Below are 57,671 nucleotides of genomic sequence, written 5' to 3' on the forward strand. Positions count from 1 at the left end.
GGGTCATAACAAATCCTCCTGTACAAAATTTTCTTGGTCGAAAACATTGTAACATGGGATTCGTATGACCCCTTTTCTTTTTACACAATTATATAGACTCTATCCATTTTGAAGAAGAATCCTGATGAAAAAGTCGAATAACCCGAAGTAATAAACATTTTGAAGAAGAATCCTGATGAAAAAGTCGAATAACCCAAAGTAATAAACATTTTGAAGAAGAATCGCGATCCAAAAGTCGAATAACCCCAGTGCCATGCCATATGTTAATTTCCACAATCCAAAAGATAACCGTCATATGTTAGTATTACCCTAAATAAACACCATCTCTTATCATGCTGACAGCCCTTTAAAAAACTCACCAATAATCTTTTATCTATTCGAATCCATCACGGAAATCCACCATCCTGTAACTCGTTTGCAACCCAGCATCTTATAGTAGTAATTATAATTTGCTTGGGAAAGGAAGATGCGCCTGTGAGGTGGGATATAGATTGGATTGAGAAGCGTGCGCAGCTAACACCATTTAAAAGTGCGATTATTGACGGAGATACACAGAAGCGTTGGTCGTATAGAGAGATAAATCAACGAGCCCATTCACTCGCATGTTTTTTTATGGAACAAGGCATTAAAAAGGGTGATCGAGTTGCTCTATTAAGTCCAAATGATATAAGCTATTTTGATTTTATATTTGCATGTTTAAAAATTGGCGCGATTTTTGTACCCCTTAATTGGCGACTCTCAGTACATGAATTAAATCAAATTATTGAAGACTGCACACCTAAGCTTTTAGGATATCATTCACGGTTCAATGATTTGATGAATGAAGAACTTGCTAGTATTCAAGTTGATCATCAAGACTATGAAGCTATCTTTATAAACCAAGAACTAGCATACGCAATTAATGTAGATGAGACCCATCCGTGGACGATTATATATACAGGTGGAACGACTGGGAAATCAAAAGGTGTTGTCTTAACTCACGCTAACATTCAATGGAATGCCCTCAATACCATTGTGAGTTGGAATTTATCAGCAGACGATGTGACGTTAACGTATTTACCGATGTTTCATACTGGGGGATTAAATGCATTAACCATACCTATCCTTGTGATGGGGGGAACGGTCTTGTTTTCAAGGGATTTTGATGCGGAAAATGCGATACATTTAATAGAAAAAGAGAGCTGTACCATTCTACTAATGGTGCCGACCATGTATCATTTGATTTCACAAACGACAGCTTTTGAGAAGGCAACTTTTCAATCTGTAAAGACGTTTCTATCGGGTGGGGCACCTTGTCCATTAACGATTTATGAGGCCTTTTCGAAAAAAGGCATTGCCTTTAAAGAAGGATATGGTTTAACGGAGGCAGGACCAAACAATTTTTATATTGATCCAAATGAAGCAAAAAAACGAAATGGATCTATTGGTAAGCCGATGATGTTTAATAAAGTGAAAATCTTAAAGACTGACGGGTCAAGTGCAAATGTAAATGAAGTCGGAGAGCTTCTGTTAGATGGTAACCATGTATTTGACCATTATTGGAACAACAAAGAAGCAACAAGACAAACTATTATCGATGGCTGGCTACATACGGGTGATTTAGCCAAATTTGATGAGGAAGGGTATTTTTACATTGTAGGCAGAAAAAAAGAAATGATTATTACAGGTGGAGAAAATGTGTATCCACTAGAAGTGGAGCAATGTATTCAAAATCATCCGGCTGTTTTTGAGGTCGCAGTGGTTGGATTAGCCCATCCTAAATGGGGAGAAGCGGTGACTGCTTTTATCTCCGTCTTACCAGGACAATCATTAACGCTAGAAGAAATTCAACAGTTCTGTCTATCAAAACTAGGGAAATATAAAGTACCGAAGTATTTCAATATAATGCGGGAATTACCCAAAACACACGTAGGAAAAATAGATAAGAAATATCTTCAAACAGAATATCAATCGATTGTTAGTTAGAAAAGAACTAAAAGGATCAACATCATCATGTTGATCCTTTTAGCTTTACTACTGCGCCAAGAGTTGTGGCAACACATACAGCAATTGTCAACGGAAGATTGACTTTCATTAGACTGCACCCATGCAGCCAGCTTTTTGGCTTTAGGGATAATTACACCAATCGCGACTTAAACGATGAGTGATCCTATTAGCCATAATGCGAGAAAAGAACCATATTTTCCGAAAATGACTAATGTAATACCGAATACTTCAGCTAAAGTACCACCACCAATTTTCGGTAAGAAATTTAAGTAGTTATGGAATATTGGAGATTGATTTTTCAATACAGGACAAGACCGAATAAGGTTGGCCCCATCCCAATGATGGCAGATCAATCATGAATGAGAACTAATGAACTAATACTTAATATAGCTCTCCTTTCCTAATAAGAGTTATTTTATGGTTCGATTGGAAAGGAAATTTTCCGAATCAACAATAGGTTGACAATAGATAAAAGCAATAAGGTGAGAATGACAAATTTAAAAGCTAATAGGCTAGTCAATAGAGACCCAAGGCAAGCACCTGTTAACAACGTGAACGAATAAAGTGAAATTGCACTACCTCTTGCAGCATTACCTAATATACCGATAAGCATAATAATGGTTGGGAGTAATAAGCTAATTGCTGCGACTAACAATATGGAAACGAACAGAATGGGAAGAAAGCTCGAGAATATCATAAAAGCCGTTAAACTTACTATGAGCATGATAAGCCCTACTAATAAGCTACCTTTTAATCGTATTTTATGAATAACCCTCCCCCCGTATAAGGATAGAATAGTCCCTATTAATCCAGCTGAGCGTATAACAAATAATTGATTGGGAGTAACCTGGCCAGCAAGATGTGCACCAAGAGTGTCATAAAACGTTACAAAAGTAAGCAATAAGCTAAACGCAATCATGTAGGAATATCGCAAGCTTTGATTTTTTATGAAAAGGATAAACTCTGATACAGGTACGAATGGACCATTCCGAGAATTTCTTGGTCGACTTGGAAGGATTAAAAACGAGGATACGAATAATAAGAAATATACGATGGAGAAAAAATAAAATACAGAGGGCCAGCCAAGCAAGTTTGCTAACGTGCTACTAATGAGTTGGCCGATGATACCTGCAACGAGAAAACCTGTATTAATTAAAGCGAGGACAAGCGTACGATATTTCCCTTCAAACAATTCAAACGTATACGCAAAGGCGACTGGAGCAAATGTTCCTCCAGCGAAACCTTGAATTCCTCTTGTTACTAAAAGTGTTGATGGTTGCTCAGAAAAGGCAACGAAAAGACTCGTTATCGAAAATAAAAGCATACCAATGACAATAACCGTTTTCCGTCCCCACTGATCTGAAATCGGTCCAAATAGTAGTAATCCAACTGCATAACAAAACATAAAAGAGGTACTTCCCCCTACAATAGAAGTGATTGGAGTGCTCCATTCTAACGAAATGATGGGGTAAAGCGGAATTAATGTGTAAATATTGCAAGCTACGAACAAACCCATAAAAATGAGTAAAAAGGAAATAAGATGGTATCGTGCTGTTTGTTGTTTAGGAGTTGAGCCCAAAAAAATCCCACCCTATGTTAAAAATGTGGTGCCTTTTGGTTAATCATTTACGTTACATTATGCAGGCATCACTTGGATGGTAAGTCGTCTTATTTTGAACTTCCAATGGTTGTCCATTGAACAAAAGAAAATACTTCAAGTACAATAGAGTAATAGGAATATAGAATCGAAAGAAAAAGGGGAGATGTCAGGAATGACACTTCATGTCTTAGTAGGAAGATCTGGAAGCGGGAAAACATATGAGATGCTTGAAGAAGTAAGAGAGCATTTACTTACAAAGCCAATGGGAGATCCTATTGTGTATTTAGTTCCTGATCAAATGACCTTCCAAATCGAGTATGATCTCATTACAACACCAGGTATAATAGGTATGCTTAGGGCACAAGTCTTTAGTTTCTCTCGACTTGCGTGGCGTGTTCTGCAGGAAACGGGAGGAATTAGCCGCTATCATTTAGATAATGTCGGGACGAGCATGTTACTTCGAAAAATCATCGAGCACCGAAAGAACGAATTCCTTGTTTTTAAAAAAGCAGCAAATCAATCAGGATTTATTGACCAAATCGAAAGCATGATTAAGGAATGTAAACGCTACTGTGTAACATCAGATTCTATCAAACAACAACTTCAAAATCTTGACGGAAATATAAATGACATCACCTTAACCCATAAATTACATGACTTTTCGATCATATACGAAGAGTTTGAACGACAGCTCTTGCATCAATATGTAGACTCAGAGGATTACTTACGATTACTATCTGAAAAAATACCATACTCAACTTATTTAAAACAGGCAACCATCTATATTGATGGCTTTCATAGCTTTACTCCTCAAGAATTTGAGGTCCTACAGCAACTAATGAAGGTTTCTAAGGAAGTGAAAATTGCCTTAACACTAGAGAAGCCTCTGTCATATCAGCCACATGAACTTCATCTATTCCATATGACAGGGAAAACGTATTTACAACTCGTAACCCTTGCAGAAGCAACAGGCACAAAAATGAACATTCATTCTCTTACACAAAATAGAAGAGGCTCAGAAAATAAAGCACTTTCTCATCTAGAATCACATTTCGAATCGCGTCCGACTGTACCATCGAATGATTCATCAACTGTGAAGCTTAGAGCAGCGGGTAACCGAAGAGTAGAGGTAGAAGCAGCAGCGAAAGAAATAATTAGGCTAGTAAGAGAAGAATCGTATCGATACCGTGATATGGCGATTATTTTACGAAATACAAGTTTGTATCATGACCTCCTTGAAACCGTTTTTCAAGAATATGAGATTCCTATTTTCATTGATGAAAAGCGCTCGATGCTTCATCATCCATTGATTGAATTTATACGTTCCGCTATGGAGGTTATCACGGGTAATTGGAGATACGAGTCTGTATTTAGGCTCGTAAAAACAGACATACTTTTTCCAGTTGGGACAGATGAGGCTCAGCTTCGTGAAGAGTTTGATCAACTAGAAAATTATGTACTGGCTTATGGCATTCAATCCAAAAAGTGGAGGGATGCTGGTAAATGGTCGTACTACCGATTTGTAGGAATAGACGATCAAGGCTTAGCAAAAACATCGGCTGAGGTAGAAAAAGAAGAAAAGATAAATGAATTAAAAGATATGATTACAACACCACTTCTGCAGTTTGAAAAAAACCTCAAAACTGCTCATACGGGAAGAGGCTTTGCTGAAGCACTGTACCATCTTCTAGAACAGCTGCAAGTACCTGAAAAGCTGGAAAGCTGGCGGAATGAAGCTGAAAAATCTGGAGATGTAAGTAGATCGAGGGAGCATGATCAAGTTTGGAACGCGGTCATTGACTTACTCGATCAATTTGTGGAACTAATGGGAGAGGAGCCTTTATCATTATCACTTTTCCAATCCATGATGGAGGCAGGCATGGAGTCTCTCCGTTTTGCACTTGTTCCACCTGCCATTGACCAAGTCCTAGTGGGTGACTTTGAGCATTCAAGGTTTTCGCATATAAAAGCAAGCTTCATTTTAGGTGTTACAGATGGTGTCATTCCAGCAGTTCCAAGTGATGAAGGAATCCTTAATGAAGATGAGCGGGATGTCTTATCGAAAACAGGTGTTTCATTGGCACCAGGCAGTAAACAACAGCTATTAGATGAGCAATTTTTGTTATATATGGCTGTATGTTTACCATCTAAGCAGCTATGGCTGTCCTATCCGCTTGCAAATGAGGAAGGGAAGTCTCTCGTTCCTTCCATCTTTATAAAACGAATAAAGGATATTTTTCCTACTTTAAAAGAACAGCTTGTCTTGCAGGATCCAGAGGGTTTACCAATAGACGAGCAACTAGAGTATGTAACAAATCCATTAAAAACAATCTCTTACTTAGCTACACAAATGCAGCAATGGACTCGACATTATCCAATTGCTCCACTATGGTGGGATGTCTATAATACACTTCAAGAGAAAAAGGAGTGGATGCATTTACGTTCAAGGGTGCTTAGTAGCTTATTCTATATAAATAGTGAAAAACCGCTAACCACTAACTTAACGGAGGAGTTATATGGGAAAGAGATGACGGCGAGTGTTTCGAGAATGGAACTCTTTCAAGGATGTTCTTTCGCCCATTTTTCATCATATGGTCTGAAGCTTCAGGAACGTCAAATCTATCGTTTAGAAGCACCTGATATCGGTCAGTTTTTCCATGCTGCCTTAAAAATGATTGCCGATCGAATACAAGAGTACAATTTAACGTGGGGTGAATTAACAAAGAAGCAATGTGAGGACATGGCTCATGAAATCGTTGAAGTGCTAGCACCCCGTATTCAAAAAGAGATTTTACTAAGCTCGAATCGTTATCATTACTTAAAAAGAAAATTAACGCAAGTCATTGGACGAGCTTCGATTATTTTAAGTGAGCATGCAAAAGCCAGCGGGTTTACCCCAGTTGGTTTAGAGTTAGGATTTGGACGAAATGGACAATTGCCATCACTACGATTTAATTTGAAAAATGATGTAAACATGGAGCTTATCGGTAGAATTGATAGAGTCGATGCTGCAAAAGGAAGAAACGGTACGTATTTACGCATTGTTGATTATAAATCTAGTCAAAAGTCTATGAATCTTTCTGAGGTTTATTACGGTCTATCCCTACAAATGTTAACGTATTTAGATATCGTCTTATCAAATGCGAAAGCATGGATTGGTGATGTTGCCATACCAGCAGGGGTTTTATATTTTCATGTTCATAATCCGATTATTAAAGCAAAAGCGGAACTAGATATGGAAGACATTGAAGAAGAATTGCTGAAAAGCTTTAAAATGAAAGGCCTCTTATTAGGGGATGAAGAAGCAGTAAGATTAATGGATACAACTCTAGATTCGGGTCATTCCAAGATTATTTCTGCTGGGCTGAAAAAAACAGGTGGATTTTATGATTATTCCGCGGTTGCAAGTGAAGAAGAATTTAATACGTTACGTAAGCATGTACGAAAAACGTTTGAACAAATTGGAAATACAATGCTTGATGGAAAAGTAGACATTAATCCTTATCAATTGAAAGGGAAAACCCCTTGTACGTATTGTAGCTTTAAAGCATTTTGTCAATTTGATGAATCATTAAGTGAAAATTCATTCAGATTGCTAGAAGCATCAGATGATCAATCGATATTAAAGAAAATCCAAACGGAGGTGAAAGAACATGAAACACTCTATTCCTCCTAAGCCTAGTGACGTGCAGTGGACAGATGATCAATGGAAGGCGATTGCAGCAAGTGGGTCAGATATATTAGTAGCAGCAGCTGCAGGATCCGGAAAAACGGCAGTCCTTGTTGAGCGGATTATACGTAAAGTAATGGATAAGGATCACCCGATTGATGTAGATCGATTACTTATCGTAACCTTCACCAACGCGGCAGCCGCAGAGATGAGGCACCGCATTGGTGAAGCGTTAGAAGAAGCCTTATCAGAAAATCCTGCATCGCTTCATTTGCGAAGGCAACTAAGCTTACTAAACCGTGCACCCATCTCTACCTTGCACTCTTTTTGTTTAGAAGTTATTCGAAAGTATTATTTCATGATTAATATTGATCCATCCTTCCGTATTGCAGAGGATACGGAGGCCGAGCTTCTTCGCGATGAGGTCATGGAAGAGTTGTTTGAGGAACAATATGGAATTGAAGGTAATGAGTCCTTCTTTGATCTTGTTGATAGATACACAGGAGATCGAAGTGACCTTGACTTACAGTTAATGGTTCGTAAGCTATATGATGAATCAAGAGCCCATCCACATCCTCAGCAGTGGTTGAATGAGCTCACCCAGTCCTATCAAGTAACAGAAGAAACGAGTATCAATCATTTAGATTTTATAGAGCCATTACAAAAGGAAATCTCGCTGCAATTAGAGGGTGTAAAGTCATTACTAGTGAAAGCACTTGAGATAACAAGATTCCCAGGGGGACCTGCACCTAGAGCTGTCAATATTGAAGCAGACATTCAGCAAATTCATGAATTACTCCAAGCTCATCAGTCAGGCTGGGAAGTATTATATGATCGAATACAAACTCTTACCTTTAGTACGTTAAAGCCATGTAAAGGTGATGAGTTTGATGAAGGTTTAAAAGACCAAGTAAAAGACATAAGAGAACAAGCGAAAAAAATGCTGAAACAATTGCAAGAGCGTTATTTCACTAGGAGACCAGAATCCTTTGTAAAGGATTTAGTGAAGCTACAACCGTCTGTTCAGGCGCTAGTTTCATTAGTCGTTCAATATGGAGAGCGTTATGAAGTGCTGAAAAAAGAGAAAGGGTTAGTTGACTTTGGTGATTTGGAACACTTCTGCTTGGAAATCCTCTTAACAAAATTAGAGGATGGAAGTACAGTCCCGTCAGATGCTGCTCTATATTTCCAGCGTCACTTTCATGAAGTGCTAGTGGATGAATATCAGGATACGAACTTTGTCCAAGAATCCATCATCGGTCTTGTTACAAAAGGAAATAATCTGTTTATGGTGGGTGACGTTAAACAATCTATCTATAGATTTCGGCTTGCTGAACCAGGGTTATTTTTACGAAAATATAAACAGTTCTCCAGTGATGGCAATGAAATAGGAATGAAGATTGACTTATCGCAAAATTTCCGAAGCCGCAGTGAAGTGCTTGATGGGACAAACTACATTTTCAAACAAATTATGGATGAAACCGTTGGAGAAATTGAATACAACTTTGAGGCAGAACTTAAGTTAGGAGCAGCCTATCCTGAAAGTGCGTTAACAAAAGCTGAATTAATGATCATCCACCAGGATGGTGAGGAAAGAGAGACAGATGAAGAAGAAGCCTTTGATTCTGTTGAATTAGAAACGGTTCAGTTGGAAGCACGAGTCATGGCACAGAAGATAAAAGAGCTTGTTCAAAAGTCTTACCAAGTTTATGATCGAAAACTTGGGAATATGAGACCAATCCATTACCGGGATATTGTCATTTTGCTGCGTTCTATGCCTTGGGCTCCTCAAATTATGGAGGAATTTAAACAGCAAGGGATTCCCATTTATGCTGACCTCTCTACTGGATATTTCCAAGCATCCGAAGTTTCCGTTATGATGTCATTATTGAAGGTCATCGATAATCCGTATCAAGATATTCCACTAGCCGCTGTCTTGCGGTCACCAATTGTGGGTCTAAATGCAAATGAGCTTGCCTATATTAGATCGAAGCATAAAAAAGGTAGCTTCTTTGAAGCGGTAAAAACGTTACTTCAGGAAGGTGTAGCTGAAAAAGAATACCATTTACTTTATGAAAAGTTAATGGAGTTCCATTTAATGCTACAAAAATGGCGTAAGTATGCAAGACAAGGATCATTATCTGATCTTATTTGGAGAATCTATCAAAAAACTGGCTTTTATGACTTTGCTTCGGGCATGCCAGGAGGAAAGCAGCGTCAAGCTAATTTACGAGCACTGTATGATAGGGCAAGACAATATGAATCAACGTCATTTAGAGGGCTATTCCGTTTTCTTCGCTTTATCGAACGATTGCAGGATCGCGGAGATGATTTAGGTGCGGCAAGAGCGTTAGGTGAACAGGAAGATGTAGTCCGAATTATGACTATTCATAAAAGTAAGGGGCTTGAATTTCCAGTCGTATTTGTAGCTGGATTATCAAGACAATTTAATGTTAGAGACTTAAATAGTAACGTCTTACTTCATAAAGATCTTGGCTTCGGAACAAAATTTATTGATCCTAAACTAAGAATAAGCTATCCAACATTGCCACAATTAGCGATAAAACAACAAATGAAAACTGAGATGTTAGCTGAAGAAATGCGTGTGCTTTATGTTGCTTTAACACGTGCCAAGGAGAAGTTGTTTCTCATAGGAGCTGTAAAGGGACTAGAAAAAAAATTAGAGAAATGGTGTAGTCAGCTGGAAAATAAAGACTGGTTGCTTCCAAGCCATGATCGATCAACAGCCAAATGTTATATGGACTGGATTGGTCCAGCTCTTATCAGGCATTCTCATTGTGAGATTTTGAGAAGCAGTTCCACCATACAGACTTCACAGGACATCGAGCATCATCCCTCACAGTGGAGTATCTCCTTGATAGACCCATCTAACCTGGAGGTTCGTAAAGGTGCTGAGAGTGAGCTTGACCAAGATGTGTTGGACGCTATTAAGAATGGTAAAACAGTGCCTATGCAAAGTGAATTAGCTGAGTTGGTATATAACCGCTTAACATGGGAATATCCACATCAACAGGCAGCCACTCATCGATCTAAACAATCAGTATCTGAAATTAAGCGGATGCGAGAGGCACGAGATGTATATAGTGACTCTACCTTAATCAAAACCATGCAAAAGTCCATATCCGAACGACCAAGATTTTTACAAGAAAAGTCTGTAACACCGGCTGAAAAGGGAACAGCTATGCATATGGTGATGCAGCATATCAAATTAGATTCCCCTGTTACTATGGAATCAGTATGCGAACAGTTATCTCTTATGGTGATCAATGAATTGTTAACAAAAGAACAGGCTTCCATGATTGATACAAATAGAGTGGTTGAATTTTTTTCATCCCCGCTAGGAAAGAGAATTCTGCACGCAAAAAATGTCATGAGGGAAGTTCCATTTAGTGTTGGATTACCTTCTAATGAAGCTTATCCAAAGTGGAAAGGTGAGAATGAAATTATACTACTACAAGGTGTCATTGATTTATTATTTGAGGATGACCAAGGGATTGTCCTATTAGACTTTAAAACAGATACAATCACTGGTAAATTCACAGGTGGCATTGAACAAGCGAAAGCTGTATTACATGATCGGTATAAAGTTCAGATCGAGCTTTATAGTAAGGCGATTGAAGGAATATGGAAAAAGCCATTACATGAAAAATATTTGTACTTTTTTGATGGCGGACATTTAATACAATGTTGATTTCAGAGCTCCCTTTTGGGGGCTTTTACCTGTTTTGAGGCAATCTAATAACCTCTAGAAACTGAGAGTATAGATGAGTATAATGCCTAAAAGAGATCCTCCTAGGGAGAAACACTTTTAGGCAATATCTGTTGTTTGTTGGTCATTCAAATCGGGATCAAATGTATTGGTTGCACTAATCCCATTGTTTGTCATAATAAAATCTCCAGTATTAAAAGCACCAGAGCCAGCATTTGTTTTTGACGTATTGACAGGGGAAACATTAAACGAATCTCCAAAATTGATAACTCCCCCACCGACGCTATTGATAACGACTGGTCCTACAATTGAAGGCATATAAAACACCCTTTTGTTTACTAAAATTAGCTCTCATCTTTAGTTTATGAGTTGGGTGTAAATATGTTCATGTTAGATCCTATTCCTCTTCACGTGGTAATAATTGTCGTATATGTTTAATACGAGCTTCAGACTGAATATGGTTAGTTGAGCCGATTTGAAAGATAGACGAGCTCGATAAACCTATAATAGCTGTTGATGAAACAGAAATAACAGGATTTTCATGTATAAAAGTAGTTCGAACATCCTCGTCATGTACAGGTGTTGGGATAGGTTCGGTAAAAATTGGGTACGATGAAAAATCTGCTTCATCATCAAGGAAGTAAGGATATTCACGCTGAACCGCAATTGCCTTTGTATTAGCATCAATTTTGAAGGCGTCTCCAATCTCGAAAATGGAGCTGAACGAAATTGAGTTTACAAAACAATTATTCACGACAGATGTACGATGGTACATAAGCACATTCCCTTCTATAACTACACAAATTCTAGTAGTACCTTATCCTACAGATTAATTTTCCATTGAATGATGCTTTCCCTTATCCCCGTAACGGTACAAAAGGTCCAATAATTAATGATTCTGGGGGTGTGTCAAAGGTAGAAGATAAACAAATGGATTCGGTATCTCCAATTAAAAAAATAGATGAAGTTGATACACCAACGATTCTAATATCATCGACCTTGATTTCTTTATTGACGACAGTAAAATTCATGATTAATCACCATTCCATTCCTTTGGAAGATGTTGAATGAAAGCCGCAAATGCACTTTCAATATCCTGTTTCATTTTTTCAATTACTCGATCCGATGCCTCTTTGGATTGAGATTCATTACTCCATTCATTGGGATGAACTTGTTCTAAATAAAACTGAATACGTCCATCTAACTGTCTGTTTACATCCTGAATCATAAAGTCATAATAGGCATCATTGACTGGGACACCAAGTTTTTCTTGAAGGTTTCTTATTGATTGATATCCATTTTTATTTAAATAATCTTGGATAGCTTTTCTAACATAGCCTTGAACATCTTGTGGAATAGACTTTGGGACACTAAGTTTACCTTGCTTTACAGCGAAGTCTTCAACCTGCTCTGAATGATAAGGATTTAACCCTATGTTTAATGTCCCTTCTAATGTTTCCACTTTCAGTTGGTCAAATTTGTATTCCACTTTTTCTATATTCGTAGCAGGCTTTTTCTTTAGTTCAACTACCTCTTGTTGAAGCGTATTTACTCGATTCTTTAATTGTTCAATTTCTTTTTGTTGCAATCGGAAAAAATGATCTAGTTGCTGTAAATATTCGTAGAAATTATATCCGTTGTTGTACATAAAAGATCACCCTTTTCAATTTCTATTGCTTAATCATCCCATGACGAACTAATCTCTTATTTTATTGTATGCATTGGATTGGAATTGGGTGAATGCCTATGTTACGAATCGCTATATGAAGCCATATGGCAGGACGAAGAGTTCAATAGATTCTTCCACCAATTGAAAACACTGTTTAAGAATATAAGCTGGAAATGAATTAACCAATTGGTGGTGTTAGTGGTACAACAGGTCCCTCCACTTCTCCTCCACCTTCAACTGGCCCTGTATAAGGACTAACAGCCTTTGGGGCAGCCTCTTTAAAACCACCTGTATTATAAAGGTTTGAGAGTGGTTTAATCATTCCAGCGCTTCCAATTTGTAGAACCGATGAATTGGAAACACTGCCAACTTTCAACTGGTGAATACATATATTTTGATTAATATAGAAATTCATCACAGGTCCCTCCTAATTGAAATCTACAATAGGTTGATCAACGGCATCATTATCATCTGTATTCGTTGAACTCTGATTATTATAAACCCGCAGACCATCACCAGTATTAAAGGATCCTGCCCCGGAAAAGGTTTTTGCTGTAGAATTTGGTGTCATCATAAATACATCACCAATATTGAAGACACTCGAGGCCCCTATACTAATAACTTTTACTGCACCGACAATAGCAGGCATTAAAAACATCCTTTTTCAATAGATTACATGCAGTATAATATGGATAAATGCCTGGGAATGTTCACGAAGTCACAGTAAAATCTTTAGAAAAATAAAAAAGACTCGTCTATCTGACAAGTCTTACATGTTCTAGTTGTAAAATTCCGTATATATTAGTTAGATGCCTAGTTTTTTATTGATTAATTCATCTAATTCTTGGCTACAAATTACGGTTTCTTCTGCTGTAAGCCCAAATTCCAGGGCTAAGAAAATCATTTTCTTTCTTTTTTCCTCAATCATCACTTCAAGCATTTTTCTTCTCCTACTATCTAGAAATCATCGAATCCATACAATTAATATGTAATAAGATGTACAGAATAATTATACAAACTATGAAAAGAAAAGGAATAGTTTCGATAAAAGAAGTGCTAAAGTTACAAAACATAGCATATTTCTACAAAATAAATAGTTGAATGGTCACGAATTAGCTCAGTAATTTGCAGAATTCTAATAATTCTGTCAGTTAACTAGTTTTCATGGACTACAAAAAGCCAACAATTGGTATTAAATGAAGCTTCTTTTGCAATTTTCTTTATCTTTTTTAACGAAATGTGACAAAAGACCAATAATTTAGCAGGAGGAAAATAAGCTCTATGATGGATATGTCTTTTCCGTTATATCTCCTATGATAGTTACAAGAGATCAGTCAGAAGCATAAACGCTGATTCTCGATAAAGGCAAAGCTGATGAAAATCAGTGACGCAAAGCTAAAGGGGCTAAGGTGTGATAAAAACACACTACGCCAGCCAGTTACCGAAAGAATAGGGGCGTTTCATTTTTTATAGCTAAAACCCCACTTTCGGTAAAGGTGGGGCTATTTTAATTACAAGGAGGTGAAAAGGCGGGTGAAGCTCATCAACCTGAAAACGAAGCTCGAGTTAGCTAATCAGATCGGACAAGCAAATACATTTTTCACACGATTAAAAGGGCTAATGTTTTCTAGTGAACTCCCTTCAGGCTGTGCACTTCACATCATGCCCTGCCAATCGGTTCATACGTACTTCATGAATTACAACATTGACGTATTATTTATGGATGATAACCAGAAGGTTGTAGGTATTGTTGAATCGATGCAACCGAGAAAAGTCACGAAAGTGTATCGGAAAGCAAAGTCAGTCATTGAATTACCTGAAGGAACGGTTGCATCTACTGGTTTAAAAGTAGGAGATGTCCTTTCATTTGAAGTGTAATTCAAGGAGGTTGTATGTTGAAGAAATTAATAGACTTAAGTCTAAAAGAGAATGGGCAAGGACTAACCGAGTATGGGTTAGTATTGGGACTAGTTTCAATTGCAGTAATCGGGTTGTTCAATATACTTGGTGATGCAATTACAGCAATGTTTGAAAATGCTCTCGCCATACTATTAAGTAGGGAATAATCAAATAAATGAAGAGGGAGAGATCATGATGAACAAACTAAAAGGATTATTTTTAGAAGAAAAAGGACAAGGGATGACAGAGTACGGTTTAGTATTAGGTGTTATCGCGGTAGCGGCAGTTGGAGCCTTAATCGCTTTACGTGATGAAATAACAAATATGTTTGAAACAGTATCAAATGCTGTATTAAATCGTGAAGGTCAATAATTCTATTCAAGTAATTTTGTTATATAAAAAATGAAGAGGGAGAGATTAATAATGAACAAACTAAAAGGGCTAATAAAAGAAGAAAAAGGGCAAGGGATGACAGAGTACGGATTGGTACTAGGTGTTATCGCCGTAGCAGCTGTTGGTGCATTAGTAGCGTTACGTGATGAAATTACAGCTATGTTTGAAACAGTATCAAATGCTGTATTAAATCGTGAAGGTCAGTAATTTATCAGTTATAGCCTTAATACTTATTTTATATCAACTAATAGTATATGCCCCATACGTTTTCAAAACGTGGGGCTCTTTTTAGCTCATAGGAAAGTATTAAATTTTTCATGTAGTTAAAGAACTGCGTATTTATTATTGCGTTACAAATAGGAAACTGCATAAAAAAAAATAGGCGAACGCTGGCGTCGAAGGACTGGTCGCTAGCCAAGTTTTTCAAAATTATTAAGAAAGTATAAAAGTTTTTCAGCAAGAGAATGGGCTAGTCACTTGGAATCCAGATCCAGCACCTAGCTACAAGGTCAAATAACCTTAAATGAATAAAAAGGGAAAAGCACCCTTTTTCACATTTAGGAACATTTCTGCCTTAGGCTAAACGGGGCGCCCTGAGCTTTTGTTCTAACAGTTTAATAGAGGTAGTGATAAAATGATTAATTTTACTATGCTCATCATATTAACCATTTGTCTATTTACTGACTTAAGAGAAAGGAAAATATATAATATCGTCATTTTTCCAGCTCTAGTAGTAGCCATTGGTTCCAATGCTTGGATGGATGGTTTATCTGGACTATGGTTTAGTGTTACTGGCTTTGTTGTGGGATTTATGATTCTGTTAATCCCTTACTTTATGGGGGGAATGGGTGCTGGAGATGTGAAGCTGTTAGCACTTATTGGAGCGTTAAAGGGAGTCATGTTTGTGCTAACAACAGCCATCTTTATGGCCATTATAGGCGGAGTCATGGGCGTATTGATCCTCTTATTTAGAAAAGGGGCTATAAAGAGAATAAAGTCCATTCTGTTTTCAGCAGCCTGTATTAAGATGGGAATGAAAATCCCATTAATGATTGACAAAGATGGGTTAAAAACCACTTATCCATATGGAGTGGCAATAGTAGGAGGAGCCATCATAAGCTTACTTAATAGAGAGTGGGTGCTTTTATGGTAAGAAACGAAAAGGGCCAATCATTAGTAGAAACCGCACTAGTGTTACCCATATTATTGCTTCTTATAGTAGGTATCATTGATTTTGGTAGAGTTCTCTATTTTTATTCACATCTTCAGTTAGCGACTCAGGAAACAGCAAGATTAGGCGGATTGGGGAAAACGGACATCGAAATAACAGACTTTGCTCGAGATTATATAGACATAGGTGATCCAGCACAATTATCAATAACAATTACACCAAATCAAGCTTCTCGTACCTCTGGTGATTATGTCACGGTAAATCTTGAATTTCCTGTCACACTAATCACACCTATCATCTCAAGTCTGGTTCCGAATCCAGTTCGCATTCATGCTGACTCAACCATACGTGTAGAGTGAGGGAATACGATGAAAAAGATACTTAGTAGATTAATAGAGAAAGAAAATGGAACTGCACTAATTTTAGTATCAGTTGCCATGCTAGGGTTATTAGCAATGACAGGACTTGTCATTGATGGAGGTTCATTATATGTCACGAAAAGTCATCTTCAAAAAACAGCAAATGCAGCCGCGTTATCAGGTGCTCAAAAGTTAATAGAGGGTGAAATAGCTGTAAGAGGGATAGTAGAGGAAGTACTTCATTTCCATAAGGAGCAAACTAGTTTACAAAGTATTTCCATTCAAGAGGAGGATCTGGTGAGACTTTCTCTGGAGAAAAAAGTAGATTTGTCCTTTGCTTCTTTACTTGGCATGGAACAAGCACCTGTTCAAGCAACAGCTTCAGCAGAAGTTGGAATAATGGGACAAGCCAAGGGGGCAGTTCCACTTGGAATTGATGAACGATTTGAACTTGAACTATACGAAGAATACGAGCTTAAAACAGATACGTCTGGAGTTGACCACGGCTGGTTCGGAATATTAGCACTTGGCGGACCAGGAGCAGCTACGTACTATGATAATTTCATGAATGGCTATCAGCATGAAATTAGGGTTGGCGATATAATTGAAACTCAAACTGGTAATGTAGCAGGAAAGACTCGGGACGCTGTTAAAGAACGGATTGATAATTGTCCATACACATTAGAAACAGCGATTGATAAAAAGTGCTCAAGAATTATATTAGTCCCTGTGTATCAAGCATACGATACGTCAGGTGGACAAATAAAGAAAGTGATGGTAAAAGGATTTGCGTACTTTTATTTAACTAAGCCTGTATCTGGCAAAGATACGTCGGTACATGGGATGTTTATTAAAATGACTGGACCCGGAAAAATAGATGAATCAGCTGCAAGTAGAGGGGCATTTAGTATAAGACTGACAGAGTAGGTGAACAAGCATGAGATCAAAAGTTATTTTACTATTAGCGATTGTAATGGGAGGTATCACGACCTTCTTATTCTTTAATTACATGAAGCAATTTGACACAGAAGTAGTTATGAGTGAAGCAATGGTAGAGATTGTAGTCGCAAAAGAGAGAATCCCGGCTAATTCAAAACTAAACGGAACATTAATCGAGTTAAGGGAAGTACCAGAGAAAGGGTTACATCCACAGGTTATTACAGATTTATCATACTTGGAAGGAAAATATGTCACTTCTCCTATCGAAGCAGGAGAGCCTTTATTAGAACATCGCGTTCAAACAGAATTAGAGGAACAAATATTTGTTTCAAGAAAAGTGAAAGATGGTTATCGAGCCGTTTCAGTTGGTGTAAATTTCGTCCAATCCATTTCTAATTTGATTGAACCAGAGGATTTCGTGGACGTTGTGTTTAGTGAGGAGATAAGTACAAATCCTAGAGTAGTAGAAACAACTCAAATTCTTCAAAAGGCAAGAGTTTTAGCAGTTGGTCGAAAGCTTATTGCTGCATCAGATACGACAGAGGAATATGTGGAATATTCGTCTGTTACTCTTGAACTACAACCTATAGATGCAGTAAAGCTAATAAACGCTTCTGAACGAGGCAATATTCAATTTACACTTCATACAAGACTTCAACCAGTAAAGAGTCCTCCCGAATCAAAGGAGTGAGAGGATAGAGGTGAAAAATATGGGTCAACAATTAGAACAACATGAGTCGAACAACGAAAAACGCGGAGAGTTTATTGCTGTTTGCAGTGCAAAGGGTGGAATTGGTCGAACTCTCTTAAGCGTGAATCTTGCAGTTGCCCTTTGTAAAAAAAATATACGTATAGGTGTTATGGATGGTGACTTTCAATTCGGAGACGTAAGTCTTGCTATGGATTTACAATCTACTTTTACAATAAAAGACGTCATTCAAGAATTGGAACGTTTAGATGAATATACGTTAGCAAGCTATTTATCTCATCATGAGAGTGGTGTAAGGATATTAGCAGCCCCAGAAAAACCAGAATTTGCAGATCTTGTTACAGAACGTACACTAGAAAAAATAATCCCTTTACTCCTGAAGCAGCATGAATATGTGATAGCAGATACTGGAGTAGGTCTGCAAGATAAAGGATTACACATTTTAGAGAAAGCAGATCAAATTCTCATCGTAACAAATTTAGAAATGGCAACATTAAAAAATACAAAATCGATGCTTGATACATTGGATATGCTCGGACTTAGAGAAAAGGTCCGACTTGTTGTCAATCGAGCCACAATGGAAAGTGTGATACAAGCAACAGATGTAGCTGATATTCTTGGAGAGGAAGAACCAATTTTCATTCCAAACGATTTTCAAATAGCTTCTCAGTCTTTAAATATCGGGATACCTTTTGTGATGAATCATGGGAAAACAGAAATCGCTAAATCCATTTTTAAAATGGCAGAGCAAATTTCTTCGAGAAGAGAAATTTCCATCATCAAAACGAAAGGTCCGTCGTTACTTACAAAGCTATTTACAAGGAAGCGTTTAAAGGAGGAAGTAGAATGAGTCTATTGAAGAAATTAGAAGAAAAACATAAACACCAGATGGACTCAACCCAAGTCGAAATAGAAGAGGAATTATTTCCTACGAAAGCCCCTAAGAAAGACTTGTTAACTGCGTTTCGAGAATCAAAACGTTCGGAATCAACTACTCACCAACATGTAAAAACGGCAAAACCACCTATAAACAAACATCAAGAATTAAAAAGTCGTCTCCATAAACAAATTATCGCTGAAATGAAGGACGATAATGTGGAGGAAATTATCCCTAGATTAGACGCGATGGCAATCGAAATCATAAAGGAAGATGAATCGTTTCGAGGGAAAATAGATCGAAAGAAAGTGGTAGATGAGTTAATTAATGACTTAACAGGGTTCGGTCCTATCAATCCGTTGTTAATGGATGAAGAAGTTTCCGAGGTTATGGTGAATGGACCAAACCATGTTTATGTAGAAAGAAATGGGAAGATTGAGTTGACAGACGTACTGTTTAGAGACCATGAACATGTCATGAATGTGATTGAAAAAATTGTGTCGCCAATTGGCCGTCGAATTGATGAGAGCAGTCCGATGGTTGATGCGCGGCTTCCTGATGGCTCTCGTGTGAATGCGATTATACCTCCGCTTGCATTAAATGGACCAACCATTACAATTCGGAAATTTTCCAAGGACCCTTTTACGATAGAGAACTTAATTCAGTTTGGTACTGTTACGAGAGAGATGGCTATTTTTCTCGAAGCGTGTGTAAAAGCTAATTTAAATATATTTGTTTCAGGAGGGACTGGTTCTGGTAAAACGACAACCCTTAATGTCCTTTCAAATTTCATACCAAATGATCAGCGCATAGTAACGATAGAGGATGCAGCAGAACTTCAATTAGGTCAGGAACATGTCATTTCATTGGAATCAAGACCACCTAACATTGAGGGAAAGGGTGGAATTACGATACGTGATCTTGTCAGAAATTCACTTCGTATGAGACCGGATCGGATTGTGATTGGAGAAGTTCGTGGAGGAGAGGCTCTTGATATGCTTCAAGCTATGAACACTGGTCATGATGGATCACTCGCAACAGGTCACTCCAATAGCCCTAGAGATATGATTGCCCGTTTAGAGACTATGGTGCTTCTTGCTGGGGTAGAATTACCTGTTCGGGCAATTCGGGAGCAAATTGCAGGAGCCGTTGATCTTATTATTCAACAAACACGACTAAAGGATGGTTCACGGAAAATCGTAAACATTACCGAAGTACAAGGACTAGAAGGAGATGTCATTGTACTTCAAGATATTTTTACTTTTCGTCAAGAAGGAATTGATGCAAAAGGAAAAATCATGGGAAGCCTTGTTCCGACTGGCGTTCGTCCGAAGTTTTATGAGATGTTAGAAACGTCAGGTATTTTTATTCCGACAAGCGTGTTCATTGAAGGAGAGGAGTGGACCTGATGAAATGGTATTTGTCATCGTTAGTGATGTTTTCTTCCTTTCTATTTTTTATCGCCATTCTTCAAATCATTTTTTTATCCAATAGCCGGCTTGAAAAACGAATGAAGCATTATTTATCTATTCAAGAAAAGAAGTTATTAGACCGAAAAAAGTTTAACCTTCTTGTCCAGCTTCAATTAACAAAGCAGAAAATACGTAAACAAGTCTTATCAAAAGATAATAATCATCGCTTGCAGACTGAAATTGATCGAGCAGGCCTGCCGTTAAAACCAGAGGAATATGTGATGTTCCAGTGGATCATAACAGCGTTCTCTGGGGGACTGCTTTTACTGATCTCAGGTAACATCGTTTTCTTACTTATCGGTGGTGTTTTAGGTTTTTTTGCTCCAAAGATGTACTTGAAAAGACTGCAGAAAAAACGGATTGTTGCCTTTAATGAAAGTCTAGCTGATATGATAACAACAGTCGTAGGATCTCTAAGAGCAGGCTTTAGCTTTCCACAAGCATTAAAAACAGTAGTAGAGGAAGCTCATTCACCCATCAAAGAAGAAATGGAAACGGTGCTTCGTGAAATGCAATATGGAAGCAGTATTGATGAAGCGCTGCATGCACTAAAAGAGAGAATGCCCTCTGAGGACTTAGACCTTATGATCCAAGCCATAGTCATTCAACGTCAGGTTGGTGGAAACTTAGCTACCGTTCTAGATAAGATTGTCGAAACGATACGAGACCGTACGAAGATTCAACGACAAATTGTAACCTTAACTGCCCAAGGACGTCTTTCAGGTATAGTCATTGGCCTACTTCCTATTATTCTTGCATGTATTCTTTATCTTATTGAGCCCAATTATATTGGAACACTGTTTACCAATCCCATTGGCTTAATCATGCTAGGTGCTGGGTTAGTATCAGGGACTATTGGATTTATATGTATAAAGAAACTTACCACAATTGAGGTGTAAGCGATGTTGTTTTTTACCTTTTTCTTAACTATTACATTTATCGTCTATGCCATCCTTGTCTTTCAACATGAAAGAAAAGAACGGGTAAAACGCAGAATCTCGTTAGTCTTTGATAGAAATTCAAATTCCGAGTCATCTTACGAGGATCCCCCAAATGCTGAAGTGACACCGTCCTTATTCCAGCGGATGTTAAAACCCATTTGGCGTGAATTTAAAAAAGGTTTTAAGAAAAAAATACCTGGAGAAAAAGAGGCAAAAATTGAGATTAAGCTTTTGCAGGCTGGAAACCCCTTTGGTATGACTCCTGTTGAATACAGGTTAGTTCAAATTGCTATATTCATTTTGTTTCCTTTCCTAGCTATTGGATATGGGGTACTCCTAGGTTTTGGAACAGGTGGGTTAACGTTCATGGTTTTTACTTCTCTTGCAGCCTCTTGGGTATTACCGAACATGTATCTAAGGCAAAAAATTAAAAAAAGATATCAACTTGCTGTACGTGAACTTCCAGATGTACTAGATCTGTTGACGGTTAGCTTAGAGGCAGGCTTAGGTTTTGACTCAGCGTTAAGTAAATTAGTGTCTAAAAAGGAAGGAGTGTTAGCAAGTGAGTTTCATCGATGTTTAGAAGAAATTCGTCTTGGAAAAACAAGAAGAGAGGCTCTATCAGGTATTCGTGAGCGATTAGCAGTCGATGAGATAAAGGTCCTCATAAGCAGTATCATTCAAGCAGAAAAACTTGGAATTGGTATGGTGCAGGTTCTCAGAATTCAATCAGCTGAGGTTAGAGATCAACGGAAACAAAGAGCTGAGGAAGAGGCCATGAAAGCACCAATTAAAATGCTCTTCCCACTTGTACTTTTTATCTTTCCGAGCTTATTTATTGTATTATTAGGACCAGCTATCATTCAATTTCTTCAAACCTTTAAGCAGTGATCTATATGTCACTGCTTTTTGAATGGAGGAATTTTTATCTCGTTGCTCGAAATGATATAGTGAACAAAACACCGGAAAAGGGGTTAACCTAGTGATGAAATTTGTAACAGCAAAAACAGGTAGCGACAAACCATTCATTGGTCTTGTGATCGAAAAAACAATCCTCCATATACAAAAGGCTGAATTCTCATTAACTGGTGAATCATGGGTTCCTGACAGCCTAGTTGAAGCCATTGATATGGGAGAATTATTTATTAGTCGGATAAAGGAAATTGTTCAACATATTCCTTCATTACAGGAACATTTCTTCTATGAACTTGACAGTGTTCAACTTCTATCACCTATCCCAAAACCTAGAAAAAATATAATATGCGTAGGAAAAAACTATGCTGACCACGCTATTGAGATGGGAAGTGCTGCTGACATCCCAGAAGATATCATTATCTTTACAAAAGCACCTACTACTGTCATTGGGCATAAAGGAATCGTACTTAATCACAGTGGGATAACTAATCAGCTCGATTATGAAGGAGAATTAGCGATCGTTATTGGCAAAGAAGGGATAGGAATTCCTGAGGACCGAGCGAAAGAATATATATTCGGCTATACCATCCTTAATGATATAACTGCGCGCGATTTACAAGCTAAGCACAAGCAGTTTTTTCTTGGCAAAAGCTTGGATACTACATGTCCCATTGGTCCTTGGATTGTGCACTCCTCCCATATTGAGGATCCTAATAACTTACATATTGCTACATGGATCAATGGAGAAAAGCGTCAAGACTCGAATACGCAAAATTGTATCTTTTCAATTGAAAAGATTATTTCGATTTTATCAAGAGGGATGACCCTACAGCCTGGAGACATTATAGCAACTGGAACTCCTGCAGGTGTAGGGAAAGGGTTTAAACCTCCAAAGTTTCTGAAACCTGGTGATATTATGGAAGTAACTGTAGAAGGAATTGGAACGCTGCGAAATAAAATTGAAGGGTAATATCGTTACAAACTAGGAGAAACGTTGGTTTCTCTTAGTTTGTAGAAAAACCCTCAATGTTCGAAAGGGAGTTCACAATCAAATCTCATTAAAATAGCCCAAAGCCTCCTTCTCAAAGACATTTCACCCGGCAAAGCGCCTCAAAATGTCTAAGAGAACCCCTATCAAAGACATTTCACCCGCCAAAGCGCCTCAAAATGTCTATGAGACCCCTTCCCTCTCACGGAAATATTGGGATGTTCCTCCTTTGTTTCTAGAATAAATGAGGTATACGATACAACCACCGTATATTGTATTAGAAAGTAAAAAAATGGCTGTCGAGACTTTCTCGACAGCCTGAGGAATGACGCTAGTTTCCCACTTCTCACTAAGATAATACTTCTTTTATACGATCAATCGCCCAATCAAGGTCCTCTTTAGAAATCACTAATGGAGGGGCAAAACGGATGACATTTTCGTGTGTTTCTTTACATAATAAGCCTTTTTCTTTTAAGCTCTCACAATATGAGCGTGCTGGCTCGTGTAGTTCAACACCGATAAAGAGCCCTTTTCCACGAACTTCTTTTATGATTGGATTTTTGATTTCTCTTAGTTTTTCCGCTAAGTAGTTTCCTAACTCTAAAGAACGATCCGCTAACTTTTCTTCTGTTAAAACATCTAAAGCAGCAATGGATACTGCACATGCTAGCGGGTTCCCACCGAACGTTGAGCCATGTGAGCCAGGTTCAAATACACCTAATACATTACGATCTGCAGCCACACATGAGATTGGGAATACACCACCGCCAAGTGCTTTCCCTAAAATAAACATATCAGGCTTCACGTTTTCCCAATCACATGCAAACATTTTTCCCGAACGACCTAATCCAGCTTGAATTTCATCTGCCACATAAAGGACGTTATTTTCTTTACACACATCGTAAGCTTCTTTTAAGAAGCCTTCACGAGGAATAATAATTCCAGCTTCTCCTTGAATAGGCTCAAAGATAAAGGCCGCTGTATTTGGTGTAATAGCTGCTTTCAATGCTTCAACATCACCATATGGGATGACTTTTATTCCTGGTAACATCGGTCCAAATCCACGCTTGTAATCATCATTTGATGACATGGAAACAGCTGCCATCGTACGACCGTGGAAGTTGTCCTCACATACAATAATTTCTGCTTGATCCTTTTCAACACCCTTTACATCATATGCCCAGCGGCGAACTGCTTTTACCGCGGTTTCAACTGCTTCAGCACCAGTGTTCATAGGAAGAACCATTTCCATACCAGTCAATTTTGAAACCTTTTCATACCAAGGACCTAATTGATCATTATGGAAAGCACGTGATGTTAATGTAATTCGATCTGCTTGATCCTTCAAGGCTTGAATGATTTTTGGATGACGGTGCCCTTGATTTACAGCAGAGTAGGCACTAAGCATATCCATGTATTTATTCCCTTCTGGATCTTCTACCCAAACTCCTTCTGCTTTTGAAACAACAATTGGGAGCGGATGATAGTTATTAGCTCCATATTTCTCAGTAATACTGATGATATCTTTCGTTTTTGACATACAACTACCTCCAATTCAACAATGTAAACTCTTTCAATTTCCTTTATCATTATATCAATAAATCGTACAAATTTGCCAAGAGTGAAGGATAAAACTTCTGTTTTGTATAAAAAACATGATATGATAGCATGTGGACATACATATTATACAATTTCAGGAGGTTTAGAACGGATGATACATGCACACGTTTCAGCTTGGTTTGTTACACTTATTCTTTTCTTCGTCGCTCTATTCTTGATTAGAGCAGGAAAGAAAAAACCACTAAAAATTGTTCAAATGGTTCTTCGATTGTTTTATTTATTAGTATTAGGTACAGGACTGCACTTGCTTGCTGCTGCCTATCAGTTTAAAGTATTAGAGGCAAATATTAAGGGACTAATTGGGTTATGGATTATCTTCTTAATGGAATTTATCTTAACAAGAGGTGGAAAAGGAAAGCCAACAAAGGTTTTCTGGATTCAACTTGTCATTGCGTTAATACTAGTTTTTTATTTCGGATATGTTGTATTAGGCTAAACAAATTGCTATTTTAGCGATTTGTTTTTTTGTGTCAAAAGATGAAGATGGATTGTCGAAAAAATAATTTATAAAAGTTTCCATTTATGTTACATTAATTTTAGCTGATTATTTTGCAAAAATTCACAAAATTAATATACTACGAAAACAAATAGAGTAGGTGAGGGTCATTGTGAATACATATTCTATCAATATAACAACTATTAATGAGCTTGAGCATTTCATTTCTCAACATAATCTTCAACACGAGCAAGTGATCCTCACGCAAGTCTTTACCGGGCAAGGAGATAAAGAGCTAATTAACGCGTTGCAGAAGGAACTTAACAGGGTGCTTCCGCAAACAGTTCTAATTGGTACAACAACAGATGGAGAGATTCACCAAGGCGAAATCTCTTCAGGAAATATTGTGGTAAGCTTTACCGTTTTCCATTCTACTACGCTTCAAGCATTTTCAGTAGAAGTCGATGAGACTTCAAATAGTTTGGAAGTAGGAAGACAGTTATCTTCTGCCTTGATTAAGGAAGATACAAAGGCTTTACTATTATTTGGGTGTGGAACGAGGCTAGAACTAGATTGCATCTTGAACGGTATTGATGAAAAAGGAAGTGGGGTAATCATTGCTGGTGGTTTAGCAGGTGCTATCTTACCATCAGATAATATGTTTGTTTTTACAAACGATAGATTGCTAGAGTCTGGTATTGTTTGTGTCTCTTTATCGAGTGAACATTTGCATGCACATTCATCTGTTAATTATAGTGTACAAAAAGTGGGCAGAGCCTTTGTTGTATCAAAAGCAAATCATGAAAGAATTTATCGAATAAATAATAAAAAACCAATAAGAGTGTTAGCTGATTACTTAGGTGATGAATTTGTTAAAAACTTGCCATGGTCAGGTCCTGAATTTCCATTTGTCTCAGAGCGAAATGGGGAAGAGATTTTATTTTTCATCAAGGAATTACATAAAGACGGTTCCATAACTGTTAATCGCCCAGTTGCAAATGGTGAGCAAGTCCACTTTGCATATGTTGACCTTCCTAACCTAATTGACCAATCGATCAAAAAGTTGAAACAACTTGTAAAAAAGCCAGTTGAAACAATTTTTGTCTATAACTGCATGACTAGAAGAAGATATTTTAACAGTGTAACTGAAACGGAGCTTCGTCAATTACAAAAAATTTCTTCCACAACCGGTTTCTTTGGGTTTGGGGAAATATCAACTAGTCATGGAAAAAGACGTCTATTAGGGAATGCATATACACTTCTAGCTCTAAGTGAATCACATGATAAGGTAGCATCGATTACGGTAGATTTTAATTATGATATACCGGAAGAAATACAATCTTTGATTGCGCTTTCACATTTGACTTATGCCTCAACAAAAGATATCGAGGAGCTTCATTCATCGGTTGAAGCATCAGAGCATAGATTCAGATCTTTATTTGAGCATAATACCGATATTGTCTATTCAACTGATTTAAGAGGTAATTTCACAAGTGTAAATCCAGCATTTGAAAAAACGCTTGGTTTTAATAAGGAAGAAATTATTAATAAGCATTCACTCGATTATATAAACGAAGAAGATATTCCTCGTGTTCGCATGCATTTTTACCGAGCACTTAAAGGGAAAGAGCAATATTACAACATCGATATACCAACTAAAGCGGGTGAAAAAATCACGTTTCAGATCAAAAATATTCCTATCATCATTAATAGTGAAAAGGTCGGTATTTTTGGGATTGGGAGAAATATCTCTGAACAAAGAAAAGCAGAGGAACAAATTACGAATCTAGCTTATTATGATCATGATACTGGATTGCCAAACAGACTATTGTTTACCGAGAAGCTATCAGACATGTTTGAAAGGGTTACAAAGAAAAAGAAAAAGCTAGCAGTCATGTTTATTGATATGGATCGATTTAAAATAATTAATGATAGTCTTGGACACTATGCTGGTGATGAAATATTAAAAATGATTGCTGATAGAATTAAAAAGGTGCTACCATCTGGTAGTTTTTTAGGCAGGTTTGCTGGTGATAAATTTACTTTATTATTGTCCAAATCAGTTGATATTGAGAATATCGTCAATATCGCACAAGATATTCAACAATGCATTGGAAAACCTGTACTTTATCTGGAACAGGAATATTTCATTACCGCAAGTATAGGAATAAGCTTGTACCCTGATGATGGCATGGATGAGCAAACGATTTTAAGAAATGCTGATGCAGCCATGAATAGGGCAAAACAACAGGGCGGAAACAAAATAAAATTTTATTCAACAGAAATGAATAATCAAGCGCTATATCGTTTAGAACTGGAAAGTTACCTTCGTAAGGCACTTGAAAAGAAAGAATTTTTCTTATGTTACCAGCCCTTAGTTGATTTAGAAACTGGAACGATATACGGTAGTGAAGCGTTAATTCGTTGGAACCATCCTAAATTGGGGCTAGTGTCACCAGTTGAATTCATCCCTCTTGCAGAAGAAACAGGTCTTATCCATGATATAGGTAGATGGGTACTATTTACAGCATGTAAACAAACGAAACTGTGGCATGATATGGGATTAGGATTATTAACTGTATCTGTCAACGTTTCAGCTAATCAGTTCCAGCAATCCCATTTTCTCACTGAAGTGATGAAGGCACTGCATGACTCCGGTCTTCCAGCAGAATATCTAAATTTAGAATTAACTGAGAGTGTGATGCTTCGAAACGCAACTCATAGTATCCAATTGATGAAGGAGCTTCAAAAAATTGGCGTACGAGTTTCGATTGATGATTTTGGAACAGGGTATTCTTCTTTAAGTTATTTAAAGAACCTTCCGATTAATACATTGAAAATTGATCGCTCCTTTATCCAAAACTTGCGAATGGATAACTCTGATATTGCGATTGTAAAGGCAATCATCACAATGGGACACGGACTTGATGTCAAAGTGGTAGCTGAGGGAGTGGAAACTGAAGATCAAATAAATTTATTGAAGCAAATGAATTGTCACTATGCACAAGGTTATTTTATCCACCGTCCACTCTCAATAGGAGAATTTGAAGCTGGCTTAAAAACATTGCATATTACGTAAAGCAGGGATTCCCCTGCTTTACTTATTGTTTAGGAAACTATAAAAGCTCATCATTTATAGATCAGTGAGTGATGTGCCTGCCTAGTAATCCGAATCCAGCGCCCAGCCGCCTGAGGTCAATTAACCTGTAATGAATAAAAAGGATAAGATCGTCCTTTTCTTCATTAAAGAACATTTCTTCTTGCCTGAGCTACCCAGTCGCTATGCGCCTTTAGTTCTTCTCGTCAATTACCTTTCCCCCTACTATGGTGTATTCATAAGTAAACGTCTTGCTCCATTATTCAATGTTAGTTCAAAACGGTCCTTAGCTGTATGTTTTCTATCAAAATGATGTTGGACAGCACAAATTTGTACTTCGTTATCGAATATGAGAAAGTTGACGCCTTGTCCCTTTTCTTTACCAACTTGAAGAAACAAATGATTATAGCAATAAATACAGTCATATATGGAATAACCTACATCATTTATCATGGAAACAAAATGGTTCAATGCTTCATCAGATAATTCAGTTAACCATTCGCGATATACGTAAAGTAATGGCTTCTCCACTCTTAAACGATCACCTTGTCTAAGGGTGTACGTTTCATGTCCAAACGCTACTCCTTTATTTATCTCCTGAAAGGTCATCCATTTTCCTTGTATTAGGATTTCAAAAGTTTGATTTGTTAATTCCTTCAAAGAAGTAGCCTCATCTTGTTCGTCAAAAAAAACCCATTGATCATGAATACATTCAATTGTACCTTCTATATATGACCGTGCTTGGTTTGGTAGAAGTTGCAGTCGTTGTTGTAAATCCATATTATATAGTTCCTCCGTCTATTCAGTACTTCTATTTCTTGTGTTGACATAAATAGACTAAATTATAATTGATTCATTTTATTTTATGACTATTCTAGCTAAATGTGAGAAGTTGTCTTGTAAATAGGTAGTTGAAAGTAAAGTGGTTTTGAAAATGTAAGATTAATTTATCAAATTAGACTCCAATAACTTGGTTATTGAATCCTTTTTCTTTTCTTTGCATACAATGGAATCAGTGTTTTGTTTACAGATATTAAACAATACGCTAAGAAAGGATGATGACTACAATGTGTGGAATTACAGGATGGATCTCCTTCAAGCAGTATTTGAATAACGAGGGTAGTACACTTGAAAAGATGACGAATACGTTAACGTTACGTGGGCCTGATGATACAAATGTTTGGATCAAAAATCATGTAGCTTTTGGACATAAGAGACTAGTGGTTGTCGATCCTGAAGGCGGCATACAACCGATGACAAGACAGAAAATTGATCAATCCTATACAATTTGCTATAACGGTGAGCTTTATAATACAGAAGATATAAGAGCTGAACTTATAAAAAGAGGATATACATTCCAGTCCCATTCAGATACAGAGGTACTCTTAACTGCGTACATTGAATGGGAAGAAGCATGTGTTGATCATTTAAATGGAATATTTGCTTTTGCAGTGTGGGATGAACAGAAGGAAAAGCTTTTTATTGGTAGAGATCGATTAGGTGTTAAGCCACTTTTTTACACTGAAAAAAATGGATCGCTTATATTTGGATCTGAATTAAAAGCTCTCCTGGCACATCCGTCTGTAAAAGCTGAGATTGGATTAGACGGGATAGCTGAGGTATTTGGACTAGGTCCTTCACGGTCACCAGGACATGGTGTGTTTAATGGAGTCCAGGAGCTTAGGCCTGCCCATGCGTTAACATTCTCGAAACAAGGCTTAAAAGTATGGCGGTACTGGAATGTGGAAAGTAAACCGCACCTAGATAATGTAGAGGAAACGGCAGAAAACATTCGATATCTATTTAAAGATGCGGTGACAAGACAGCTAGTTTCAGATGTACCAGTTTGTACATTTTTGTCAGGCGGTGTTGATTCTAGTGCCATAACAGCTATAGCTTCAGAAGCCTTTGAAAAAGAAGGAAAAGGACCACTTCATACTTACTCGATCGACTATGAAGACAATGAAAAATATTTTAAAGCAAATGAATTTCAACCAAATTCTGATCAGCCATGGATACAATTGATGTCAGATACGTTTAATACCGTTCACCACCGCTCTGTTATTACAACAGAAGAATTAGTGAAAGGCTTAAAGGATGCTGTGATCGTTCGAGACCTACCAGGTATGGCGGATGTAGATTCTTCATTACTTTGGTTCTGTAAAGAAATAAAAAAGGACTTTGTCGTAGGATTATCAGGGGAATGTGCGGATGAGATTTTCGGAGGATATCCATGGTTTCATCGGAAGGAGGATCTCGCATCTACTGCCTTTCCTTGGATGCGGTCAACAGAAGCGAGAGTTGATCTACTTCAAACAAAATGGCAGGATAAACTAAAGCTGACACAATATGTTCAAGACCGATACGATGAAACCGTAAAAGAGACTCCTAGCTTGGATGGAGAAACGAAGGAAGAAGCAAATAGAAGACAATTATTCTATCTAAATATGATATGGTTTATGACCACTCTACTAGATCGAAAAGATAGAATGAGTATGGGTGCAAGCTTAGAAGTTCGTGTACCCTTTGCAGATCATCGGTTAGTTGAGTATGTTTGGAATATACCATGGGATATGAAAATGTATGGAAATCGGGAAAAGGGCATCCTTAGAAAAGCATTAGAAGGATTATTGCCTCACGATGTGCTCTACAGAAAGAAAAGTCCATATCCTAAAACACATAATCCGAATTATACAAAGGCCGTAAAAGGTTGGTTAGAGGATATTCTTCAAAATAAATCATCTGCCCTATACCATTTCTTTGATGCAGATAAGCTAAAGAATATTGTTCAAACGGGAGGAGAGTCGTTCAAAGAGCCGTGGTTTGGACAATTGATGACTGGGCCCCAATTGCTTGCACATTTAGCCCAAATTCACTACTGGTTTGAGGAATATGGGATTAACATAAAAGAATAATAGATAATCAGATTTGAAAAAACACAGAAGCTGTGGCTCAATGCTTCTGTGTTTTTTATTCTGAGTTAAGAAAGTCTAAGTTTATGGTGTATAGTTTATACAATATTACTGCTAAATCCAGCTCCAGCGCACAGCTAAGATGCAATGGCGACGATCTTTGTCTTTTCATCCTACTCGAGTTCAAATAACCTGTCATGAATAAATGGGAAAACCACCCTTTTATCATGACAGAACATTTGCTCTGCCTGAGTCTATAAGGAGCGCCCTAAGCCTTTTATTCAACCAGCCTAAACCAAGTAGTATTTCTACACTCGTTTAGGCCGGTTTTTCTTCTTTTAGAAAGGTTTTATTCATCCAAACTCTTGATTTCCAGCGTTTTAACATGATGAGTCCTCGTAGCCACTCATCCGCAATAAAGGATATCCATACTCCAATTAGCCCTAGACCAAAGTAGATTCCTAGAGTATATGAAATCGTTACACTAACTCCCCACATGGAGAGCATCCCCATATAGACTGGAAATTTAACATCACCTGCGGCACGAAGAGCGTTGATTATGACGAGATTAAAGGCTCTCCCAGGCTCTAAGATGATGGTAAGAAAGATTAACATACTTCCCATTTTGATAATCGATTGATTATCTGTAAAGATCCCAAACAGCTGCTCTGTAAATAGACTTGTCACTACCGCCATTGAACCTGAAATGAGAATTGCAAGCTTTAAGCTTCTCATGCATCGTTCATACGCCTGTTCGAATTTTCGTGCACCAATAAAATGACCAATCATAATTTGGGTACCTTGACTGATTGCGATACTAAACAGCAGGATAAACATCATAATGTTACTCGTATACACTCTTGTCGTTAAAGCCTCGGTACCAATCATGGTAATAAAAAATGTGATGACTACTTGAGAAAGATTGTATGATAAATGCTCCCCTGCAGAAGGGATGCCAATACGGAGTAGGTTTTTTATATGTTTTACCGGTAGTGTAAAAATTTGTAAGAATGGCAGTGGGTGCTCTACTCGTTTGAATAATAACCATAGTAATATTACAAGTCCAAGTGTTTTACTTACAACCGTTGAAATGGCAACTCCCTGAACCCCTAGAACTGGTATGCCGAATGGACCAAATATAAAGAGATAGTTACCAATGACGTTCAAGACATTCATTCCTATTGTGATATACATCGTATCCCTTGTAAAACCATAACTCCGAATAATGGAACCAATGGTCATAATAATGGATTGTATAAAAGAAAAGCCACCAACAATAACTAAATAAATATAGGCTTCATCCATTAATTCGTTTGGTATTCCCATTAGATTCAGGAATGTTTCACCGAAAACAAATAGTATTAGACTTAGAATAGCTCCGAATAATAAATTTGCCCCAACGGAAACAACGGCAATTTCTGTTGCGTCTTTATATTCCTTTGCCCCTAAGTGTTGTGCAATTAAGATGGCAGTACCTGTCGCAACAAACCCAAACATCACAATAATTACAGACAATATTTGATTGGCTACCCCAACAGCCGCAACAGAATTATCAGAGTACTGACTTAACATAAGGGTATCAGCATTACCCATAAGCATATGGAGTAGGATTTCGATAAAAATAGGCCAGGTCAATGCAAAAAGGGTCATTTTCTCAACAGATTTCCGTTCAATCTTCTTCATGTTGTTCCCCCTTTTGTATAATGGAAAATATTCGACTTTTCCGAAAATCAAATGTAAACATTACAATAACTAATTTCTGCATAACATTCTCTAGTTTACATACATTTCGTTATAATAAAAAGAGACGAATACGATTACTTTGGTACAAATCCGACGTCAATTAGGAGAATATTATGTCTTACATTTCATTTCGAGTACCGCCCTTTCCTACGTTTATTAAAGGGGGAGAGGCAGTATTTAGTACAGGTAAAAAACATTTTAAACGAACCTTCTCTGTGTTTGATCTCCTTTATGTAAAGAGTGGAACATTATTCATGGTGGAAAATAACCAGAAATTCGATGTTGAAGAGGGGCAATACATCATTTTAATCCCAGAAAATGAGCATTATGGATACAAGGGATGTGAGAAGGAAACAGAGTTTTATTGGCTTCATTTTGTCTTGGAGGGAGCTTGTAGGATAGTGGACAAAATGGACCTTGATTGGACAAAGCTAACTGTCCGTGAGGGAACTTTTGAAGAGCCAGCTCTATTCGACTTCTATATTCCACAATCGGGTCAAATAAGTCAACGAGAATTACTTGAGCAAATGCTCCATCAACTCGTCTTAATAGGGAATGAACAGACACCAGATAATTCCTTAAGACAACAAACATTGTTTCAAGAGCTACTCCTTCAGCTACAAAAGCAAGCATTGCAAATACCGTCAGCAACGGAAAGAGTTTGTGAAGACGCATTAAAATATATTAGAGAAAACTATCAAAAACCAATGAAAATGACGGATATGTCTGGGTACTTACATTTTCATCCAGATTACATTACAAGATGTGTCCAAAAAACAATTGGGATCAATCCATCACAATATTTAAACCAATACCGAATTGCTCAGGCAAAAAGGCTACTCGCAACTACGAATGATAAAATTGCAGCTATTTGTAAAGAGGTAGGGATAGAAGATCAAGGATATTTTTCGAAGCTTTTTAAAAAGCTAGAAGGTATGTCACCAGTGGAATACAGGAGAGTTGTTCTACGTGCATCAAGTGAAAGAGGAGAAGGCTGAGTCAAGAGTGACTCAGCCTTCATTTTTGCTTAGGAATTATAAATGCGCACTATTTCAGGATAACTGAGTGATGTGCGTAGTAATCCGGCTCCAGCGCCCAGCCAAGATAAAATGGCGATGATCTTTGCCATTTTATCCTACTCGAGGGAAAAAGAAAAATCACTTTTTCCTTGGTCAAATAACCCTTGAAGAGTAAAAGGGAAGAGCGCCCTTTTTCTCTGCAAGGAACATTTGCTATGCATGAGGCTAAACGGGCGCCCTGAGCCCTTTGTTCTTACTATTATCCATTAACAATCTTTCCTCCGTTTACATGCAAGATTTGCCCTGTCATATAGGAGGAGTCACTGCTTGCTAAAAAAACATAACTAGGTGCTAACTCAAACGGTTGTCCTGGACGTTTCATAGGCGTATTTGCCCCGAAGGATGCCACTTTTTCACTAGTAAAGGTGGATGGAATTAAAGGAGTCCATATCGGTCCAGGGGCTACTCCATTCACACGTATGCCCTTTCCGACTAACTGCTTTGCAAGGGAACGAGTAAAAGTCACAATAGCCCCTTTCGTTGCCGAGTAGTCCAATAGTAATTCATTTCCTTCATAGGCTGTGATGGATGCGGTATTGATAATAGCACTCCCAATTTTTAAATATGGTAGGGCTGCCTTTGTTAAATAAAATAACGAGAAAACATTCGTTTGAAATGTTTTTTCTAACTGCTCTTTTGAAATTTGTTCGATGCTCGTTTGTGGATGTTGCTCAGCTGCATTATTGACAAGTATATCTATTTTTCCAAACGCTTGAACCGTTTCATTCACAACAGTTTGACAGAAGCGTTCGTCTCCGATATCTCCTGCCAATAGAAGGCACTTCACACCTTCATTTTCTACAAACTTCTTTGTTTCATTCGCATCGGCGTGTTCCTTTAAATACACGATGACAACATCTGCACCTTCCTTTGCATAATAAATAGCAACTGACTTACCAATCCCACTATCTCCACCTGTAATAATTGCAACTTTTTCTTTCAGCTTTCCACTTCCTATATAGGAGGAATCTACACTTTGTGGTCTGGGATTCATTTCTGATTCTATACCGGGCTGATGGTTTTGGTGCTGTGGTGGTAATGTGTTTTGTAATTGATTATCACTCATAAGACTTGCTCCTTTCCAAACAAACTATGAAATAGTATGTGAGAAAAGGGAAGGAACTATGAAAGGAGTAGTCGTCACAATGTGAAACGAAACAAAAAAAGAACAGGGAGCTACTCCCTGCTTTAACGATAGTTAATGAATTGTACATCAACTGATAAATCTGCCCCTTTAATGAGAGAGATGATTTGTTGTAAGTCATCTCTGCTTTTGCCTGTTACACGTACTTGATCATCTTGAACTTGACTTTTTACTTTAAGACCTGAGTTTTTGATAAGTGTATTAATTTTTTTTGCATTTTCTTTATCAATGCCCTGAACCAGTTTTGCTTTTTGTCTCACTGTACCACCTGATGCAGGTTCTAATTTTCCATACTCTAGGTTTTTAGTAGGAACTCCTCTTTTAATAAGCTTTCCAATTAGAACATCCTTTAATTGCTCCATCTTATAATCATCATCTGATACGAGAACAATTTCTTCCTTTTCTAACGAAATACTGCTTTTACTACCTTTAAAGTCATAGCGTGTTTGAATTTCCTTTAATGCGATACTAATGGCATTTGACACCTCTGGCATATCTACTTTAGAGACAATATCGAATGAACTTTCTTTTGACATGTGTAACTCTCCCTCTTTGAAAAATAGCTATTATTAACAGTATTGTACGAATTTTCTAGGGGATAAACAAGGAATAGGCTTTTGCTTTGGTCATATCCTACTAAACGAATGTCGCTTTTTCAAGCTTTTCATATGATATTAGTTGATATAATGGGGCGAAATGGCAATAATGATAATAGTATCCATAATGAAAGTAGGGTTAATTACATGATTATACCGGGTTTAATGCAAGATTTAGAGGTATCAAGAGAGGTTGATTTTGGTTACTATGTGACAGATGGGACGGATGAAGTACTACTTCCCACTAATGAAATTATAGGTGAAATTGATATAAATGAAGCAGTTCATGTATTCATTTATCACGACCATCAAGGCCGGTTAATTTCTACGATGAAAACACCTCATATTACATTAGATACATATGAGTGGGTAGACGTTGTTGAAGTAAGAGAAGATTTAGGTGTTTTTATTAATATCGGTTTAACAAAAGATATTCTTGTTTCAAAGGATGACCTACCACTTTTTGAAGAGGTATGGCCTGATATCGGTGATAAGCTTTATTGTAGCCTAAAGCAGGATAAAAATGGGCGTTTACTAGGAAAGCTAGCAACCGATCCTGTTATGAGAGATATCTCAGTTTCAGCAACAAGAGAAGCATTCAATCGAAATGTAAAAGGTGTTGTATTTCGAACTGTAAAAGTCGGAACTTATATGTATACGGATGAAAAATTTATCGGGTTTATTCATGAGTCTCAACGGAGCACGGAACCGAGATTAGGGCAAAGAATTGAAGGGCGAATTATTGATATAAAAGAAGATGGAACGGTCAACATATCGTTACTACCGAGAAAACATGAAGCACTTGATGAAGACTCAACGGTGATTTTAGATTATATGGAAACGAGAGGAGGCGCAATGCCATTCTGGGATAAATCTAACCCGGAGGATATTGAAGCACGGTTTAATATGAGTAAAGGTGCTTTCAAGCGAGCGTTAGGAAAATTAATGAAGGATAACAAAGTGTATCAAGAAGAGGGATGGACCTATTTTACCACAAGAAAATAAACCAATAAGCTCATAGAAATATGAGCTTTTTCCCATTTTTGGACGTAAGATTTACAATATCTTAAAAATGCTACCATTGACTAAAGTCGAATATTGTCGGAAAATAATAAAGGTTATTCAACAAGGTTTACTTTATAAAGAGGAGCGTTGACCATGAGAAATAAGATTTTCCCATTAATTTTAATAGTAATACTTTCTTTAGTAGGTTGCTCAAATCAAAATCTAAACCTAACGAATGAGTTAGATCGAATTAAAATTGGTATTATGTTGTCAGACGTCGGACTAGGTGATCAGTCATTTTCTGATTCTGCCTTTTATGGATTAATAAAAGCGAGAGATGAGCTAAACATTTTGTTTGATTATCGTGAGCTCTCTGATTCGACTACCTATGAACAAGGACTTACAGAGCTTGTTGAAGCAGGAAATGATATTGTCGTAGGATTAGGGTTTATGGTTCAAGAGGACATTGAAAAAGTAGCAGCTAAATTTCCAAAACAAAAATTTGTTCTGATAGACTCAATTTCCGAATTAGAAAATATCACGTCTATCACATTTAAAGAAGATGAAGGAAGTTATTTAGCTGGAATTGCTGCAGCACTTGCAACGAAAACGAAGAAGATTGGATTCATTGGGGGAGCAGATGTACCATTAATTCATAAATTTGTAGAGGGTTTTACCCAAGGAGCGAAAGCAATAAAACCTGAAACCGAAGTTCTTGTTCAATATGCGGGAGATTTCGGAAATGATAAACTCGGAAGATCAATCGCTGCTGAAATGATTGAACAAGAAGCAGATGTCCTTTATGCTGCTGCAGGATTTACAGGAGTAGGTGTGTTAAAAGAAGCAGAATTAAATGGAGTATTAGCCATAGGTGTAGATAGTGATCAATACTTTTACGCCGAAAAAGCTGTAATGACATCTATGCTTAAAAATGTCGATGTTGCTTTATATCAAGTAATTGCTGAGTATGTTCAAAATGGTGAGTTTCCAAAAGGTCATGTTCAACTAGGGCTAAAAGAAAATGGAGTTGGATTATCACCAATTCGAGTTGTGCCGTTTAATATGCAACAAATCAAAACCATCGACGACTATAAAGAGAAGATTGTAAGTGGAAAGATAACAGTGAACTAGGAGGTGTAAAGAATGAAAAGAAACAGCATGAACGACCTGAAAAAGAATTCAAAGAACCCATTCAATAAGTCAATCTCTAAATTAACCTTTCGTATGAACCTAAAAAAGAAACTACTAATCAATTCTATCGTATCATTGCTACTGGCAATTGCTATGATTGGCTTCATTATTGCAAAAATGACAGAAATAGAAAAATCCAATCAAGATTATGTACCATTCCTTTTGTCCGTGCAGGAATTAAATGCACAAATGAAAATTACAAAACAGAGCTTAAACACGTTTGCCTATAATATGACAGACGCTAACAAGTTAGAAGCAATGGAGAATCTTACCTTAACTAGTGAAGCTTTTTCAGAGGTATTGGCCTTAAACACGTTATCCCATGCTGAACCAGTTATTAAGAAAGCGGATCAAAAGTATAAATCATTACTATATGAGGCTCAAAAAGCATTGCAGGCATTAGATCCTTCAGAAGTAAAGAGGCAGTCAATTCGTACAGAAGGTGTCCTAAATGATTTATTTTTATTAGACCTATTTGCGTCTAATCATTATGATTTACTACAACAAGATTTGAAATCGAAAATGGGATTTATCATCCTTTTTTCCAGTATTGGTTGTGTCATTTTGATACTAGCAACAATTTTGCTAAGCTACAGATTAACAACTTCTATTACAAAACCACTTGAGCAGTTATCTCATAATGCTAAACAAATTGCAGCAGGTCATTTAGATGTCAAACTTATTAAGTATGATAAGCGAGATGAAATTGGAACCCTTACTAGCTCTTTTTCACAAATGGTAAGCCAACTCCAAGGATTACTAACATCCACTGGTTCTGTTAGTAAGAATGTTGAACAAATTGCAAAAGAAATTGAAGAAGAAAATAAGGGACTAACAGAAATTAGTAATCAAGTTGCTGTTTCAACAGACGAGCTTTCTTCGGGATCTCAAGTGATTTCAGAGGATCTTCAAAAATCGGTCACATTAGTAGAACAAATGGATCGCGATTTTAAGGAAAACCTTGAACAATCCACTCATACTGCTAATTATAGTGAGAAGGCTGTAAAATCCATCATCGAAGGACGAAAAGCAATGGATGATCAAAAGCAGCTACTAATTGAAAATATTACGTCAATAAAAACGATTGAAAAGAAGGCAAAAGATTTTACAAACTATGCCGAAAAAATTGAAGAGATGGCAAGAACAGTCTCAACTATTGCTGATCAAACGAACCTTCTTGCATTAAATGCAGCAATCGAAGCTGCAAGAGCAGGGGAAGCTGGTAAAGGGTTTGCAGTGGTAGCTGATGAAGTGAGAAAACTAGCAGAGGAATCAACGAAAGCAACGAAGCAAATATTTGAAATGGTAGACCATATCAAAAATGGGTTGTTCAATATAGTAGCGTCGGTAGAAGAAGGCACCGATCTTGCAAGCAAACAAGAAACTTCTATGGATATGACGACGAATGCTTTTAGTACCATTGAAGGGAATGTACAAGGAATATCTGAAACAATCAAGCAGTTAGTCGAAGGCCTGCAAAAGTCTAAGCTTCGCGGAGAACAAGTATTAGAAGCAGTAGAAAATATTAGCTCCGTTGTCCAACAAGCAGCTGCAGGAAGCGAAGAGATTTCTGCTTCTACAAGTGAGCAATTATCGGCATTTGAAAAGCTTCAGACAAAAGTAACATCTATGAGAAATCTAACTGATGAATTAAATCGGGTTCTCTCTAACTTTAAGTTATAAAAAAAAATCAGCTCGATCATTGAGCTGATTTTTTCTTTTTTAAAGATGATCAGTTTTCTTAGAATACTGACGCTCTCCGTTTTGGCGATTTTTTTCTCTCTCTAGGTTCTTTTCATGCCGTTTTGCGTTTCTATCCTGAGCCTTTTTATCATTATCACTTGTTGTAAACTTTGGCATAAGGATAACCCCCTTCTAAAATCATTACAGTTATATCCTTACACATCTAAACTTTTTTATCCTATAAATAATTAGGCTTTCGTTTTATTAAGGAAGAATAGAGCAATCGTTCCAGGTCCAGCATGTGCTCCTATCGCGGAACCAATTTGGTTAATGTAAAACGTTTCACAAGAGAACTCTTCTTTTATTTTCTCCTTTAATAATAGAGCCGTTTCTTCATCGTCTCCATGGCTGATACCAATCACTTGATTACTTAAGTCACTACCTCTTTCTTTCATAAGCTCTATCATTCGCTGTAGTACTTTTTTTCTACCTCTAATTTTTTCTAGAGGGACTAATTTTCCATCTTCCACATGAAGCAATGGTTTAATGTTCAAAAGTCCACCAACAAACGCAGAAGCTTTTGAAATCCGTCCGCCTCTTGCTAAATATTCCAGGTTATCTACTGTAAATAAGTGCTGCATGTTTTGAGCAGTCTCGGTCGCTGTATGAACAACTTGATCATAAGATAAGCCTTTCTTGATTGCTTCAGCTGTTTCAAGTACAACCAACCCCATACCTAGAGAAGCAGCTTTCGTATCAATAATCGTTAGTTTAAAATCTGGATACTGCTCTTTCACTTGTTCAGCCATCATCACTGAAGTTTGATATGTACCTGACAATTGTGAAGAGAAGGCAACATAAACGACATCTTTCTTTTCTTCTGCTAGCTTTGTAAATACCTCTTGAAACCTAGTGGGAGGAACTTGTGAAGTTTTCGGTACCTTTTCCTCTCTCATTGCTTCAAATATCTTGGAAGAATCAATGGTCTCCATATCATAGAAATCCTGTCCTTCAAGATGAACAACTAATGGAAATAATAGAATACCTTCTTTCTGTAAAAATTCTAGCGGTAGATCACAACCGCTATCTGTTACTAACTGAATAGCCATCTAGACACCCCATTATATTTATTTTTTATGTAAAATAAGTATGTTACGATAAGTTTATCTAGTTTCTGAATAAAACTCAAATTTTTGTTTTTCTATTAAGTAAAAAGGAAATAGTAGTAGTATAGGAACATAAGGGGAGGATTAGATGGTTCTTACCGAAGCTAAGAAAATAGTGATAATCGTCATTGGAGCATTACTTGGAGCTATTGCTCTTAATTTATTTTTAATACCCGCCAATGTATATGCTAGTGGTTTTACGGGTATTGCCCAACTAATAGCAAGCCTTGTCCAGGATTATACTCCCTATTACATATCGACAGGGATCTTGCTTTTTATCCTGAATATACCTGTAACGATATTAGGTTGGAGGAAAGTAGGGAAGTCTTTCACGCTATACAGTTTTATAAGTGTTGCATTAACAACCATTTTTCTTGAGTTAATCCCAGTCTATTCTGTATCTGAGGATATTCTTCTTAATGCTGTGTTTGGAGGAGTGATTGCAGCTATTGGTATCGGAATTACCTTGAAATGGGGGGCTTCTACTGGTGGATTAGATATTATTGCGATGGTCTTATCTAGAATGAAGGACCGTCCAGTGGGCACTTATATTTTTATTTTGAATGGGTTTATTATTACCGCAGCGGGTTATTTATATGGATGGGAGAAAGCTCTATACACGCTTGTCGCCCTTTATGTTTCAACGAGAGTCATTGATGCGATCCATACTCGTCATGAAAAGCTAACAGCTATGATTATTACAAAAAAAGGTGAAGATTTAAAAAATGCTATTCATGCGAAGCTTGTAAGAGGGATCACCATAGTACCTGCAAGAGGGGCATTCACTAACACGAATAAAGAGATGCTTATCATTGTCATAACGAGATATGAACTATATGATTTAGAGAGAACAATAAAAGAGGTAGATCCAAATGCATTCACCAACATTGTACAATCGACTGGCATTTTTGGATTTTTTAGAAAGGAATAAGTTTGTTAATGATCAATTAAATTTCGGGCGTAACCTTTCTACTTCCATAACGACTAATATTATAGAGAATGCTTTAACTTAGGAGGAAACAACATATGAAGCGATTTCTACTAATTTTGACAGGTGTAGCCTTATTGTTATCAGCGTGCGGAACAGCAGATGATCAAGGCCAAAAGGATACAGCGCAAGAATCTAAGGAACCATCTAAGGAGACAACTTCAACATCCATTGATCTTGCTGACTTTAGTACGGATTTACAAGTAGAGGCAACTGATCATAAAGCATTATTTAAGATTCAATTTATGAACAACTCTAACGAGGACGTAAAATTAACATTTTCATCAGGCCAAAAATATGAAATCATTGTCAATGACTCAAATGGAATGGAAGTTTATCGTTATTCTAACGGAAGGGCATTTACAGAAGCATTAGAAACAATCGAATTAAAAGCAAATGAGGAGTTAGCATATCAAGAGGAATGGGATTATTCCGTAGATGGTACGGATATACAGCCTGGAACATATACAGCAATTGCAACTATTTTACCAATGAATGTAAATGATCATGAAATAGAAAGTGATATCTTTACAACAGAGCAAACCTTTGAAATCAAGCAAATTGCAGAAAATGATAATGTTGCGTTTCGAAATATTGAAGTAACTGGTGAAAAAGGGGATTACACGGTTACAGGAGAGGCGAGAGTGTTTGAGGCCGTCATGTTGTATTCTGTTGAAGATGGTCATAATATCATTATTGAAGAAACACCTTTTCAACTGAAGGAAGGAGCTCCCTCATGGACACAGTTTGAGATGAATCTTACCATCTCAAAAGAGGATCTACCGAAAAATGGTACATTGACCCTTCATCTATATGAACGAAGTGCAAAAGATGGTTCCATCGTAAACTCTTATTTTGCAGTTCTTGAAAGTTTTAAATCAGAATAATAATTCCCCAAGCTTTTAGTTGAGAGGGAGAATGCATAAAAAAGCAGGCATGTAGAGGTGTGAATTAGCATACTAATTCACACCTCTTTTTTACTGTTTAATGTATGCGTATAATCCCACTATTAAATGATCTCTACAAGATGGCTTTCCTTCTGAATCCTATGCCTGCATCCCGTCTAGCTAAATATCAAAGTTGTCCACCATAGCTGTAAGCCTTGGATAATATTCATCTCTAGTGGCAGCTACGATGAGTCCAATCATCTAGAATTCTTTGATCATAATATAACTACATATTCATCACTTCAATTTCAGGAGGGATTAAACAATGGGCATTTCATCAACCAATAAAAATCGAAAGAATAGTTCCCCTCTGCCTAAAAGACCGAATTTTCTTTTCCTCATGGTAGACGAGCAGCGATTCCCACCAGTTTATGAAACCAACGATCTAAAAAAATGGCGTAGGGAAAATTTGAAAACACAAAGACTATTACGAGAAAATGGAATGACATTTTTAAATCATTATTGTGGTGCAACTGCATGTTCACCAAGTAGAACCACTCTTTTCACTGGGCAGTATCCATCTCTGCATGGGGTTACGCAAACAACTGGAGCTGCTAAGGGGGCGTTTGATCCAGATGTATTCTGGCTTGATCCGAATACGGTACCTACGCTCGGAGACTATTTCCGTACGGCAGGTTATCGAACCTTTTATAAAGGAAAATGGCATCTTTCGGATGAGGATATATTAATCCCAGACACACATAATGCTTTAGTGAGCTACGATCCTAACACTGGTGTCCCAAATCGTGAAAATGAACAACGATACCTCCATGCAAATCGTTTAGATCCATTTGGTTTTAATGGTTGGATTGGGCCAGAGCCACACGGTACAAACCCTCGTAATTCAGGTTCGTCAGCAGCTGTAGGAGTAAGCGGCCGTGACGCCATATATTCAGAAGAAACGGTAGAATTGATTAGTTCACTTGATAAAGAGTCACATAAAGACACGCCATGGTTTATCGTCTCTTCTTTCGTAAACCCTCATGATATTACTTTATTTGGTCTTCTTAACCAACACGTTCCGTCGTATAATTTTGAGATAGATCCATCTGTTCCGTATATTCTAAGGGCTCCAACTGCAGTTGAATCATTAGCAACAAAACCAACTGCCCAAGAAAGTTACCGTCAGGTTTATCAAGAAGCTCTACAGCCAACAGTTGATAGTCTCTTTTACCGCCAGCTCTATTATTCATTGCACAAGCAAGTAGATAATGAAATGTATAAAGTTATGAAGGCTCTTAAAAATTCTAGTTTCTACGAAGACACGATTGTCATCTTCACTTCGGACCATGGTGATTTATTAGGAGCTCACGGGGGGTTATTTCAAAAATGGTATAACGCTTATGAAGAATCCATCCATGTGCCACTTACGATTCATAGCCCTAAACTTTTCTCTTGTAGGAAAAGAACGAAAATGTTGACGAGCCATGTAGACATCATTCCTACTTTGTTAGGACTTGCTGGAATTGATGTCGAAATCATACAAGAAAAACTCCGTAAGGATCATACGGAGGTTCACCCCTTTGTTGGCCGAGACCTTACCCCTTTTATTCAAGGAAAACATAAATTCCATCGTGCCAATGAGCCAATCTACTTCATGACGGATGATGATGTGACAAGAGGATTGAATCAAGTAAGTATTACAGGAGAACCATATGATTCTGTTATACAGCCTAATCATCTAGAAACGGTCATCACAAAATTGCAAACAGGGGAAAATGGGAAAGAGGAGATTTGGAAGTTTTCCCGTTACTTCGATAATCCACAATTTTGGAGTAATCCAGGAGTTCAAGATCAAGTAACTAGTCAAAAAGGTACTTTTCCCCTATCAGAAGATACCGTAGCTTCTATTTGTTTGACAACGAATAAGACCGAGTCCGTACCTGACCAATTTGAGCTATACAATTTAACGAAGGATCCTCTTGAAGAGAAAAATTTAGCAGATCCTTCAAATACCACTCCAGAATTAAAGAATATTCAGCAATATTTATTAAAAGTCCTTAAAGAACAATGCCTCCAAAAACGACTATACCCTTCTAGTGGAGATGTTCCTGGAAAGCCATCATGTGGGGTTAAAAATTAAGGATTCGTTTATTATTGTTGAAGATTCTTTTAAAAATATTGCCCACAACCTTAATGGTTGTGGGCAATATTATTTGTTAATGCAATGTTAAATTAAATGTTATTAATACTGGAAATTCAGTTGTGGATGAGAGGATTTCCCTAATAACCAAACCTACTATCATCAACTGAATAGGGGTATTTATACCGCGTGATCTTACATCAGCAAAAATTACTTAATAGATAACCACCGTTTGATCAAATACTTCACACCCAAGAGACTTGCCATCAAAATACATCACCGATCGATTTTCTTTATCTACGACTGCTACGTAAAAGCGATCCTCCTGGTTATTTCTAGTCCAACAATCAGCCACAATATATTGGTGGTCAACATAATGTACATAAACGTTCATGACACCAATTAAATGTTCAAAGTACGTATGATCAATCCGAAATATTTCCTTTTTGATCGGAGAATAGAAATAATCTTCTTCAGTAGATACGAAGTAAACATGTTCATTAAACACACGTATGGAATGATAGGAAAATCCAGTTGGTAAAGGATAGCTTTTCTTCGCGAATGTTTGTTTACTTAATTCAACTAATTCTTCCTTCTGATCAAGATAATTTTTTCGAACATAGAAAATGGAATCACCATTTTCGGCAATGACTCTTACAAAACCATCATGCTTCTTTTCTTCGATAAGAATACCAGATATCGGTGTACCAGCCTTGGCCTCTTTAATAAATTGTTTTAACGGGATAATTGATATGAATTCTTCACTTGGAAGCGTCGTTTCGGTTAACTTTTTTCGATATAAATCTTCTTTCTCCCATGTTTCTAAGTAAAAAGGGTTAAACACTAAATACCATTCTTCGTCATACTCATATACAGTAGGTGTAGAAATTGAATTGGCAAGGAAGTGCTCTAGTAATACGTAGTCTTTTTGTTTTTTTGCATCAAACAAGTAATACGTTATTTCATCATCCTCATCATGATCTTTAACTTTTCTAATATAGTACATGACTTCTTGACTAGTCATAAAGATACCTTCAAGCTCAACATCAGCCGGATAATGGACGGTCCCAATTTCCTCCACAAGTTTACTAATTAGATGGAAGCGATAGAACGTGTAATAGACTTGATGTGACGATACAGTCCGAGTGGCATAACTAAGATACGGGAACTCATAAGGAAACTCAATCCCATCCTGAACCGTATGAATAGCCTTCGTCCGAGCTCCCTTTTTTTCATATATCGTGAAATTACTTACGGGAAACACCGATGTTGACTTAGAAATATAAAAGAGGGAAGAATCGATTAAATCAATTGGTTGAATTTGTTCAGTATCTTTCTGTTTTAATGATATTACCTTCATGATATGTAGTGTCTCCTTGCGAACGGTAAGAATATATCAATAGTAACAGAAGTGAGAATGGAAAGAAAAGAGAAACCTGCGGAATCTTTCCGCAGGTTTCGTTCTTTTTGAGATGACTTATTGGATTTGGTCGAGTTCTTGCTGTAACATTCTTAGTTGTTCTTTTTCTGCATCAGTAGAATTTGCGTAAGCTGAAGACAATGCATTTTTGGCAACCTGTACCGCATTTCCTGCATCTAGAGTACTTGCTCCGGTAGTTGCTTGTTTAGCAAGTGAGACAGCTTCTCTAGCTTTTTGGAATAATTGGTTACCCATCTTATACGCCTCCAAGAGAGCTTTTCTCAACGTTTTCCAGCTTTTGTTCTTCGGCCTCTGCTAGTGTTGATCTATATGGGAATCGTTCATCGTGCTTCGTGATAAAATCATTACTTTGTTGTACAAAGCGTTTTGATTTATTGCTTCTGCCCATGATACATTCCCCCTAAAAGTTAGTGATGCTTAAAAGTTGCATCACTAACTATTGTGCGTGAGTAATACGCGGAGTATTCAAAAAAGAAAACGCTATTTTATGGTTTTACGATTCCTAAAACATCCTCTAGATAATGGGCAATACCGTCTTCCTCATTGGTTTTTGTCACATAATTGGAAAGCGATTTTAACTGTTCAATCGCATTGCCCATTGCCACGCCATGACCCGCATATTCAATCATTTCAAAATCGTTATCTTCATCACCAAATGCGATGATGCGATCAGTTGGAATAGAAAAGTGTTCCGCCACTCTTTTTAAGCCAACTGCTTTATTTAAACCACTTTTCACAATCTCGATAACATGCCAAGGAGCACCCCATCTTCTATGGTCGATCACTTCTGCATGAACATCTGATAAGTGTCTTCTTATCTCACTAACCTTATCTTCATCAGCATGGATTAAAATAGAGGTAGGATCGTGTTGTAAGATCTCTCGTAAATCCCCTGTTTGGACTTTATTACTTCCTGAGCTGAAAAGATCCATCATATCATTGTCGTGATAATGAATATATACATCATCAATGACCTCTGCTAATATATTTTTCACGATAAACCCTTCGCTTGCCTCAACGATATCTTGAGCTGTTTTGACATCAAATGGTGAGTGAAAACTACCCCATGAAGATGATGTAGGATGATGAACATATGCACCATTAAAGTTAACGATAGGTGAAGTCAATCCAAGCTCTTTATAGTACATATGGCTTGCTCGAAAGGGGCGACCCGTTGCAATGACAACATGATGGCCAGATGCGATTGCATTTAATAATGCCTTTTTAGTTCTTGATGATATACTTTTATTATCAGTAAGCAATGTTCCGTCTAAATCGACTGCAATTAAATGTGGCTGAGTCATAAGAATCTCCTTTTTCATTTCATTGTTTCCTTAAGTTTACCTCTTTTAGAAAATATTTGTCTATTTTAAAAATAGGAAGGTGTATCATGCAAGGTTTTTCATCTAGAGACACCCTTAATATTGTCATCGTAACATTAGCGGGGGTTGTAAGCTCTATTTTACTTAAGTGGTATCTATTAATTGGTTTTCTCCCTGGCTTTCTCTTTGTTTTTTATAGTTGTGTAAAAAAAGGGCATCCAACTAAAAAAATTACTAAAAGTGCAAGTGAAGGATTTTTAAAAACGAAGGAAATTATGATCATCCTCTGCTTAGTGGGTATACTGTTACCATCATGGGACATGGCTGGAACGATTGACCAAATGGTCTATTTGATATTATCAAATATAAATCCTTCATTTTTTTATATATCAGCGTTTAGTAGTACGTTCATTATTTCCATGATACTTGGAACAAGTGTTGGTTCCTTAAGTTCAATTGGAATTCCTCTAATAGGAGCTGCTATGTCAATTGGGATGAGTGTTGAGGTGACTGCTGGTGCTCTTGTTTCCGGTGCATTTGTAGGAGATCGAACTTCTCCCTTTTCAAGTGCCAACCAATTACTTTCACATACGATTGAATTAGAGAGAAAATTGTTTCAAAGAAGCTTATGGAAAACAGGTAGCATTGGACTGGTTTTTTCCAGTATATTTTTCCTGTATTTTGATATAACTAAGCCATCAGGAGCAACCGTTTTTACAAATGTTGATCATTTTAAGTGGTATCTTATCTTGCCAGCTGTATCACTCGTCATTTGTGCCATTATCAAGTTGAAAATTCGATATTGTTTCCTCATAAGTATTGTCGTGGCACTTATAATCACGGTAATTATGAATGGATTTTTTCTGCAAATCATAATCAATTTATGGGAAGGAACAAATCAAACAGGAGGAGGCCTTCAGAAGATTCTTCCGTTAATTGCATTTATTGGTTTAGCTGGAGCCTATAATGGTATGATTGAAGAGTTCTCAATTTTTCAGCCGCTACTCACTAAATGGCTTGGACCATCGAGCTCACTTTCTACAATGACTCGAAAAACTATGTTTGCCACACTTATTATTACGATGCTAGGGTGTAATCAGACAATCCCGATTATTTTAACAGGTAGGTCCTTTTTATCTGAATGGGATGTAAGACAAAATAAACGAGAATTTGCAAGGGTAATGGCGGATTCGTCTATGCTATTTGCTGGTATGGTTCCATGGAGTGTATTAGCGATTATGTGTAGTACTGTTCTAGGAGTTCCATTGTTCGATTATTTACCATATGCCATTTTTATTTGGTGCTTACCAATTATCACAATGCTCTATTCCTATATTTATTCTAAAATGTCAAAAGAAAAATCCATGTCTCATTAAGCAGAAACGATGAACTCTAAGTAAAATGTAGGTTATACTTTTAATAGATGAAAGGAGTGAGTAAGGATGGATAAAGCATTAGAAGAAAATATTTATGGGGCCCTCGAAACAGTACTTGACCCGGAGCTTGGGGTTGATATTGTGAATTTAGGTTTAGTGTATGGAGTGGACCTTGATGAAAATGGGATCGCCTCCATTACGATGACTCTTACTTCAATGGGTTGCCCACTAGCAGGACAAATTGTTGATGAGGTAAAACGAGCATTGTCAGATTTACCTGAAATCAAAGATTCGGAAGTGAATATCGTCTGGAGTCCACCATGGTCAAAGGATAAAATGTCAAGATATGCGAAAATTGCCTTAGGGATTGCAGATTAAAAATAAATGAAGAGTGAGGTTAAACCTCACTCTTCATCTTTGTATCGAAACCTGAATTAACCGTCTTTAAGCAAATAAAATGACCGCTCCGCCCACAATAAAGCAATAAATAGCGAAATAAAGTAGGTTACCACGAGCCATTATTCCCATAAACCATTTTAAAGAAAAATAGGATGCAATTAAAGAGCCACTAAATGCTAGTAAATAGGGCATCCAAAGGGTAGAGATTTGTGGGTCATTGATTATATCTGAAGCACTTAACAGCATGGTTCCAGCACTTACTGGAATAAAAAGAAGGAACGAAAACCGTAAAGCTGTTTCTTGTCTCATCCCTAGTCCCATTGCTGCAACAATGGTTGCCCCAGAACGTGAGATTCCGGGAATTAGTGCAATTGCTTGAGCAATACCAATAATAACGGAATCCTTTAATGTTAATTCAGCATCATTTTTCTTACCTCTTAAGTTACGAATTAAAAACAATGCGATTCCTGTAATAACAAGAGTATATCCTAGAACATTTATGCTTTTTAACTTTTCACTAATAAAATCCTCGAATAGTAAGCCAATGACAGCAGCAGGAATGGTTGCGATGAGCAAATAAATGATAAACATAAAATCGGACTTTGCTTCAGGCTTTCTGGTTGTAACGAAACGAAATCCGTTTTCCATCAGCCTAAGTAAATCAAAGCGATAAATTATCAGTACCGCTAAAAGAGAGGCAAAGTTAACTAATACCTCAAAGCTCATCCCCTCAATTTCTAAACCAAGAAAATATTGAGCCATAACGAGATGTCCACTTGATGATATTGGGATTGGTTCAGTAAACCCTTGAAAAACACCTAAAAATAAATACTTAATGAGTAAAATAAACTTATCTGCTAATTCCATTTACATCCTCCGGACAATTTTTTTTACATGTTTCATTAAACACTATTTTGTCGAGATTTTAAAGAAAAACATTCATGTAGAAACTTGTACGTTTCATTTTCATATTTATGAATTGTCCTGTTGATATATGTTTAACACCCAAAAAATGTAAGGTCCCGGCTTTCGAAATAAAACCGTAAAACGCGGGTAAAATATTGTTGCAACCCAATATATAAAAGGAGGGTGCACGATGGGACAAAATCGTCAATTTATGCCAGGTCAAAAAGCTCCAAATAACGGAACATACATTGAAATTGGTGAAACTGGAAGTAATGTTATGAATCCGAAGATGATTCGGTTAAAAGCGGGAGAACCGTTCCCAGAAACGTCTAATCATAATCGGAAATGGAGCTACACAAGGAAACCTTAAGTAAAAGTACATCAAGCCACCCCAGCAATGGGGGGCTTTTTCAAATAGTTGGTAAGTTTCACAATTTATATTATAATGAACCTAAAGGTCAAAATAGGTCAAAAAAGGGAGTGATGATATGGATCTTACTAATATCACAGATAGCCTTCGAGAATCTTTAGAAGAAGCTCAAAAATTAGCTATATCATTTTCACACCCAGAAATCGATGCTGCTCACTTATTGAAAGCACTTGCTCTGAAAGAGGGTGGACTGACTCAATTGATTCTTACACGGATGTCTATCCAAATAGAAGATTTTCACGAGGAATTATCTAAAGTCCTAACGAATAAACCGTCTGTTTCTTATTCAGACTCTGAAGCAGGTAAGGTTTACATATCAAATAATCTCAAACGCGTATTTAAAAAAGCAGTAGATATTCAAATGCAGTTTGAGGATGATTATCTTTCGGTTGAACACATCTTACTGGCACTTAGTCATCAGGAATTCGATAACGAGATGCGTAGTATATTTACGAAGTTAAACTTACATCAACATCAATTACAACTTGTGATTGATGATATTCGAGGTGATCAAAAGGTGACAAGTACAAATCCAGAGACAACATATGAAGCATTAAAAAAATATGGTCGTGATTTAGTAGCTGAAGTGAAAACTGGCAAGTTAGATCCTGTAATTGGTCGAGATCAAGAAATTCGCCGAGTGATTCGAATCCTATCCCGAAAGACAAAAAATAATCCGGTCTTAATTGGTGAGCCTGGTGTTGGAAAAACGGCAATAGTCGAGGGGCTTGCACAAAGAATCGTTAGAAAAGATGTACCGGAAGGGTTAAAAGATAAAACCATCTTCTCCTTAGATATGAGCTCCTTAATTGCAGGAGCAAAATTTAGAGGAGAATTTGAAGAAAGATTAAAGGCCGTTCTAAATGAAGTGAAAAAAAGTGAAGGGCGAATCCTCCTGTTTATCGACGAGCTTCACACAATTGTTGGTGCAGGAAAAACCGATGGAGCACTCGATGCAGGCAATATGCTAAAACCAATGCTCGCACGAGGAGAATTACACTGCATCGGAGCAACAACGCTAGATGAGTATAGAAAATATATTGAGAAGGATCCTGCCTTAGAACGCAGATTTCAACAAGTACAAGTTACAGAACCTACTGTTGAAGATACCATTTCGATATTGAGAGGCTTGAAAGAAAGATTTGAAATCCATCATGGTGTTAATATTCATGACAAGGCGATTGTCTCGGCAGCAACCCTTTCAAATCGTTATATAACGGAACGATTCTTACCAGATAAAGCCATTGATTTAATTGATGAGGCTTGTGCAACGATTCGAACAGAAATTGATTCCATGCCAAGTGAAATTGATGAAGTCCTGAGAAAAGTGATGCAACTCGAGATTGAAGAGGCTGCATTAAGCAATGAAACCGATGAAACAAGTGTAGAAAGAAGAGAACATATTCTAGAAGAACTTAAGGTACTTAAAGGAAAAGCTCAGAATATGAAAGATCAATGGCAAAAGGAAAAGGCTTCCATTCAAGAAGTTCAGCACGTAAGAGAGGCTCTTGATAAAGCAAGAAGAGAACTAGAGGATGCTGAAAATGACTATGATCTTAACCGTGCTGCAGAACTACGTCATGGGAGAATTCCGAGCTTAGAAAAAGAATTAAAACATCTTGAGGATAAATCTGCCGAGCAAAAAAAGAACCATCAGCTATTACGAGAACAGGTGACAGAGGAAGAAATTGCAGCGATAGTTTCAAAGTGGACCGGGATTCCTTTAACAAAGCTAGTTGAGACAGAAAGAGAAAAGCTATTAAATCTAGAAAGTATTTTAAAATCTAGGGTAATCGGACAGGAAGAAGCTGTTGCCTTTGTTTCGGATGCCGTTTTACGAGCAAGGGCAGGAATTAAAGATCCTAATAAACCAATTGGATCCTTTCTCTTCCTTGGGCCAACAGGGGTAGGAAAGACGGAACTTGCCAAAACTCTCGCTCAAGCTTTGTTTGACAGTGAAGATCATATGATTAGAATCGACATGTCAGAATACATGGAAAAACATGCAGTCTCTAGATTAATTGGAGCGCCACCAGGTTATGTTGGTTATGAAGAGGGAGGGCAATTAACAGAGGCAGTAAGAAGAAATCCTTATTCTGTCATTCTCTTTGACGAAGTGGAAAAAGCTCATCAAGAGGTTTTTCATCTCCTATTACAAGTATTAGATGACGGAAGGATTACTGATTCGCAAGGGAAGACGATTGACTTTAAAAATACGATCATCATCATGACTTCTAATATTGGTTCTTCATTATTATTGGAAGGATATAATGAAGAAAGTGGAATTAACGAGCAAGCTAGGGACGGGGTGATGCAGCAGCTGAAGCATCATTTTAGGCCAGAATTTCTCAATCGCCTAGATGATATCATTATCTTTAAACCACTTTCAATACAAGAAATCGGTTACATTGTAGATAAGCTTCTACAAGAACTTGAAACTCGCCTTCAAGATAAACGAATTAAAGTAACGATTTCAGACCCAGCAAAATCCTATATTGCTATGACGGGCTATGATGTGATGTATGGAGCAAGACCGTTAAAAAGGTTTATCCAAAAGCAAATCGAAACGAAACTTGCGAGAATGATGATTGCAGGTGAAGTAAAGGATTCATCCTCTGTTTTGATTGACGTTAATGAGGGAGGCCTGATTATAAAGCCTAAACACTAGAAAAGCCTACAAAACTGTAGGCTTTTTAATGACCATCAATAATGCTGAAATAAGTTAACACATATAAGACAAGAAAGACCGCTGAACTAATTCCTACTAGATATAGCATTAGTGTCTTTCTGTTTTTAACGAAATATATATAATAAAATAGTAAGGCTATAGCAGTTAGACTTAAACCGAAAATAAGCCCGGTAAGGTTATAAGAAAACCCTTTTCCTGCTATAGATTCAATGATAATCCATATAAACCAAGAGATAATTGAGCCAGTGAAGAGGTATTTGAAAATTTTGCTCGTACTATCCATCTGAATCCTCCTTCAAATTATTCGCTTATTCCTATTATGACCCAAGCATAAGTCATACAGCAAATTATTCGCTAAGGAAAATTACGCTGTAATAATTAATAAAAAGCATGATAAAAGCCCTTCAGTAATGAAGGGCTTTGTTAGTAATCCAGCTCTAGCGACCGTCCACTTTAGGTCAAATATCCTTGAAGAGCTTTTTCTCTTCAAAGGACTCTATCTCTGACTGAGGATAAACGGGACGTTTCGCCTCTTGATTAGTGGTGCTGTTTTTGAGCAGGTGTTTTTGGTACGAGTGCATCTCCTAATAAGAAAATTAAAATCGAGAAGATTACAGCAATGATGGCACCTTGTGCAAAATCATATGTACCGCCTTGCATTGAACTTGTAACATAAAGAGTCATTTGAATTAATAAGAAGGTCCAGAAAAAAGTCCAAAAATAGCGCATAGTTTCACCTCTGTTTCTCGTGCATTTAACAATATTGTACCATACTGTTTTAAATAAAATAAGTATGGAATAAATTAATAGAAAATTTACATAAATGACGGTGTGAGAAACATACTTTTAGTAGAAAATAGGTAAAAGCTTAAACAGGAGGATTATTATGAAAGTGGATGAGAAAAAAAGGGAGCTAGAATTATTATTAGAGCAGGATGAAACAAACTTAACAAGTAAAGGGCAAAACAGAAGAAAGGAGTTAATAGAAGAATTAATGCATATAGATAGAGAGGACCAAAGCATATCATCATAAGAGGGTTTGTCATACCCAAAAAAACTGTTTCATGATGATTCAAAAATTATCAAGCAAATTCACCTAAAATGATTTTTACAATTTAGGCATTTCCCCTTTCATTTCTGCAAACAGTACATACATTAATTGTGAGTGCATATCTTCTTTTGTCGGAGGAATTTTTTATGAAACAAAGATTTTTTTTATTGGATGGGGAATGGAACGTCATTCATTTGCCAGAACGGCCCAACGGATTTGCTGTATTTATTATTGGTGACCAAAACCACTTTGTTGATCATTCCACAAGTTTTTGGTTACAAAATGCTGGAAGGAAACATTATGTAGACAGCTTTTTACAACATGGATACACGGTATATTACTCTAATCTATATGGACGAAGCTGGGGTTCACCAAAGGCAGTAACGCTTGCGAAAAGACTATATCATATTGTAATGAAGGAAGAAATCTTGAATGACAGTATACACATTTTGGCAGAAGGTATGGGCGCGCTTGTAGGTCTAGAACTGATGGAAAGCATGGACGATAAAATCCGCTCAGTTTGTATGCTAAATCCGTGTTTGGATTTAGCAAGTTATATGAATCAAGAACAGGAAAATAAACTATTTTATAAACGTATTTCTAAAGAAGTGATGAACGCATATGAATGGAGTGAAGATCAATTCGGTAGCCATATCGAATGTTTACCAACGATCCAAGATAGAAAAGCTATCACACCAGTTAAAATATGGATTTCTACAGGAGAACATACGTATCAATCAAAACAATTGGGAAGAAAATATGAAGAATCTCGTAAGGACCATGCACCTATACAACTATTAATACATGTAAATGAAAAACGGTATGGTATAGCTAATGGCATATGTCAATTCTTTGAACAACATGAATTATCTCTATAATGTCTCTATGTGAAAAATGCATAGAGACTATTTATTTTGGAATTCGATTTTATTCACAACATAAGTCAAATAAGTGTCTTTAGAAGCATAAAAAGTTACGTTATGTTTTTTAGCTAAAAAGGTGAATATCTGCACATACGTCATATATTTAGACTGATAGGTCATAGAATGGAAATAGAGTCAATACTGGAGAAAGGAGTTGGTGAAAGTGGACCGTGTAATTGTAATAGGTGTTTATGGATTTCTAGGCAATCACCTTTGCACAACCCTCCTAGAAGAAGGTATCACAGTTTTTGGGATAGATGCGTTTAATAATGACGAAATGAATAGATATAAAGAAGAGAAAGAGATGCTAATTGGTAGAAATGCTAATTATCATATATTGGAATTTGATCGCATTTTTGATCAATTTAGTGGACATGAGAATAAAGTTGATGCCGTTTATTATTGTGATGAGCAAAGCTTGAGTTCAGTGGATTTTCTCGATCAAGTATTAAGTTTTTGTAAAGAAAACTCAATTAAGTTAATTTTTACGTCATCCTTGTCGATTTTTAATAAAAAAGAAAACACCATTACAGAAGAAACTATGCCTTCACCAGTCTCAGCAAAAGCTAAAAGGTATGTTGAGCTTGAAGAACATATTAGGACTAGATCAAAAGAGGAAGCCATTCATTATACAATAATCAGGCTCCCCGTTGTGTATGGTCCTTGGCAGCCAGAAACATTTGCATTTCAAAGTATTATTAGTAAACAGGAAAAAGGTGAGGACGTTAAAGATATAGAGGATGATGGTATTGGGGACGTATTGTTTATTGAAGATGTTATTCACGCTTTAATAAAAGCAGGATCTATTAAACAAACACCTCCCATATTACACATCTCATCAGGAAAAGAAGGACAGTGGGTAAAAGCTATGAATTATTTATTAAAAAAGCGGATGAATAAAGAAGTTGCTCCCACTCTTTTTCTTAACAACCTTGCTGCTAAAGTGTTAACCTTTGAACCTCAATACACGGTAGAAGAGGGGTTAGAAAGGCAAAGGCAGCATGTGAAATCTAGAAACGGGAGTCCGCAATAAAATCTCGAATTCGTATTATCATACAGACAAAATAAAAGTTGATAAGTGAGGGAGGAGAGTCCTCCCTGTTGTAATGTTTTATATAATTCTTTACGATTTGTACGAATAAAGGGTAAAATATGATTGGACAAGCAACGTAATTATACATATTTGCATTCCATCCAAGTAAGGGAGTGACACACTGATTTATGAAGAAACTTCTTTTAGCGTGTCTAGTTTGTATGTTACTAGCAGCAGGATGTCAGCAACCAGCATCAACATCGAAAGCTCAAAAAATTGGTCTTCTTATTACTGATACAGTGAATGATCAGGTATGGGGAACAAAAGGGTACAAGGGAATGCTGCGGATTCAATCTGTATTTAATATAGATGCATTTTACAAGGAAGAAATGAATCATTTTGAAGCAGTAGAGAGCGCAGTCGAAGAATTTTCAAAAAAAGGAGTAAATTTAGTTTTTGGTCATGGTAGTGAATATGCTATCTGGTTTAATCAATTAGCGCCTCTTTATAAGGATATTCATTTTGTTTGCTTTAACGGAGATGTACAAGGCGATAACGTCACTAGCTTAAATTTTAAAGCGAATGCAATGGGTTTTTTCGGGGGCATGGTAGCTGGCGAGATGACGAAAACAAACAAAGTGGGTATTATAGCTGCATATGAGTGGCAGCCTGAAGTGAATGGTTTTTTCGAGGGAGCGTTTTACAAAAATCAGGATGTGCAAGTAGATATTAAATATACGGAGAATTGGGATAATAGTGAGATCGCCTTACAGCTTCTAGAAGAAATGATAAATAGTGGAGTGGATGTTGTCTATCCAGCTGGGGATGGTTTCAATGTCCCACTTATAGCGCGGTTAAAGGAGAAAGGACTATACGCGATAGGATACGTATCTGATCAGTCGGATTTAGGTCAAAATACAGTACTAACAAGTACTGTTCAGCACGTTGATTTTTTGTATGAATTGGTTGTAAGTGAATATAATGCGGGTAGACTAAAGTCAGGTAATCTTTACTTTGATTTTGAAGATAAAGTCATTACAATGGGGACATACAGTCCAGAGGTTAAGGATAGCCTCAAGAATGAAATTAATCA

Annotated in this window: 56 protein-coding genes, 1 pseudogene and 1 riboswitch (1 of these 58 running past the window's edge); of the genes and pseudogenes, 35 read left to right on the forward strand and 22 right to left on the reverse strand. The window is 37.1% G+C overall.

Annotated features, from left to right (window positions below; all coding sequences use genetic code 11):
- The first annotated feature begins 474 nt into the window (after window positions 1–474).
- The gene (locus ACFSCX_RS01560; protein ID WP_377926344.1) at window positions 475–1,965 is read left to right on the forward strand and encodes a class I adenylate-forming enzyme family protein; all 1,491 of its coding nucleotides are present in this window, start codon (window positions 475–477) and stop codon (window positions 1,963–1,965) included.
- A 436-nt stretch (window positions 1,966–2,401) separates the two neighbouring features.
- On the opposite strand, the gene ACFSCX_RS01565 is transcribed toward ACFSCX_RS01560, so the two are convergent.
- Window positions 2,402–3,565, reverse strand: a complete 1,164-nt coding sequence (locus ACFSCX_RS01565) for an MFS transporter (RefSeq protein WP_377926345.1) — start codon at window positions 3,563–3,565, stop codon at window positions 2,402–2,404.
- Between the two features lie 193 nt (window positions 3,566–3,758).
- On the opposite strand from ACFSCX_RS01565, the gene addB reads away from it, so the two are divergent.
- Window positions 3,759–7,262, forward strand: coding sequence for a helicase-exonuclease AddAB subunit AddB (gene addB / locus ACFSCX_RS01570; RefSeq protein ID WP_377926346.1), 3,504 nt, complete (start codon window positions 3,759–3,761; stop codon window positions 7,260–7,262).
- Entirely contained in the window at window positions 7,240–10,968 is a 3,729-nt protein-coding gene (gene addA / locus ACFSCX_RS01575) for a helicase-exonuclease AddAB subunit AddA (RefSeq protein WP_377926347.1), read from the forward strand. The genes addB and addA overlap by 23 nt, the downstream gene beginning before the upstream one ends.
- Window positions 10,969–11,085: 117 nt before the next feature.
- Here the strand turns inward: addA and ACFSCX_RS01580 are convergent, their stop codons facing one another.
- From ACFSCX_RS01580 to ACFSCX_RS01610, 7 genes are all read right to left on the reverse strand, one after another.
- A complete protein-coding gene (locus tag ACFSCX_RS01580; protein WP_377926348.1) occupies window positions 11,086–11,304 on the reverse strand; it encodes a spore germination protein in 219 nt (72 codons plus the stop codon).
- Window positions 11,305–11,383: 79 nt separating this feature from the next.
- Entirely contained in the window at window positions 11,384–11,761 is a 378-nt protein-coding gene (locus tag ACFSCX_RS01585) for a spore germination protein GerPE (protein ID WP_377926349.1), read from the reverse strand.
- An 82-nt stretch (window positions 11,762–11,843) separates the two neighbouring features.
- The gene (locus ACFSCX_RS01590) at window positions 11,844–12,017 is read right to left on the reverse strand and encodes a spore gernimation protein GerPD (protein WP_377926350.1); all 174 of its coding nucleotides are present in this window, start codon (window positions 12,015–12,017) and stop codon (window positions 11,844–11,846) included.
- 2 nt (window positions 12,018–12,019) lie between these two features.
- Window positions 12,020–12,634 (reverse strand): spore germination protein GerPC, encoded by a 615-nt coding sequence (gene gerPC / locus ACFSCX_RS01595; RefSeq protein ID WP_377926351.1) that lies wholly within the window; start codon window positions 12,632–12,634, stop codon window positions 12,020–12,022.
- Between the two features lie 199 nt (window positions 12,635–12,833).
- On the reverse strand, window positions 12,834–13,070 hold the full coding sequence (locus ACFSCX_RS01600) for a spore germination protein GerPB (protein ID WP_377926352.1): 237 nt from the start codon (window positions 13,068–13,070) through the stop codon (window positions 12,834–12,836).
- Between the two features lie 12 nt (window positions 13,071–13,082).
- On the reverse strand, window positions 13,083–13,304 hold the full coding sequence (locus ACFSCX_RS01605; RefSeq protein WP_377926353.1) for a spore germination protein: 222 nt from the start codon (window positions 13,302–13,304) through the stop codon (window positions 13,083–13,085).
- Window positions 13,305–13,460: 156 nt separating this feature from the next.
- The gene (locus ACFSCX_RS01610) at window positions 13,461–13,595 is read right to left on the reverse strand and encodes an aspartyl-phosphate phosphatase Spo0E family protein (protein WP_377926354.1); all 135 of its coding nucleotides are present in this window, start codon (window positions 13,593–13,595) and stop codon (window positions 13,461–13,463) included.
- 414 nt (window positions 13,596–14,009) lie between these two features.
- Window positions 14,010–14,101: riboswitch (cyclic di-GMP riboswitch) on the forward strand.
- 87 nt (window positions 14,102–14,188) lie between these two features.
- Here ACFSCX_RS01610 and ACFSCX_RS01615 point away from each other — a divergent pair.
- The 13 genes from ACFSCX_RS01615 (at window position 14,189) to ACFSCX_RS01675 (ending at window position 23,300) form a co-directional block, all read left to right on the forward strand.
- Window positions 14,189–14,533: a DUF192 domain-containing protein gene (locus tag ACFSCX_RS01615; protein ID WP_377926355.1), complete on the forward strand. Its 345-nt coding sequence runs from the start codon at window positions 14,189–14,191 to the stop codon at window positions 14,531–14,533.
- A gap of 17 nt (window positions 14,534–14,550) precedes the next feature.
- Complete coding sequence (locus tag ACFSCX_RS01620) at window positions 14,551–14,721, forward strand: Flp family type IVb pilin (protein WP_377926356.1); 171 nt, start codon at window positions 14,551–14,553, stop codon at window positions 14,719–14,721.
- A 25-nt stretch (window positions 14,722–14,746) separates the two neighbouring features.
- Window positions 14,747–14,926, forward strand: a complete 180-nt coding sequence (locus tag ACFSCX_RS01625) for a Flp family type IVb pilin (protein ID WP_377926357.1) — start codon at window positions 14,747–14,749, stop codon at window positions 14,924–14,926.
- Between the two features lie 51 nt (window positions 14,927–14,977).
- Window positions 14,978–15,154 carry a Flp family type IVb pilin gene (locus ACFSCX_RS01630; RefSeq protein ID WP_377926358.1) on the forward strand — a complete coding sequence of 59 codons (177 nt, stop codon included), beginning with the start codon at window positions 14,978–14,980 and terminating at the stop codon, window positions 15,152–15,154.
- A gap of 427 nt (window positions 15,155–15,581) precedes the next feature.
- Window positions 15,582–16,100, forward strand: a complete 519-nt coding sequence (locus tag ACFSCX_RS01635; RefSeq protein ID WP_377926359.1) for an A24 family peptidase — start codon at window positions 15,582–15,584, stop codon at window positions 16,098–16,100.
- A complete protein-coding gene (locus ACFSCX_RS01640) occupies window positions 16,094–16,477 on the forward strand; it encodes a TadE/TadG family type IV pilus assembly protein (RefSeq protein WP_377926360.1) in 384 nt (127 codons plus the stop codon). The genes ACFSCX_RS01635 and ACFSCX_RS01640 overlap by 7 nt, the downstream gene beginning before the upstream one ends.
- 9 nt (window positions 16,478–16,486) lie before the next feature.
- Window positions 16,487–17,404, forward strand: a complete 918-nt coding sequence (locus tag ACFSCX_RS01645) for a pilus assembly protein TadG-related protein (RefSeq protein WP_377926361.1) — start codon at window positions 16,487–16,489, stop codon at window positions 17,402–17,404.
- Window positions 17,405–17,414: 10 nt separating this feature from the next.
- Entirely contained in the window at window positions 17,415–18,107 is a 693-nt protein-coding gene (gene cpaB / locus ACFSCX_RS01650) for a Flp pilus assembly protein CpaB (protein WP_377926362.1), read from the forward strand.
- Window positions 18,108–18,126: 19 nt separating this feature from the next.
- Complete coding sequence (locus ACFSCX_RS01655; RefSeq protein WP_377926363.1) at window positions 18,127–18,975, forward strand: AAA family ATPase; 849 nt, start codon at window positions 18,127–18,129, stop codon at window positions 18,973–18,975.
- Window positions 18,972–20,411 (forward strand): CpaF family protein, encoded by a 1,440-nt coding sequence (locus ACFSCX_RS01660; RefSeq protein ID WP_377926364.1) that lies wholly within the window; start codon window positions 18,972–18,974, stop codon window positions 20,409–20,411. The genes ACFSCX_RS01655 and ACFSCX_RS01660 overlap by 4 nt, the downstream gene beginning before the upstream one ends.
- Window positions 20,411–21,373, forward strand: a complete 963-nt coding sequence (locus tag ACFSCX_RS01665) for a type II secretion system F family protein (protein WP_377926365.1) — start codon at window positions 20,411–20,413, stop codon at window positions 21,371–21,373. The genes ACFSCX_RS01660 and ACFSCX_RS01665 overlap by 1 nt, the downstream gene beginning before the upstream one ends.
- 3 nt (window positions 21,374–21,376) lie before the next feature.
- Complete coding sequence (locus ACFSCX_RS01670; RefSeq protein WP_377926366.1) at window positions 21,377–22,306, forward strand: type II secretion system F family protein; 930 nt, start codon at window positions 21,377–21,379, stop codon at window positions 22,304–22,306.
- A 94-nt stretch (window positions 22,307–22,400) separates the two neighbouring features.
- Window positions 22,401–23,300 (forward strand): fumarylacetoacetate hydrolase family protein, encoded by a 900-nt coding sequence (locus tag ACFSCX_RS01675; RefSeq protein ID WP_377927048.1) that lies wholly within the window; start codon window positions 22,401–22,403, stop codon window positions 23,298–23,300.
- 367 nt (window positions 23,301–23,667) lie between these two features.
- Here the strand turns inward: ACFSCX_RS01675 and ACFSCX_RS01680 are convergent, their stop codons facing one another.
- A complete protein-coding gene (locus ACFSCX_RS01680) occupies window positions 23,668–24,858 on the reverse strand; it encodes an ornithine--oxo-acid transaminase (protein ID WP_377926367.1) in 1,191 nt (396 codons plus the stop codon).
- 171 nt (window positions 24,859–25,029) lie between these two features.
- Here ACFSCX_RS01680 and ACFSCX_RS01685 point away from each other — a divergent pair, with 171 nt between their 5' ends.
- On the forward strand, window positions 25,030–25,374 hold the full coding sequence (locus ACFSCX_RS01685; RefSeq protein ID WP_377926368.1) for a YisL family protein: 345 nt from the start codon (window positions 25,030–25,032) through the stop codon (window positions 25,372–25,374).
- Between the two features lie 172 nt (window positions 25,375–25,546).
- Window positions 25,547–28,453, forward strand: a complete 2,907-nt coding sequence (locus tag ACFSCX_RS01690) for a bifunctional diguanylate cyclase/phosphodiesterase (protein ID WP_377926369.1) — start codon at window positions 25,547–25,549, stop codon at window positions 28,451–28,453.
- Window positions 28,454–28,696: 243 nt separating this feature from the next.
- Here ACFSCX_RS01690 and ACFSCX_RS01695 read toward each other — a convergent pair whose 3' ends face one another.
- A complete protein-coding gene (locus tag ACFSCX_RS01695; protein WP_377926370.1) occupies window positions 28,697–29,251 on the reverse strand; it encodes a DUF2777 family protein in 555 nt (184 codons plus the stop codon).
- A gap of 287 nt (window positions 29,252–29,538) precedes the next feature.
- Between ACFSCX_RS01695 and asnB the strand changes: the two genes are divergently transcribed.
- Entirely contained in the window at window positions 29,539–31,386 is a 1,848-nt protein-coding gene (asnB, locus tag ACFSCX_RS01700; RefSeq protein ID WP_377926371.1) for an asparagine synthase (glutamine-hydrolyzing), read from the forward strand.
- Between the two features lie 315 nt (window positions 31,387–31,701).
- Here asnB and ACFSCX_RS01705 read toward each other — a convergent pair whose 3' ends face one another.
- The gene (locus ACFSCX_RS01705) at window positions 31,702–33,066 is read right to left on the reverse strand and encodes an MATE family efflux transporter (protein WP_377926372.1); all 1,365 of its coding nucleotides are present in this window, start codon (window positions 33,064–33,066) and stop codon (window positions 31,702–31,704) included.
- A 173-nt stretch (window positions 33,067–33,239) separates the two neighbouring features.
- On the opposite strand from ACFSCX_RS01705, the gene ACFSCX_RS01710 reads away from it, so the two are divergent.
- Entirely contained in the window at window positions 33,240–34,124 is an 885-nt protein-coding gene (locus ACFSCX_RS01710; RefSeq protein ID WP_377926373.1) for a helix-turn-helix domain-containing protein, read from the forward strand.
- A 280-nt stretch (window positions 34,125–34,404) separates the two neighbouring features.
- On the opposite strand, the gene ACFSCX_RS01715 is transcribed toward ACFSCX_RS01710, so the two are convergent.
- Window positions 34,405–35,271, reverse strand: a complete 867-nt coding sequence (locus ACFSCX_RS01715) for an SDR family oxidoreductase (protein WP_377926374.1) — start codon at window positions 35,269–35,271, stop codon at window positions 34,405–34,407.
- A gap of 122 nt (window positions 35,272–35,393) precedes the next feature.
- Entirely contained in the window at window positions 35,394–35,885 is a 492-nt protein-coding gene (locus tag ACFSCX_RS01720; RefSeq protein ID WP_377926375.1) for a YajQ family cyclic di-GMP-binding protein, read from the reverse strand.
- A gap of 207 nt (window positions 35,886–36,092) precedes the next feature.
- Here ACFSCX_RS01720 and ACFSCX_RS01725 point away from each other — a divergent pair, with 207 nt between their 5' ends.
- From ACFSCX_RS01725 to ACFSCX_RS01740, 4 genes and pseudogenes are all read left to right on the forward strand, one after another.
- Complete coding sequence (locus tag ACFSCX_RS01725; RefSeq protein ID WP_377926376.1) at window positions 36,093–36,950, forward strand: CvfB family protein; 858 nt, start codon at window positions 36,093–36,095, stop codon at window positions 36,948–36,950.
- A gap of 153 nt (window positions 36,951–37,103) precedes the next feature.
- Complete coding sequence (locus ACFSCX_RS01730; protein ID WP_377926377.1) at window positions 37,104–38,081, forward strand: BMP family lipoprotein; 978 nt, start codon at window positions 37,104–37,106, stop codon at window positions 38,079–38,081.
- A 582-nt stretch (window positions 38,082–38,663) separates the two neighbouring features.
- Window positions 38,664–38,882: pseudogene (locus ACFSCX_RS01735) on the forward strand (HAMP domain-containing protein); the annotation flags it as partial.
- A complete protein-coding gene (locus ACFSCX_RS01740) occupies window positions 38,877–39,824 on the forward strand; it encodes a methyl-accepting chemotaxis protein (RefSeq protein WP_377927050.1) in 948 nt (315 codons plus the stop codon). The pseudogene ACFSCX_RS01735 and the gene ACFSCX_RS01740, both read left to right, overlap by 6 nt.
- 39 nt (window positions 39,825–39,863) lie before the next feature.
- Here the strand turns inward: ACFSCX_RS01740 and ACFSCX_RS01745 are convergent, their stop codons facing one another.
- A complete protein-coding gene (locus tag ACFSCX_RS01745) occupies window positions 39,864–40,001 on the reverse strand; it encodes a DUF3941 domain-containing protein (protein WP_377926378.1) in 138 nt (45 codons plus the stop codon).
- A 71-nt stretch (window positions 40,002–40,072) separates the two neighbouring features.
- Window positions 40,073–40,933, reverse strand: a complete 861-nt coding sequence (locus tag ACFSCX_RS01750) for a DegV family protein (protein ID WP_377926379.1) — start codon at window positions 40,931–40,933, stop codon at window positions 40,073–40,075.
- A 145-nt stretch (window positions 40,934–41,078) separates the two neighbouring features.
- Here ACFSCX_RS01750 and ACFSCX_RS01755 point away from each other — a divergent pair, with 145 nt between their 5' ends.
- The 3 genes from ACFSCX_RS01755 to ACFSCX_RS01765 all read left to right on the forward strand — a co-directional run bounded on the left by ACFSCX_RS01755 (window position 41,079) and on the right by ACFSCX_RS01765 (window position 45,008).
- On the forward strand, window positions 41,079–41,921 hold the full coding sequence (locus tag ACFSCX_RS01755) for a YitT family protein (protein WP_377926380.1): 843 nt from the start codon (window positions 41,079–41,081) through the stop codon (window positions 41,919–41,921).
- A gap of 95 nt (window positions 41,922–42,016) precedes the next feature.
- Complete coding sequence (locus tag ACFSCX_RS01760; RefSeq protein ID WP_377926381.1) at window positions 42,017–42,865, forward strand: BsuPI-related putative proteinase inhibitor; 849 nt, start codon at window positions 42,017–42,019, stop codon at window positions 42,863–42,865.
- Between the two features lie 325 nt (window positions 42,866–43,190).
- A complete protein-coding gene (locus ACFSCX_RS01765) occupies window positions 43,191–45,008 on the forward strand; it encodes a sulfatase-like hydrolase/transferase (protein WP_377926382.1) in 1,818 nt (605 codons plus the stop codon).
- Window positions 45,009–45,222: 214 nt separating this feature from the next.
- Here ACFSCX_RS01765 and ACFSCX_RS01770 read toward each other — a convergent pair whose 3' ends face one another.
- From ACFSCX_RS01770 to ACFSCX_RS01785, 4 genes are all read right to left on the reverse strand, one after another.
- On the reverse strand, window positions 45,223–46,368 hold the full coding sequence (locus tag ACFSCX_RS01770; protein ID WP_377926383.1) for a hypothetical protein: 1,146 nt from the start codon (window positions 46,366–46,368) through the stop codon (window positions 45,223–45,225).
- Between the two features lie 117 nt (window positions 46,369–46,485).
- Window positions 46,486–46,683, reverse strand: a complete 198-nt coding sequence (locus tag ACFSCX_RS01775) for a DUF3813 domain-containing protein (protein WP_377926384.1) — start codon at window positions 46,681–46,683, stop codon at window positions 46,486–46,488.
- 1 nt (window position 46,684) lies between these two features.
- A complete protein-coding gene (locus ACFSCX_RS01780) occupies window positions 46,685–46,837 on the reverse strand; it encodes a hypothetical protein (protein ID WP_377926385.1) in 153 nt (50 codons plus the stop codon).
- Between the two features lie 97 nt (window positions 46,838–46,934).
- Window positions 46,935–47,753, reverse strand: coding sequence for a Cof-type HAD-IIB family hydrolase (locus ACFSCX_RS01785; protein WP_377926386.1), 819 nt, complete (start codon window positions 47,751–47,753; stop codon window positions 46,935–46,937).
- 86 nt (window positions 47,754–47,839) lie between these two features.
- On the opposite strand from ACFSCX_RS01785, the gene ACFSCX_RS01790 reads away from it, so the two are divergent.
- Complete coding sequence (locus tag ACFSCX_RS01790) at window positions 47,840–49,147, forward strand: Na+/H+ antiporter NhaC family protein (protein WP_377926388.1); 1,308 nt, start codon at window positions 47,840–47,842, stop codon at window positions 49,145–49,147.
- 66 nt (window positions 49,148–49,213) lie between these two features.
- The gene (locus ACFSCX_RS01795) at window positions 49,214–49,525 is read left to right on the forward strand and encodes a metal-sulfur cluster assembly factor (RefSeq protein ID WP_377926389.1); all 312 of its coding nucleotides are present in this window, start codon (window positions 49,214–49,216) and stop codon (window positions 49,523–49,525) included.
- A gap of 66 nt (window positions 49,526–49,591) precedes the next feature.
- Here ACFSCX_RS01795 and ACFSCX_RS01800 read toward each other — a convergent pair whose 3' ends face one another.
- Window positions 49,592–50,413, reverse strand: a complete 822-nt coding sequence (locus tag ACFSCX_RS01800; protein ID WP_377926390.1) for an undecaprenyl-diphosphate phosphatase — start codon at window positions 50,411–50,413, stop codon at window positions 49,592–49,594.
- A gap of 229 nt (window positions 50,414–50,642) precedes the next feature.
- Between ACFSCX_RS01800 and ACFSCX_RS01805 the strand changes: the two genes are divergently transcribed.
- Window positions 50,643–50,822 (forward strand): YjzC family protein, encoded by a 180-nt coding sequence (locus tag ACFSCX_RS01805; protein ID WP_377926391.1) that lies wholly within the window; start codon window positions 50,643–50,645, stop codon window positions 50,820–50,822.
- Window positions 50,823–50,940: 118 nt separating this feature from the next.
- Window positions 50,941–53,550 (forward strand): ATP-dependent chaperone ClpB, encoded by a 2,610-nt coding sequence (clpB, locus tag ACFSCX_RS01810; RefSeq protein ID WP_377926392.1) that lies wholly within the window; start codon window positions 50,941–50,943, stop codon window positions 53,548–53,550.
- 25 nt (window positions 53,551–53,575) lie between these two features.
- On the opposite strand, the gene ACFSCX_RS01815 is transcribed toward clpB, so the two are convergent.
- Both ACFSCX_RS01815 and ACFSCX_RS01820 read right to left on the reverse strand, forming a co-directional pair.
- The gene (locus tag ACFSCX_RS01815; RefSeq protein WP_377926393.1) at window positions 53,576–53,854 is read right to left on the reverse strand and encodes a hypothetical protein; all 279 of its coding nucleotides are present in this window, start codon (window positions 53,852–53,854) and stop codon (window positions 53,576–53,578) included.
- Window positions 53,855–54,108: 254 nt separating this feature from the next.
- A complete protein-coding gene (locus ACFSCX_RS01820; RefSeq protein ID WP_377926394.1) occupies window positions 54,109–54,300 on the reverse strand; it encodes a YjzD family protein in 192 nt (63 codons plus the stop codon).
- Window positions 54,301–54,457: 157 nt separating this feature from the next.
- Between ACFSCX_RS01820 and ACFSCX_RS01825 the strand changes: the two genes are divergently transcribed.
- From ACFSCX_RS01825 to ACFSCX_RS01840, 4 genes are all read left to right on the forward strand, one after another.
- A complete protein-coding gene (locus ACFSCX_RS01825; RefSeq protein ID WP_377926395.1) occupies window positions 54,458–54,604 on the forward strand; it encodes a hypothetical protein in 147 nt (48 codons plus the stop codon).
- A 164-nt stretch (window positions 54,605–54,768) separates the two neighbouring features.
- The gene (locus tag ACFSCX_RS01830; protein WP_377926396.1) at window positions 54,769–55,500 is read left to right on the forward strand and encodes an alpha/beta fold hydrolase; all 732 of its coding nucleotides are present in this window, start codon (window positions 54,769–54,771) and stop codon (window positions 55,498–55,500) included.
- Window positions 55,501–55,708: 208 nt separating this feature from the next.
- Window positions 55,709–56,578: an NAD-dependent epimerase/dehydratase family protein gene (locus ACFSCX_RS01835; RefSeq protein ID WP_377926397.1), complete on the forward strand. Its 870-nt coding sequence runs from the start codon at window positions 55,709–55,711 to the stop codon at window positions 56,576–56,578.
- 188 nt (window positions 56,579–56,766) lie between these two features.
- Window positions 56,767–57,671, forward strand: the 5' portion of a protein-coding gene (locus ACFSCX_RS01840; RefSeq protein WP_377926398.1) for a BMP family ABC transporter substrate-binding protein. The gene runs 52 nt beyond the window's last position; only the first 905 of its 957 coding nucleotides appear in the window; the start codon lies at window positions 56,767–56,769; its stop codon lies off the right edge, out of view.

It is taken from the genome of Bacillus salitolerans (genome assembly GCF_042680805.1).
In the GTDB taxonomy this organism is placed as follows: Bacteria; Bacillota; Bacilli; order Bacillales; family SA4; genus Bacillus_CJ; species Bacillus_CJ salitolerans.

What these genes read in the sequence shown, in the direction of transcription:
- ACFSCX_RS01665 (WP_377926365.1), top strand. Translation starts at nt 20,411, where the DNA reads ATGAAATGGTATTTGTCATCGTTAGTGATGTTTTCTTCCTTTCTATTT.
- ACFSCX_RS01730 (WP_377926377.1), top strand. Translation starts at nt 37,104, where the DNA reads ATGAGAAATAAGATTTTCCCATTAATTTTAATAGTAATACTTTCTTTA.
- asnB (WP_377926371.1), top strand. Translation starts at nt 29,539, where the DNA reads ATGTGTGGAATTACAGGATGGATCTCCTTCAAGCAGTATTTGAATAAC.
- ACFSCX_RS01760 (WP_377926381.1), top strand. Translation starts at nt 42,017, where the DNA reads ATGAAGCGATTTCTACTAATTTTGACAGGTGTAGCCTTATTGTTATCA.
- ACFSCX_RS01705 (WP_377926372.1), bottom strand. Translation starts at nt 33,066, where the DNA reads ATGAAGAAGATTGAACGGAAATCTGTTGAGAAAATGACCCTTTTTGCA.
- ACFSCX_RS01585 (WP_377926349.1), bottom strand. Translation starts at nt 11,761, where the DNA reads ATGTACCATCGTACATCTGTCGTGAATAATTGTTTTGTAAACTCAATT.
- ACFSCX_RS01720 (WP_377926375.1), bottom strand. Translation starts at nt 35,885, where the DNA reads ATGTCAAAAGAAAGTTCATTCGATATTGTCTCTAAAGTAGATATGCCA.
- ACFSCX_RS01785 (WP_377926386.1), bottom strand. Translation starts at nt 47,753, where the DNA reads ATGACTCAGCCACATTTAATTGCAGTCGATTTAGACGGAACATTGCTT.
- ACFSCX_RS01815 (WP_377926393.1), bottom strand. Translation starts at nt 53,854, where the DNA reads ATGGATAGTACGAGCAAAATTTTCAAATACCTCTTCACTGGCTCAATT.
- ACFSCX_RS01655 (WP_377926363.1), top strand. Translation starts at nt 18,127, where the DNA reads ATGGGTCAACAATTAGAACAACATGAGTCGAACAACGAAAAACGCGGA.
- ACFSCX_RS01710 (WP_377926373.1), top strand. Translation starts at nt 33,240, where the DNA reads ATGTCTTACATTTCATTTCGAGTACCGCCCTTTCCTACGTTTATTAAA.
- clpB (WP_377926392.1), top strand. Translation starts at nt 50,941, where the DNA reads ATGGATCTTACTAATATCACAGATAGCCTTCGAGAATCTTTAGAAGAA.
- ACFSCX_RS01630 (WP_377926358.1), top strand. Translation starts at nt 14,978, where the DNA reads ATGAACAAACTAAAAGGGCTAATAAAAGAAGAAAAAGGGCAAGGGATG.
- ACFSCX_RS01605 (WP_377926353.1), bottom strand. Translation starts at nt 13,304, where the DNA reads ATGCCTGCTATTGTCGGTGCAGTAAAAGTTATTAGTATAGGGGCCTCG.
- ACFSCX_RS01795 (WP_377926389.1), top strand. Translation starts at nt 49,214, where the DNA reads ATGGATAAAGCATTAGAAGAAAATATTTATGGGGCCCTCGAAACAGTA.
- ACFSCX_RS01680 (WP_377926367.1), bottom strand. Translation starts at nt 24,858, where the DNA reads ATGTCAAAAACGAAAGATATCATCAGTATTACTGAGAAATATGGAGCT.
- ACFSCX_RS01640 (WP_377926360.1), top strand. Translation starts at nt 16,094, where the DNA reads ATGGTAAGAAACGAAAAGGGCCAATCATTAGTAGAAACCGCACTAGTG.
- ACFSCX_RS01725 (WP_377926376.1), top strand. Translation starts at nt 36,093, where the DNA reads ATGATTATACCGGGTTTAATGCAAGATTTAGAGGTATCAAGAGAGGTT.
- ACFSCX_RS01590 (WP_377926350.1), bottom strand. Translation starts at nt 12,017, where the DNA reads ATGAATTTTACTGTCGTCAATAAAGAAATCAAGGTCGATGATATTAGA.
- ACFSCX_RS01675 (WP_377927048.1), top strand. Translation starts at nt 22,401, where the DNA reads ATGAAATTTGTAACAGCAAAAACAGGTAGCGACAAACCATTCATTGGT.
- gerPC (WP_377926351.1), bottom strand. Translation starts at nt 12,634, where the DNA reads ATGTACAACAACGGATATAATTTCTACGAATATTTACAGCAACTAGAT.
- addB (WP_377926346.1), top strand. Translation starts at nt 3,759, where the DNA reads ATGACACTTCATGTCTTAGTAGGAAGATCTGGAAGCGGGAAAACATAT.
- ACFSCX_RS01610 (WP_377926354.1), bottom strand. Translation starts at nt 13,595, where the DNA reads ATGCTTGAAGTGATGATTGAGGAAAAAAGAAAGAAAATGATTTTCTTA.
- ACFSCX_RS01715 (WP_377926374.1), bottom strand. Translation starts at nt 35,271, where the DNA reads ATGAGTGATAATCAATTACAAAACACATTACCACCACAGCACCAAAAC.
- ACFSCX_RS01800 (WP_377926390.1), bottom strand. Translation starts at nt 50,413, where the DNA reads ATGGAATTAGCAGATAAGTTTATTTTACTCATTAAGTATTTATTTTTA.
- ACFSCX_RS01685 (WP_377926368.1), top strand. Translation starts at nt 25,030, where the DNA reads ATGATACATGCACACGTTTCAGCTTGGTTTGTTACACTTATTCTTTTC.
- ACFSCX_RS01755 (WP_377926380.1), top strand. Translation starts at nt 41,079, where the DNA reads ATGGTTCTTACCGAAGCTAAGAAAATAGTGATAATCGTCATTGGAGCA.
- ACFSCX_RS01790 (WP_377926388.1), top strand. Translation starts at nt 47,840, where the DNA reads ATGCAAGGTTTTTCATCTAGAGACACCCTTAATATTGTCATCGTAACA.
- ACFSCX_RS01745 (WP_377926378.1), bottom strand. Translation starts at nt 40,001, where the DNA reads ATGCCAAAGTTTACAACAAGTGATAATGATAAAAAGGCTCAGGATAGA.
- ACFSCX_RS01580 (WP_377926348.1), bottom strand. Translation starts at nt 11,304, where the DNA reads ATGCCTTCAATTGTAGGACCAGTCGTTATCAATAGCGTCGGTGGGGGA.
- ACFSCX_RS01750 (WP_377926379.1), bottom strand. Translation starts at nt 40,933, where the DNA reads ATGGCTATTCAGTTAGTAACAGATAGCGGTTGTGATCTACCGCTAGAA.
- ACFSCX_RS01830 (WP_377926396.1), top strand. Translation starts at nt 54,769, where the DNA reads ATGAAACAAAGATTTTTTTTATTGGATGGGGAATGGAACGTCATTCAT.
- cpaB (WP_377926362.1), top strand. Translation starts at nt 17,415, where the DNA reads ATGAGATCAAAAGTTATTTTACTATTAGCGATTGTAATGGGAGGTATC.
- ACFSCX_RS01765 (WP_377926382.1), top strand. Translation starts at nt 43,191, where the DNA reads ATGGGCATTTCATCAACCAATAAAAATCGAAAGAATAGTTCCCCTCTG.
- ACFSCX_RS01805 (WP_377926391.1), top strand. Translation starts at nt 50,643, where the DNA reads ATGGGACAAAATCGTCAATTTATGCCAGGTCAAAAAGCTCCAAATAAC.
- ACFSCX_RS01600 (WP_377926352.1), bottom strand. Translation starts at nt 13,070, where the DNA reads ATGAATTTCTATATTAATCAAAATATATGTATTCACCAGTTGAAAGTT.
- ACFSCX_RS01635 (WP_377926359.1), top strand. Translation starts at nt 15,582, where the DNA reads ATGATTAATTTTACTATGCTCATCATATTAACCATTTGTCTATTTACT.
- ACFSCX_RS01740 (WP_377927050.1), top strand. Translation starts at nt 38,877, where the DNA reads ATGGTAAGCCAACTCCAAGGATTACTAACATCCACTGGTTCTGTTAGT.
- ACFSCX_RS01670 (WP_377926366.1), top strand. Translation starts at nt 21,377, where the DNA reads ATGTTGTTTTTTACCTTTTTCTTAACTATTACATTTATCGTCTATGCC.
- ACFSCX_RS01775 (WP_377926384.1), bottom strand. Translation starts at nt 46,683, where the DNA reads ATGGGTAACCAATTATTCCAAAAAGCTAGAGAAGCTGTCTCACTTGCT.
- ACFSCX_RS01825 (WP_377926395.1), top strand. Translation starts at nt 54,458, where the DNA reads ATGAAAGTGGATGAGAAAAAAAGGGAGCTAGAATTATTATTAGAGCAG.
- addA (WP_377926347.1), top strand. Translation starts at nt 7,240, where the DNA reads ATGAAACACTCTATTCCTCCTAAGCCTAGTGACGTGCAGTGGACAGAT.
- ACFSCX_RS01695 (WP_377926370.1), bottom strand. Translation starts at nt 29,251, where the DNA reads ATGGATTTACAACAACGACTGCAACTTCTACCAAACCAAGCACGGTCA.
- ACFSCX_RS01780 (WP_377926385.1), bottom strand. Translation starts at nt 46,837, where the DNA reads ATGGGCAGAAGCAATAAATCAAAACGCTTTGTACAACAAAGTAATGAT.
- ACFSCX_RS01625 (WP_377926357.1), top strand. Translation starts at nt 14,747, where the DNA reads ATGATGAACAAACTAAAAGGATTATTTTTAGAAGAAAAAGGACAAGGG.
- ACFSCX_RS01660 (WP_377926364.1), top strand. Translation starts at nt 18,972, where the DNA reads ATGAGTCTATTGAAGAAATTAGAAGAAAAACATAAACACCAGATGGAC.
- ACFSCX_RS01820 (WP_377926394.1), bottom strand. Translation starts at nt 54,300, where the DNA reads ATGCGCTATTTTTGGACTTTTTTCTGGACCTTCTTATTAATTCAAATG.
- ACFSCX_RS01770 (WP_377926383.1), bottom strand. Translation starts at nt 46,368, where the DNA reads ATGAAGGTAATATCATTAAAACAGAAAGATACTGAACAAATTCAACCA.
- ACFSCX_RS01645 (WP_377926361.1), top strand. Translation starts at nt 16,487, where the DNA reads ATGAAAAAGATACTTAGTAGATTAATAGAGAAAGAAAATGGAACTGCA.